Origin of the sequence: [Clostridium] citroniae WAL-17108 (assembly GCF_000233455.1) — a bacterium.
In the GTDB taxonomy this organism is placed as follows: Bacteria; Bacillota; Clostridia; order Lachnospirales; family Lachnospiraceae; genus Enterocloster; species Enterocloster citroniae.
Genome location: NZ_JH376420.1, coordinates 36,445 through 94,115, shown reverse-complemented (window position 1 = coordinate 94,115; position 57,671 = coordinate 36,445). Strand labels below are relative to the sequence as shown.

Annotated in this window: 45 protein-coding genes and 4 tRNA genes; 43 read left to right on the top strand and 6 right to left on the bottom strand. The window is 50.2% G+C overall.

The genetic code is table 11. The features are described 5' to 3' along the window. The first annotated feature begins 69 nt into the window (after window positions 1–69). Entirely contained in the window at window positions 70–2,757 is a 2,688-nt protein-coding gene (locus HMPREF9469_RS30450; protein ID WP_007857996.1) for a sigma 54-interacting transcriptional regulator, read from the top strand. A gap of 108 nt (window positions 2,758–2,865) precedes the next feature. Here HMPREF9469_RS30450 and HMPREF9469_RS00415 read toward each other — a convergent pair whose 3' ends face one another. Next, on the bottom strand, window positions 2,866–4,239 hold the full coding sequence (locus HMPREF9469_RS00415) for a bifunctional diguanylate cyclase/phosphodiesterase (RefSeq protein WP_007857994.1): 1,374 nt from the start codon (window positions 4,237–4,239) through the stop codon (window positions 2,866–2,868). Between the two features lie 206 nt (window positions 4,240–4,445). Between HMPREF9469_RS00415 and pyrH the strand changes: the two genes are divergently transcribed. The 30 genes from pyrH (at window position 4,446) to HMPREF9469_RS00270 (ending at window position 37,470) form a co-directional block, all read left to right on the top strand. Next, complete coding sequence (pyrH, locus tag HMPREF9469_RS00410) at window positions 4,446–5,147, top strand: UMP kinase (RefSeq protein ID WP_007857993.1); 702 nt, start codon at window positions 4,446–4,448, stop codon at window positions 5,145–5,147. Window positions 5,148–5,196: 49 nt separating this feature from the next. Continuing rightward, window positions 5,197–5,748 carry a ribosome recycling factor gene (frr, locus tag HMPREF9469_RS00405; RefSeq protein ID WP_007857990.1) on the top strand — a complete coding sequence of 184 codons (552 nt, stop codon included), beginning with the start codon at window positions 5,197–5,199 and terminating at the stop codon, window positions 5,746–5,748. A 183-nt stretch (window positions 5,749–5,931) separates the two neighbouring features. Then, window positions 5,932–6,651, top strand: coding sequence for an isoprenyl transferase (locus HMPREF9469_RS00400; protein ID WP_007857988.1), 720 nt, complete (start codon window positions 5,932–5,934; stop codon window positions 6,649–6,651). A 24-nt stretch (window positions 6,652–6,675) separates the two neighbouring features. Continuing rightward, window positions 6,676–7,476: a phosphatidate cytidylyltransferase gene (locus tag HMPREF9469_RS00395; protein ID WP_007857986.1), complete on the top strand. Its 801-nt coding sequence runs from the start codon at window positions 6,676–6,678 to the stop codon at window positions 7,474–7,476. Window positions 7,477–7,521: 45 nt separating this feature from the next. After that, a complete protein-coding gene (locus tag HMPREF9469_RS00390) occupies window positions 7,522–8,673 on the top strand; it encodes a 1-deoxy-D-xylulose-5-phosphate reductoisomerase (RefSeq protein WP_007857984.1) in 1,152 nt (383 codons plus the stop codon). A 65-nt stretch (window positions 8,674–8,738) separates the two neighbouring features. After that, the gene (rseP, locus tag HMPREF9469_RS00385; RefSeq protein ID WP_007857982.1) at window positions 8,739–9,788 is read left to right on the top strand and encodes an RIP metalloprotease RseP; all 1,050 of its coding nucleotides are present in this window, start codon (window positions 8,739–8,741) and stop codon (window positions 9,786–9,788) included. A gap of 20 nt (window positions 9,789–9,808) precedes the next feature. Beyond that, window positions 9,809–10,867 (top strand): flavodoxin-dependent (E)-4-hydroxy-3-methylbut-2-enyl-diphosphate synthase, encoded by a 1,059-nt coding sequence (gene ispG, locus HMPREF9469_RS00380; protein WP_007857980.1) that lies wholly within the window; start codon window positions 9,809–9,811, stop codon window positions 10,865–10,867. Between the two features lie 71 nt (window positions 10,868–10,938). Beyond that, a complete protein-coding gene (locus tag HMPREF9469_RS00375) occupies window positions 10,939–15,558 on the top strand; it encodes a PolC-type DNA polymerase III (RefSeq protein WP_007857978.1) in 4,620 nt (1,539 codons plus the stop codon). A 154-nt stretch (window positions 15,559–15,712) separates the two neighbouring features. After that, the gene (locus HMPREF9469_RS00370) at window positions 15,713–16,903 is read left to right on the top strand and encodes a BMP family lipoprotein (RefSeq protein ID WP_007857976.1); all 1,191 of its coding nucleotides are present in this window, start codon (window positions 15,713–15,715) and stop codon (window positions 16,901–16,903) included. A 113-nt stretch (window positions 16,904–17,016) separates the two neighbouring features. Beyond that, entirely contained in the window at window positions 17,017–18,597 is a 1,581-nt protein-coding gene (locus tag HMPREF9469_RS00365; RefSeq protein WP_007857963.1) for an ABC transporter ATP-binding protein, read from the top strand. Continuing rightward, window positions 18,597–19,694, top strand: a complete 1,098-nt coding sequence (locus tag HMPREF9469_RS00360) for an ABC transporter permease (RefSeq protein ID WP_007857962.1) — start codon at window positions 18,597–18,599, stop codon at window positions 19,692–19,694. The genes HMPREF9469_RS00365 and HMPREF9469_RS00360 overlap by 1 nt, the downstream gene beginning before the upstream one ends. Further along, window positions 19,691–20,644 (top strand): ABC transporter permease, encoded by a 954-nt coding sequence (locus HMPREF9469_RS00355; RefSeq protein WP_007857961.1) that lies wholly within the window; start codon window positions 19,691–19,693, stop codon window positions 20,642–20,644. The genes HMPREF9469_RS00360 and HMPREF9469_RS00355 overlap by 4 nt, the downstream gene beginning before the upstream one ends. A 211-nt stretch (window positions 20,645–20,855) precedes the next feature. After that, window positions 20,856–22,229, top strand: a complete 1,374-nt coding sequence (locus tag HMPREF9469_RS00350) for a sodium-dependent transporter (protein WP_007857959.1) — start codon at window positions 20,856–20,858, stop codon at window positions 22,227–22,229. Between the two features lie 229 nt (window positions 22,230–22,458). Then, window positions 22,459–22,659 carry a helix-turn-helix transcriptional regulator gene (locus HMPREF9469_RS00345; protein WP_007857957.1) on the top strand — a complete coding sequence of 67 codons (201 nt, stop codon included), beginning with the start codon at window positions 22,459–22,461 and terminating at the stop codon, window positions 22,657–22,659. Window positions 22,660–22,661: 2 nt separating this feature from the next. Next, window positions 22,662–23,150, top strand: a complete 489-nt coding sequence (locus HMPREF9469_RS00340) for a hypothetical protein (protein ID WP_007857956.1) — start codon at window positions 22,662–22,664, stop codon at window positions 23,148–23,150. A 127-nt stretch (window positions 23,151–23,277) separates the two neighbouring features. Continuing rightward, entirely contained in the window at window positions 23,278–25,638 is a 2,361-nt protein-coding gene (locus tag HMPREF9469_RS00335; protein ID WP_007857955.1) for a heavy metal translocating P-type ATPase, read from the top strand. 33 nt (window positions 25,639–25,671) lie between these two features. Beyond that, window positions 25,672–27,129: an MBOAT family O-acyltransferase gene (locus HMPREF9469_RS00330; RefSeq protein WP_007857953.1), complete on the top strand. Its 1,458-nt coding sequence runs from the start codon at window positions 25,672–25,674 to the stop codon at window positions 27,127–27,129. Between the two features lie 29 nt (window positions 27,130–27,158). After that, complete coding sequence (locus tag HMPREF9469_RS00325) at window positions 27,159–28,298, top strand: hypothetical protein (RefSeq protein ID WP_007857952.1); 1,140 nt, start codon at window positions 27,159–27,161, stop codon at window positions 28,296–28,298. Between the two features lie 28 nt (window positions 28,299–28,326). Then, window positions 28,327–28,521: a heavy-metal-associated domain-containing protein gene (locus HMPREF9469_RS00320; protein WP_007857951.1), complete on the top strand. Its 195-nt coding sequence runs from the start codon at window positions 28,327–28,329 to the stop codon at window positions 28,519–28,521. Window positions 28,522–28,600: 79 nt separating this feature from the next. Continuing rightward, window positions 28,601–28,674 (top strand) — tRNA-Pro (locus HMPREF9469_RS00315). Window positions 28,675–28,684: 10 nt separating this feature from the next. Further along, window positions 28,685–28,756, top strand: a tRNA-Glu gene (locus tag HMPREF9469_RS00310). Between the two features lie 68 nt (window positions 28,757–28,824). Beyond that, window positions 28,825–28,897, top strand: a tRNA-Thr gene (locus HMPREF9469_RS00305). Between the two features lie 240 nt (window positions 28,898–29,137). Continuing rightward, window positions 29,138–29,827, top strand: coding sequence for a response regulator transcription factor (locus HMPREF9469_RS00300; RefSeq protein ID WP_007857950.1), 690 nt, complete (start codon window positions 29,138–29,140; stop codon window positions 29,825–29,827). 263 nt (window positions 29,828–30,090) lie between these two features. Continuing rightward, window positions 30,091–30,168 (top strand): K(+)-transporting ATPase subunit F, encoded by a 78-nt coding sequence (kdpF, locus tag HMPREF9469_RS33995; protein ID WP_227161976.1) that lies wholly within the window; start codon window positions 30,091–30,093, stop codon window positions 30,166–30,168. Between the two features lie 61 nt (window positions 30,169–30,229). Then, window positions 30,230–31,942, top strand: a complete 1,713-nt coding sequence (kdpA, locus tag HMPREF9469_RS00295) for a potassium-transporting ATPase subunit KdpA (protein ID WP_007857948.1) — start codon at window positions 30,230–30,232, stop codon at window positions 31,940–31,942. A 19-nt stretch (window positions 31,943–31,961) separates the two neighbouring features. Beyond that, the gene (gene kdpB, locus HMPREF9469_RS00290) at window positions 31,962–34,049 is read left to right on the top strand and encodes a potassium-transporting ATPase subunit KdpB (RefSeq protein WP_007857947.1); all 2,088 of its coding nucleotides are present in this window, start codon (window positions 31,962–31,964) and stop codon (window positions 34,047–34,049) included. Window positions 34,050–34,088: 39 nt separating this feature from the next. After that, window positions 34,089–34,733, top strand: coding sequence for a K(+)-transporting ATPase subunit C (kdpC, locus tag HMPREF9469_RS00285; RefSeq protein ID WP_007857946.1), 645 nt, complete (start codon window positions 34,089–34,091; stop codon window positions 34,731–34,733). 223 nt (window positions 34,734–34,956) lie between these two features. After that, complete coding sequence (locus tag HMPREF9469_RS00280; protein WP_007857945.1) at window positions 34,957–36,021, top strand: MFS transporter; 1,065 nt, start codon at window positions 34,957–34,959, stop codon at window positions 36,019–36,021. Beyond that, a complete protein-coding gene (locus HMPREF9469_RS00275; protein WP_007857943.1) occupies window positions 36,021–36,374 on the top strand; it encodes a hypothetical protein in 354 nt (117 codons plus the stop codon). Before HMPREF9469_RS00280 ends, HMPREF9469_RS00275 begins: the two co-directional genes overlap by 1 nt. A 124-nt stretch (window positions 36,375–36,498) precedes the next feature. Then, window positions 36,499–37,470, top strand: coding sequence for a hypothetical protein (locus HMPREF9469_RS00270; protein ID WP_007857941.1), 972 nt, complete (start codon window positions 36,499–36,501; stop codon window positions 37,468–37,470). A gap of 70 nt (window positions 37,471–37,540) precedes the next feature. On the opposite strand, the gene HMPREF9469_RS00265 is transcribed toward HMPREF9469_RS00270, so the two are convergent. Both HMPREF9469_RS00265 and HMPREF9469_RS00260 read right to left on the bottom strand, forming a co-directional pair. Next, window positions 37,541–37,909 carry a DsrE family protein gene (locus tag HMPREF9469_RS00265; protein ID WP_007857939.1) on the bottom strand — a complete coding sequence of 123 codons (369 nt, stop codon included), beginning with the start codon at window positions 37,907–37,909 and terminating at the stop codon, window positions 37,541–37,543. 5 nt (window positions 37,910–37,914) lie between these two features. Beyond that, on the bottom strand, window positions 37,915–38,223 hold the full coding sequence (locus tag HMPREF9469_RS00260; protein WP_007857938.1) for a DUF3837 family protein: 309 nt from the start codon (window positions 38,221–38,223) through the stop codon (window positions 37,915–37,917). 307 nt (window positions 38,224–38,530) lie between these two features. Here HMPREF9469_RS00260 and HMPREF9469_RS00255 point away from each other — a divergent pair, with 307 nt between their 5' ends. The 12 genes from HMPREF9469_RS00255 to HMPREF9469_RS00200 all read left to right on the top strand — a co-directional run bounded on the left by HMPREF9469_RS00255 (window position 38,531) and on the right by HMPREF9469_RS00200 (window position 54,505). Then, the gene (locus HMPREF9469_RS00255) at window positions 38,531–39,778 is read left to right on the top strand and encodes an AI-2E family transporter (protein WP_007857937.1); all 1,248 of its coding nucleotides are present in this window, start codon (window positions 38,531–38,533) and stop codon (window positions 39,776–39,778) included. Window positions 39,779–39,867: 89 nt separating this feature from the next. Further along, the gene (locus HMPREF9469_RS00250; protein ID WP_007857934.1) at window positions 39,868–41,838 is read left to right on the top strand and encodes a fructose-bisphosphatase class III; all 1,971 of its coding nucleotides are present in this window, start codon (window positions 39,868–39,870) and stop codon (window positions 41,836–41,838) included. A gap of 206 nt (window positions 41,839–42,044) precedes the next feature. Beyond that, on the top strand, window positions 42,045–42,893 hold the full coding sequence (locus HMPREF9469_RS00245) for a transporter substrate-binding domain-containing protein (protein ID WP_007857930.1): 849 nt from the start codon (window positions 42,045–42,047) through the stop codon (window positions 42,891–42,893). 197 nt (window positions 42,894–43,090) lie between these two features. Beyond that, entirely contained in the window at window positions 43,091–43,771 is a 681-nt protein-coding gene (locus HMPREF9469_RS00240) for an amino acid ABC transporter permease (RefSeq protein WP_007857928.1), read from the top strand. Next, on the top strand, window positions 43,761–44,492 hold the full coding sequence (locus tag HMPREF9469_RS00235) for an amino acid ABC transporter ATP-binding protein (protein WP_007857927.1): 732 nt from the start codon (window positions 43,761–43,763) through the stop codon (window positions 44,490–44,492). Before HMPREF9469_RS00240 ends, HMPREF9469_RS00235 begins: the two co-directional genes overlap by 11 nt. A 99-nt stretch (window positions 44,493–44,591) precedes the next feature. Then, window positions 44,592–44,662: transfer RNA gene (locus HMPREF9469_RS00230), tRNA-Gly, on the top strand. 176 nt (window positions 44,663–44,838) lie between these two features. Further along, window positions 44,839–46,758, top strand: coding sequence for a DNA gyrase/topoisomerase IV subunit B (locus tag HMPREF9469_RS00225; RefSeq protein ID WP_007857925.1), 1,920 nt, complete (start codon window positions 44,839–44,841; stop codon window positions 46,756–46,758). Window positions 46,759–46,784: 26 nt separating this feature from the next. Then, on the top strand, window positions 46,785–49,019 hold the full coding sequence (locus tag HMPREF9469_RS00220; protein WP_007857923.1) for a DNA gyrase/topoisomerase IV subunit A: 2,235 nt from the start codon (window positions 46,785–46,787) through the stop codon (window positions 49,017–49,019). Between the two features lie 219 nt (window positions 49,020–49,238). Further along, window positions 49,239–50,324 (top strand): aspartate-semialdehyde dehydrogenase, encoded by a 1,086-nt coding sequence (gene asd, locus HMPREF9469_RS00215; RefSeq protein WP_007857921.1) that lies wholly within the window; start codon window positions 49,239–49,241, stop codon window positions 50,322–50,324. 102 nt (window positions 50,325–50,426) lie between these two features. Then, window positions 50,427–51,485: an aldose epimerase family protein gene (locus tag HMPREF9469_RS00210; protein WP_007857919.1), complete on the top strand. Its 1,059-nt coding sequence runs from the start codon at window positions 50,427–50,429 to the stop codon at window positions 51,483–51,485. A 168-nt stretch (window positions 51,486–51,653) separates the two neighbouring features. Beyond that, window positions 51,654–53,771, top strand: coding sequence for a DNA topoisomerase (locus HMPREF9469_RS00205; RefSeq protein ID WP_007857917.1), 2,118 nt, complete (start codon window positions 51,654–51,656; stop codon window positions 53,769–53,771). Further along, window positions 53,768–54,505 (top strand): LbetaH domain-containing protein, encoded by a 738-nt coding sequence (locus HMPREF9469_RS00200; protein WP_007857908.1) that lies wholly within the window; start codon window positions 53,768–53,770, stop codon window positions 54,503–54,505. Before HMPREF9469_RS00205 ends, HMPREF9469_RS00200 begins: the two co-directional genes overlap by 4 nt. A 103-nt stretch (window positions 54,506–54,608) precedes the next feature. Here HMPREF9469_RS00200 and upp read toward each other — a convergent pair whose 3' ends face one another. The 3 genes from upp to HMPREF9469_RS00185 all read right to left on the bottom strand — a co-directional run bounded on the left by upp (window position 54,609) and on the right by HMPREF9469_RS00185 (window position 57,106). Next, window positions 54,609–55,238: a uracil phosphoribosyltransferase gene (gene upp, locus HMPREF9469_RS00195; RefSeq protein ID WP_007857906.1), complete on the bottom strand. Its 630-nt coding sequence runs from the start codon at window positions 55,236–55,238 to the stop codon at window positions 54,609–54,611. A gap of 253 nt (window positions 55,239–55,491) precedes the next feature. Continuing rightward, window positions 55,492–56,313: a hypothetical protein gene (locus HMPREF9469_RS00190; protein WP_007857902.1), complete on the bottom strand. Its 822-nt coding sequence runs from the start codon at window positions 56,311–56,313 to the stop codon at window positions 55,492–55,494. 154 nt (window positions 56,314–56,467) lie between these two features. Beyond that, on the bottom strand, window positions 56,468–57,106 hold the full coding sequence (locus tag HMPREF9469_RS00185; protein WP_007857900.1) for a YczE/YyaS/YitT family protein: 639 nt from the start codon (window positions 57,104–57,106) through the stop codon (window positions 56,468–56,470). Window positions 57,107–57,671 lie beyond the last annotated feature (565 nt).

Below are 57,671 nucleotides of genomic sequence, written 5' to 3'. Positions count from 1 at the left end.
GTATGGGGTATATATAGAAAATTTAATAAATTTTCGCACTATTATTACTGAGAAAAGGAGCGGGGGACATTGGCTATAAAAATAGTTTATGATATTTATGATCATATTGCAAAAAGCGGCCGGGATTGTTTTAGCGCATCCCAGATTGCAGATACATTTCATATTTCACGCTCCAGTGCCAGCAGTTATTTGAATGAATTATACCGCATGGAGAAGCTGTCCAAGACTTTGGGCAAACCGGTCCTTTATCATCTGCCCTCAGAGGATGGACAGGAGAGCAGCAATATTTTTTATGCAACATATGGAAGGGACTCCATCTATGCAAAACCCATTGAGTTAGCCATGGCATCGGTCCATTATCCAGATCATGGACTTCCCATGCTCATAAGCGGGGAAACCGGAGTGGGAAAGACCTTTTTTGCCAGGCTGACCTATCAATACGCAGTAGCGGCAGGCGTGGTGAAGTCAGGCTGCCCATTTGTATCCTTTAACTGCGCGGATTATTCCAATAATCCTCAGCTTGTCTCCTCCGTCCTGTTCGGACATAAAAAAGGGGCTTACACAGGTGCTGTATCTGAACAGGGAGGGCTGGTGGCCGAGGCGGAGCATGGTTTCCTATTTTTAGATGAAGCGCACCGCCTTCCAAGTGAGGTTCAGGAAATGCTTTTTGGCATCATTGATTCCGGCACGTACAGACGTCTGGGGGAGTCGGGAAACAGCTGCGTGTCAGATGTCAGGCTGATTTTTGCCACAACAGAAAGTCCGGAAGATACATTCCTTAAGACGTTTTTAAGGAGGATCCCGGTTGTGATCCAGATGCCCTCCTTTAAGGATTTTACACTGCTGCAGCGCCTTAATATGATCGACCGGGTTATGAGTGAGGAGGCTGCTATCTTAAATTGCCCCATTTACATTCACAACAGTGTGATACAGATACTTTTAAAATATCCCTGCAGGGGAAATATCGGACAGTTAAAGAATGATATCAAAATTATTTCCGCAAGGGCCTATATGAGGCATGTTATTAATGGTGAGCGGGATGTATGCATTGATGTGGATGATGTATCGGAGGACATGCGCAGAGAACTTTTATCCATCTATAAGAAAGGATACAGGATCAACCAGCCGGATGATTATATAAAGGTAGGCGCCTATCCGGGAACGGATCGGGAATCCATTAAAACAAGTCTGTACCAGATGATGGATGAGGAATACAATGTCCAGACATTAAAGGAAACCGCACCTGAGGAAATACAAAAGATATTGTCAGGGATGATCAAATGCCACCTTGGGATGCCGGAGGGGACAGAGGCAGGCGATGGCAGCAAAGCCGGCAAGGAGGTTACTCCAAGTCAGTTGATCAATGTAATGATCGAGGCGTTTAATATTATCAGGGACAGCACTGCGATCAATATCACGGGCCAGCTTTCGTCAGAATTGTCGGTCCTGCTTATTGAACTGATCGAGAACCGGTTTCCTGAGAGTCCAGAGGATCTGATCGGAGACAGGACAGGGGCTTTGGACCATGAAATCTGGGAGGCTGCAGAGCAGATTGGAGGATGTTTTCGGGAAGCATTCGGATACCAGATCCTGGGCTATCAGGCCATAGGGAAGATCTATAAAATATTAATGCGAAACCAGAATAAAAATCAGTCAGGTATTGCAATCCTTATTTTGGCAAAGGGCAGGAACCGGGCAAAATCCATTGCAGACGAAGTGAACCATATATTCGGTACATCCCTGGTACAGTGGTATGAATATGAAGATGAGTGCAGTTCCGGAGAAAATCTGGATGCGGTGGTAAAGCTTATCAGGCATATTGCCAGCTGCAAGGGAATCCTGGTCCTGTGTGATACGGTGCAGTGGGAGATTATGAGTGAGGAGATCAAACGTCATATCAGACAACTGCCGATCCGGTTCATTCATGCCATTACTATGCCGTTAGTGGTTGAGGCGGTTAAGCTGGTCAGTACATCCGATATGACCCTGGACAGTCTTTACTACCGTCTGAACCGGTCAGTGAGTACATTCTCCCGCCGGCCGGGGAAAGTGGATCAGGATCAGCAGGAGACAGACAAGAAGATACTGTTTACCGTGTGTCTGACAGGGTATGGCTCTTCGGAAAAGATAACAAATATGATTACCAGGCGTTTTACCTTTCATAATCATATCAAGATCGTTTCTCTGGATTTGGATACACTTGATGAGTTGAGCATAAGAATGGATGAGGAGGCGTTTAAGGACGACATCATATGTGTGGTCGGAACACACAGCCCATTTTCAATGGAAGTCCCCTTTGTATCTCTGGAGGAGATTATATTTGGAAATGGGATGGACAGACTTACCGACCTTTTGGAACTATATGGAATTTATGAGACAGGCAGACAGCCGGAACGAATTTCAGGAACTATTATCCATAACTTTGTCCGATACCTGAACAGTGAGATGCTGTCCGGTTATGTGGAACATGTGATCAGAGGATTGGAGCAGCAATTTTCCCTGACCTTATCAAAACCCCAATATGTGACATTGACGCTGCATCTGTGCTGCCTGGTGGAACGGGAACTTTTCCTGAAGCCGTCTTATCCTGATGAGACACTGGGAATATCGGAATCCATATGCCTGAAAATAAGAGAATGTTTCCAGGAGATCCAGGATGTATACAAAGTTGAGATCCATTCCTACGAAATTCAGGTGATCTATGAGATCCTTCAGGACTTTTCCCATGTATTAGGGACAGATAAACTGGACCTATGAATGGGAGAACTGTGGACAAACCCATACAAAAACATGGCACTGCGTAATACTGCCGCAGTGCCATGTCCGTTTCGATCTTTTATACAAGAATCATGTTAAAGCCAAGCTTTAACGCTTCATCTTCATCTTTTCTTCCTCAACCGTTACCCGGGATTCCTCCAGGGTGGTTCCCAGTACCTTTTTCAGTACATCCAGCTCCATGGTAGGAGCGTAGTAGAATCCCTGCTGATACTCGCAGGAGTAACTGTTAAGGGCGTTCAGCTGATTCTCTGTTTCCACGCCTTCGGCAATGATGTGGATGCCAAGCTCCTTGGCGATCTGGATCAGGCCGCCTGCAATGGAGGCTGACTTGGGATTGGTCTCCAGCTGCCATACGAACATGCGCTCCAGCTTTACGGTGTGGACCGGCAGGTCCAGGATGCTGGTAACAGGCGCACAGCCGGAACCAAAATTATTCATGACCAATTCCACTCCCATGTCGTACAGTTCCTGCATGGTAATATTTACGTTCAGGTATACGCTTGAAAGTGCGCTGTCATCGATTTCAAGGGCCAGCTTGCGTTCCGGGATATCATATTTTTCAATGACCAGCCTTACCTGATCAATGAAATCCTCCTGTACCAGAAGAATGGGGGATACCGGGATACAGATGGAATCAAATTCCTTGCCCGAGGCGATCAGGTCTGCAATGCACTGACCGGCATGATCCAGGGCATAATAGCCAATGGCGCGGATCTGGCCGGAATCCTCTGCAATGGGAAGAAATTCGCCTGCGCCCACAAGCCCGATTCCCTGGATAAAGATCCTCATATAGGAGTCGGCTCTTGTAAACCGGCCTTCCTTCAAATTATAGGTGGGACGGTAGCGGACTTCCAGCTCATGCTTTTCCAGAGCGGTCTGTAAATACATGGCAATAGCCTGACGGCGCACGAACTGGGTGTGCATGTTGCTGTCATATACAGACATCTGGTTAGGACCGCATTCAGCTGCAGATGCCACAGCCAGATCCAGACGCTTGATCAGCTCGTCCACAGCCGTTGCGTGGCCCGGATAGGAGCAGAGACCGATCTGTGCGGAGCAGAGACAGTCCACATCCCGTATCTTCCAAACATTTCCAAAGCGTTCCAGGATCTCGTCAGCCAGATCCGATGCCTGGCCTTCGCTGAACTGCTCCAATACAACAATGAATTCAACGCCTATGTAACGGTATATATTGCCTTCGGCCAGTTCGGTCAGGTATCCTGTGATCTGTGACAGGAGTTCCTCGCAGTATTCATAGCCAAATGTCTTGTTCAGGCTTTTAAAGTTTTCCAGATAGAGTTTTAACACAACGCCCTTGGAAGAAGGTGCGCCCAGAATTGTCTCCAACCTGTTCATACAGGCGGCCCGTCCCTCCCCAACAGGTTCCGATGGAGTGAATTCAGGTGGATTGGGTGGCAGTTCTGCCTGGACTTTATCTTTTTTGTGCTGAAACAAACCCATGATTGTTTCCTCCTTTATGCTTCACAGGCAGTGACCTGCCTGTAATACGTTTCCTCCATTATAATATAAAAGCCAGAAAATCTCAATTTTTATTTGTGAAATGTGAGACGAAAAGGAAAAAAACAGAAATATTTTCTTTTTCTTTGCAAATTGACCCAACTATGTTATAATAGCGACAGATATTGCAACAAGGAGAAAAAGCTTTTATGAAGATGAATCGTGTGTTTTTGAAATTGAGCGGAGAGGCTCTTGCAGGCCCTAAAAAGACCGGTTTTGATGAAGAAACCGTGAAGGAAGTAGCCAGACAGGTGAAACTCTCTGTAGATGCAGGTATACAGGTAGGAATTGTGATCGGTGGGGGTAACTTCTGGAGGGGACGCACCAGTGAGGCCATTGACAGGACGAAAGCAGACCAGATCGGAATGCTGGCAACTGTGATGAACTGCATTTATGTGTCGGAACTGTTTAGGAACGAGGGGATGATGACACAGATCCTCACTCCCTTTGAGTGCGGCTCCATGACCAAACTGTTTTCCAAGGACAGGGCAAATAAGTACTTTCAAAAAGGGATGGTGGTATTCTTTGCAGGAGGGACAGGCCATCCGTATTTTTCAACAGATACCGGAATCGCTCTCAGGGCCATTGAGATGGATGCTGACTGTATTCTCCTTGCGAAAGCCATTGACGGCGTATATGACAGTGATCCCAAGGTAAATCCACAGGCTAAGAAGTACGACACCATATCCATTCAGGAAGTGATCGATCAGCAGCTGGCAGTGGTGGATCTCACCGCATCCATCATGTGCATGGAGCACAAGATGCCCATGGCGGTATTCAGCCTGAATGAGAAGAATGGAATCGCCAATGCAATGCAGGGACGGATCAACGGAACCATTGTGACAGCTTAAGAAGGAATATTATTAAGCAGCGATGAGGCTGCATTAACAGGAGGAACTTATGGAAGAATTAAAACTTTATGAGGACAAGATGAATAAGACACTGGATGTGCTGTTATCCGATTTTGGAACCATCCGCGCGGGACGTGCCAATCCCCATGTGCTGGATAAGATCAAAGTGGACTATTACGGGACTCCGACCCCCCTTCAGCAGGTGGGGAACGTATCTGTTCCCGAAGCCCGCATGATTGTGATCCAGCCATGGGAGAAGAGCCTTTTAAAGCCCATCGAGAAGGCGATCCTTACCTCTGAACTGGGTATCAACCCAACTAATGACGGAAACTGCATCCGCCTTGTATTCCCTGAGATGACAGAGGAACGCAGAAAGGCTGTTTCCAAGGATGTAAAGAAAAAAGGCGAGGGAGCCAAGGTTGCACTGCGCAATATCCGCCGCGATGCCAATGAAGCTTTTAAGAAAGCGGAAAAGGCAGGGGATATGTCCGAGGATGATCTGACCGAGGCTACCGAGCGTATGCAGAAGCTGACCGATAAGATGGTTGAGAAGATCGACAAGGCGGTAGAAGAAAAGACAAAGGAAATCATGACAGTTTAATCCATATAAGTGAATACAGGGGGCAGGAGGGACTCCTGCCTCTTGTTTCACGCTGGAGCGTGTTTGGAAGATCATTGCACCTGAGGGCTAAACTGCCGGTCAGGTGCAAGTACTTTCCAACATTCAAATGCGGATTACCCATGACAAATGGATTACCCATGATAAATTGAAAGGCGGAGGAGCATGGCATTAGATGAGAATATGGTAATACCGGAGCATGTGGCGCTGATTCTGGACGGCAATGGAAGGTGGGCGAAAAAGCGCGGACTTCCCCGGACCATGGGCCATAAGGAAGGGTGCGTCACAGTGGAGAAAACAGTGGAGATCGCTGCCAGAATGGGCATCCGCTATCTCACCGTATATGGTTTTTCCACTGAAAACTGGAAGCGTTCCAAGGAAGAAGTAGGGGCGCTGATGCAGCTTTTCAGGTATTACATGGTACGTCTTCTTAAGATCGCGACTGCAAACAATGTGCGGGTGAGGATGATCGGGGACAGGACCAGATTTGATTCAGATATCATAGAAGGGATCAACCGTCTGGAGAGCCAGACAAAGGATAATACAGGACTCACCTTTGTGATCGCCGTGAATTACGGAGGACGGGATGAGATACGCAGGGCAGCGGCCCGGCTTGCCCAGGATTGTGTGGCTGGAAAGGCGGATGCATCCCGGATCGATGAGGCGGTCATTGCCTCCTACCTGGACACTGCGGATATGCCGGATCCGGATCTGCTGATCCGCACCAGCGGCGAGTTGAGGCTTTCCAACTACCTGCTGTGGCAGCTGGCATATACGGAGATTGTTGTGACAGACTGCCTGTGGCCTGATTTTAATCAGGAGGAATTAGAAAAAGCTATTGTGCAATATAATAAAAGAGACCGGCGGTTCGGAGCGGTAAAGTAATGCATTGCAAGAAAGGAGAAGGCCATGTTTACGACCCGATTAATAAGCGGAATCATACTGGTGCTTCTGTCCATTGTGATTGTCGGGCAGGGAGGTGCCCTGCTTTTTGGTGTTACGGCGCTGATTTCCGTTATTGGTCTGTTTGAACTGTACCGGGTTCTTGGCATAGAGAAAAGATCCCTGGCGGTCATCGGATATGCCACGGCCTGTTCCTACTACGGAATTTTGTGGTTTGAGGGTCAGCGTTATATGACCCTTTTAATTATTGCGTCACTGATGGTCATGATGGCGCTTTATGTGTTCACCTTTCCCAAATATAAGACGGAAGAGATTACAGGAGCGTTTTTCGGCGTGTGTTATGTACCGGTGATGCTCTCTTTTCTGTACCAGACAAGGGGTATGAGTGACGGTGCTTACCTGGTATGGCTGATCCTTATCAGTTCCTGGGGATGCGATACCTGTGCTTACTGTAGCGGTATGCTTTTGGGACGCCATAAGCTGGCGCCTGTTTTAAGCCCAAAGAAATCCATAGAGGGCGCGGTGGGAGGCGCCCTGGGAGCCGCGCTGCTGGGGTTTGTGTACGCTGCCTTTTTTGGCGCCCGGATGTCGGAGTTCCAAAACCCCCAGGCATCCTGCGCCATAGCCTGTGCCATAGCTGCGGTCATCTCCCAGATCGGGGATCTGGCGGCTTCTGCTATTAAGAGGAATCACGGGATAAAGGATTACGGCAAGCTGATTCCCGGCCATGGAGGCATTCTGGACAGATTTGACAGCATGATATTTACAGCGCCTGCCATTTATTTTGCCCTGACTTTTTTAAAATAAATGAAACGAAAAGAGTATTTCTTCGGGATAGGGAGAATATAAGTTATGATGAAGAACATTGCAATTCTGGGTTCCACAGGTTCTATAGGGACCCAGACATTGGATATTGTAAGATACAATCAGGATGTCCGGGTAACCGCCCTGGCGGCAGGCGGCAATGTCTGTCTTATGGAGCGGCAGATCCGGGAATTTAAACCCAGGCTGGCCTGTCTCTGGGATGAGAACAAGGCCATGGAACTGAAGGCGCGGGTGTCTGATCTGGATGTGAAGGTGGTCAGCGGGATGAACGGACTGATCGAGGCGGCAACGGAGAGCCACGCAGAGACCGTGGTCACCGGTGTGGTCGGCATGATCGGCATCAAACCCACCATTGCCGCCATGGAAGCGGGCAAGGACATTGCCCTGGCAAATAAGGAGACACTTGTCACAGCGGGCCACATCATAATGCCTTTGGCTGAAGAAAAGGGCGTGAAGATCCTGCCGGTTGATTCGGAACACTCAGCCATCTTTCAGTGCTTGAGAGGAGAGGGGCAGAGTGCAATCCATAAGATACTCCTGACAGCATCGGGCGGGCCGTTCAGGGGATGGACCAGAGAGCAGATGGCTTCTGTCCAGGTGGAGGATGCCCTTAAACATCCCAACTGGTCCATGGGGCATAAGATCACCATTGATTCCGCCACCCTTGTGAACAAGGGCCTGGAGGTAATGGAGGCACACTGGCTGTTTCATGTTCCCATTGATCATGTACAGGTGGTGGTACAGCCTGCCAGTATTATTCATTCCATGGTAGAATATGAGGACGGTGCGGTGATCGCGCAGATGGGCACGCCGGATATGAAGCTTCCGATCCAGTACGCCATCTATTATCCTAAGCGCCGGTATCTTCCCGGGGACCGGCTGGATTTTACAAAGCTGACCCAGATCTCTTTTGAGGTGCCGGACATGGAAAATTTCCACGGACTTAAACTGGCATATGAGGCCGGAAGGCAGGGCGGTTCCATGCCCACGGTATTTAATGCAGCCAATGAGATGGCGGTTGCAATGTTTTTAAGGCGTGAGATCGGGTTTTTGACCATTGTCGATATGATCGGGGAAGCCATGGCCCATCACAAGATACAAAAGAACCCGGATGTTGCGGGGATCCTGGAAGCGGAACAGGAAACATACGAATTCATAAAGAGCAGATTTAATTCATAAAGAGCGGATTTTAGACTGTGGTATAAAAATGAAACAGAAAGGTTAGATGGACAGGTGACAGCCGGATGAGCTTAATCATAGCGGTGCTGATGCTGGGAATCATTATCATGATTCACGAGTTCGGCCATTTTTTATTTGCAAAATTAAATGGGATAGGTGTGATCGAATTTTCCCTTGGTATGGGACCAAGGCTTATAAGCTTTGAAAAAGGCGGCACCAGGTATTCCTTTAAGATACTGCCCTTTGGCGGCTCCTGCATGATGCTGGGAGAAGATGAAAATGAAGCGGATGAGCACGCATTCAACAACAAATCTGTTTGGGCCAGGATCTCCGTGGTGGCGGCAGGACCCATCTTCAACTTTCTTCTGGCCTTCCTTTTGTCCATGGCCCTGATCGGGGCTACCGGATATGACACTACACAGTTAAACGGTGTGCTGGACGGCTATCCGGCCCAGGCCGCGGGAATGCAGGCAGGGGATGTGATCCGGTCCATCAATGGCAGAAGGGTGCATTCCTACCGGGACATTAATATGTACCTGTTCACTCACCCCCAAAAACAGGTGGAGGTCACCTGGAGCAGGACTGATCCGTCCGGGGCAAAGCAGACCTACAGCGCAGAGCTGGCGCCTGCTTATTCCCAGGAGAACGATCAGTATATGATCGGTGTGCAGTTTGACCCGGCCCCCAGACAGGTGGAACATGTGGGACAGCTGCTCCTTCACGGTTTGTATGAGGTCCAGTATTGGATCCACTATGTGTTTGACACATTTTATATGATGTTCCACGGGCTGGTGTCCCTTAATGATATCAGCGGTCCGGTGGGGATCGTTACGGTAATAGACAGCTCTGTGGACGAGGCGTCCTCCTACGGCGTATCGGCCGTGGTCCTGATGCTGATGCAGCTGACCATCCTGCTCAGCGCCAATCTGGGAGTGATGAACCTTTTGCCCATTCCGGCTCTGGACGGCGGAAGACTGGTGTTCCTGATCATTGAGGCGGTAAGAGGAAAGCCGATTGACAAGGAGAAAGAGGGAATGGTACACATGGCGGGAATGGTAGTGCTCCTGGCGCTGATGGTACTCATCCTGTTTAATGATGTACGCAAGCTGTTTTAGCAAAGGGAGATGAAAGATACATGTTCAGGAATCATACAAAAACAATCAAAATTGGAGACAGGGTCATAGGGGGCGGCAATCCCGTCCTGATCCAGTCCATGTGCAATACAAAGACAGAGGATATAAACGCCACTGTGAACCAGATCCACAGACTGGAGCAGGCGGGCTGCGACATCATCCGGGTGGCGGTCCCCACCATGGAGGCTGCAGGGGCCTTATCCTGCATCAGGAAGGAGATACACATTCCCCTGGTGGCGGATATCCATTTTGATTACCGTCTGGCCATTGCCTCCATTGAGAACGGGGCGGATAAGATACGCATCAATCCCGGCAATATCGGGGACCGTGAAAAGGTAAAGGCAGTTGTGGATAAGGCAAGGGAATATGACATTCCCATCAGGGTGGGTGTGAACAGCGGTTCCCTGGAGAAATCTTTGCTTGAAAAGTACGGCGGTGTGACGGCGGAAGGGATCGTGGAGAGCGCGCTGGATAAGGTAAGGCTGATTGAGGATATGGGGTATGACAACCTGGTGATCAGTATCAAATCATCTGATGTGATGATGTGTGTCAAAGCCCATGAACTGATCGCCTCCAGAACCGGATATCCCCTTCATGTGGGAATCACGGAGTCAGGAACCCTTTCTTCCGGCAATATCAAGTCATCGGTGGGCCTGGGGATCATCCTTTACCAGGGGATCGGGGATACCATAAGGGTGTCCCTCACAGGGGATCCGGTGGAAGAGATCAAGTCGGCCAAACTGATCCTGCGCACCCTGGGACTGAGGAGCGGGGGGATAGAAGTGGTATCCTGTCCCACCTGCGGCCGCACGCGGATCGATCTGATCGGGCTGGCAAACCAGGTGGAAACCATGGTCTCTGAGTTTGACGACCTGGATGTGAAGGTAGCTGTTATGGGCTGCGTGGTAAACGGACCGGGTGAGGCCAGGGAGGCGGATATCGGTATTGCAGGCGGTGTGGGTGAGGGCCTTCTCATTAAGAAAGGGGAGATCATCCGAAAGGTACCGGAGGCAGAGCTGCTGCCGGTGCTGCGCTCAGAACTGGAGTCCATGCGGTCCTAAACAGCCGCATAAAACTGATGAATCAAAAAAGGAATAAACAACGGAGAGCATACAGAAAGAAGTAGGGATATATGGAAAAAAGTTTCCTGGAAGTATTTCCAACTCTCAATATCGCGGAATCATTAAAAGAGCTTTTAGGCTTGGTGCTGGTGGAAAAGGTTACCACCACCAGGGATAGAAGCTCTATCCGCATTTATCTGAAAAGTCCAAGACTGATACATAAACAGAATATATATGACCTGGAAAAAGGGATCAAGGACCAGCTGTTCCCGGACAAGCAGGTGACCATAAAGATCCAGGAAAAGTACAGGCTGTCGGAGCAGTATACCCCAAAGAAGCTTTTGGATATGTACAAGGAAAGCCTGCTTTTGGAACTTAAGAATTACAGCATCATTGAATATACCATGTTCCGCAAGGCGGATATCCGCTTTGACAAGGAAGATCTGATGGTATTGTCAGTGGAGGACACCATTGTCAACCGGGATAAGACCGGTGAGCTTAAGCGTGTGCTTGAAAAAGTGTTTGCTGAGCGCTGCGGCCTTCCCGTAGAGGTGGGATTTGCCTTTGTGGAACCGCAGGGAAGTGACCGCAGGCGGCAGATTGAGCTTAAAATGGAGCGGGAGGCCCAAGCCATTTACTGGCAGAATCACAAGGAGGAGCTGGCAGCCATGGGGGCTTCCTTTTCCACCGAGGGGCTGGAGGGCCAGGAACTGGTATCCGGAGGCGCCACAGGAGGAAAGCAGGAATTCATGGACTCCGGCGCGGCGGATAGCGCTCCCTGGGATACCCTTATGGCCCAGGCTGCCAGCGGCGATATAGGCGCAGGTCCTGACAGTTCCGGCGCACCAGGCGCAGCGGCTTCCCAAAAAGGGGCACAAGGTGCTGCTAGGGAAAAACCGCAGCTTAATAAAGGCAGGAAGGGCTGGGGCAAGGATAGGGATAACGGTTTTGGGGATGACAAGAAGTATTCCGTCAAGCGTTCCAATAATCCCGATGTGCTGTATGGTCGTGATTTTGAGGATGAACCCATGGAGATCGAGAAAGTGGACGGGGAAATGGGTGAGGTGACCTTAAGAGGAAAGATCCTTACCTGTGAAAACCGGGAACTGCGCAGCGGTAAATTTATTTTGACTTTTGATGTCAGTGATTTTACGGACACATTGACCGTAAAAATGTTTATCCGGCCCGAACTTTTTGACGAGGTAAAGTCAGTGATCACCCCCGGAATCTTTATCAAGGTAAAGGGCGTGACCACCATTGATAAATTTGACGGTGAACTGACTCTGGGCTCCATTGTGGGCATCAAAAAGACGGATGATTTTACCAGTAAGCGCATGGACAACAGCCTGGAGAAAAGGGTGGAACTCCACTGCCACACCAAGATGAGCGATATGGACGGCGTGTCGGAGGTAAAACACATCATCAAAAGGGCCAAACAGTGGGGGATGCCGGCAGTGGCGGTGACTGACCATGGCTGCGTCCAGGCATTCCCGGACGCCAACCACTCCCTGGACAAAGGGGATACCTTTAAGGTCATATACGGCGTGGAGGGATACCTGGTAGATGACACCAAGCAGCTGGTTGAAAACTCAAAGGGACAGAGCTTTGAGGACAGTTTTGTGGTATTTGACATAGAAACCACTGGATTCAGTCCCAAGAAGAATAAGATCATAGAGATCGGCGCAGTGAAGGTGGTGGACGGTAAGATAACCGACCGGTTTTCAGCCTTTGTAAACCCGGATGTGCCCATTCCCTTTGACATAGAAAAACTTACGGGCATCAATGATGCAATGGTGCTTCCTCACCCAAAAATCGATGTGATTTTGCCGCAATTTTTGGAGTTTGTGGGGGATTCGGTCCTTGTAGCCCATAATGCAGGGTTTGATGTGGGATTTATCAGCCATTTTGCCGAAGAGCAGGGGCTGCCTTTTAACCCCACGGTCCTGGATACGGTGACCATCGCAAGGCTGCTGCTTCCCAACCTGAACCGTTTTAAGCTGGACACAGTGGCAAAGGCGCTGAACATTTCCCTGGCAAACCATCACCGGGCAGTGGATGATGCAGGAGCCACGGCAGAGATATTTGCTGCCTTTGTAAAAATGCTCAGGGATCGGTCGGTGACGGACCTGGACGGCCTGAATGGGCTGAGCACCATGGATACGGCCACCATCCGAAAGCTGCCCACCTATCATGTGATCATCCTGGCCAAGAATGATATCGGGAGGGTCAACCTGTACCGCCTGGTGAGTTGGTCCCACCTGGAGTACTATGCAAGAAGGCCCAGGATCCCCAAGAGCATCCTTGACAAGTACAGGGAGGGCCTTATCATCGGTTCCGCCTGTGAGGCGGGTGAGCTGTATCAGGCCCTGCTTCGCGGTGCCCCGGATGCGGAGATCGCAAGGCTGGTGAACTTCTATGATTATCTGGAAATACAGCCCCTGGGCAATAACGGATTCATGCTCCGGGATGAGAAGAGTACGGTAAAGTCCGAGGACGACCTGATCGAGATCAATAAAAAGATAGTGGAGCTGGGCACACAGTTTAACAAACTGGTATGTGCCACCTGCGATGTGCATTTCCTGGACCCCCAGGACGAGGTCTACCGGCGGATCATCATGGCGGGCCAGGGATTTAAGGATTCGGATGACCAGGCGCCCCTGTATCTTAGGACTACGGAAGAGATGCTGAAGGAATTTTCTTACCTGGGACCGGACAAAGCCCATGAGGTGGTGGTCACCAATACCAGGAAGATTTCGGATATGTGTGAGAAGATTTCCCCTGTCCGCCCGGATAAGTGCCCTCCTGTCATTGAGGATTCCGATAAGACGCTGACCAAGATCTGCTATGACAGAGCCCACGAGATGTACGGCGAGGATCTGCCCAAGATCGTAGTGGACCGCCTGGAGAGGGAGCTTCATTCCATTATCACCAACGGGTTTGCGGTTATGTACATCATTGCCCAGAAGCTGGTATGGAAATCCAATGAGGACGGATACCTGGTTGGCTCCCGTGGCTCCGTAGGCTCCTCCTTTGTGGCCACCATGTCGGGTATCACGGAGGTAAATCCCTTAAGCCCTCATTACCACTGTCCAAACTGCCGTTACTATGACTTTGATTCAGAGGAAGTAAAAAAGTTCTCCGGTATGGCGGGCTGCGATATGCCGGACAAATCCTGCCCAGTGTGCGGCACACCCCTTGAAAAGGATGGATTTGATATCCCCTTTGAGACGTTCCTTGGATTTAAGGGGGATAAGGAGCCGGATATCGACCTTAACTTTTCCGGAGAATATCAGAGTAAGGCCCATGACTACACGGAGGTTATCTTTGGAAAGGGACAGACCTTCAGGGCCGGGACCATCGGTACATTGGCGGATAAGACTGCATTTGGTTATGTGAAAAAATACTATGAGGAGCGGGGGACCAGGAAACGCAACTGCGAGATCAACCGCATTGTCCAGGGCTGCGTGGGGGTCAGGCGTACAACGGGGCAGCACCCGGGCGGTATTATTGTACTTCCCCTGGGGGAGGAGATCTATTCCTTTACCCCGGTGCAGCACCCGGCCAATGATATGACCACCTCCACCATAACCACCCATTTTGATTACCACTCCATTGACCATAACCTGCTGAAACTGGATATACTGGGACATGATGATCCCACCATGATCCGTATGCTTCAGGACCTGATCGGCATTGACCCGGTTAAAGATATTCCCCTGGACAGCAGGGAGGTCATGAGCCTGTTCCAGAACACATCGGCCCTGGGGATCACGCCGGACGACATTGGGGGCTGTCCCCTGGGCGCCCTGGGAGTGCCGGAGTTTGGTACGGATTTTGCCATGCAGATGCTTTTGGATACCAAACCAAAGTATTTCTCCGACTTGGTGCGTATTGCCGGTCTGGCCCATGGTACGGATGTGTGGCTGGGCAATGCCCAGACCCTGATCCAGGAGGGAAAGGCCACCATTCAGACAGCTATCTGTACGCGAGATGACATTATGGTCTATCTCATTGCCCAGGGCTTGGAGGAAGGATTGTCCTTTACCATTATGGAGAGCGTGCGTAAGGGCAAGGGGCTTAAGCCCGAGTGGGAGACGGAAATGAAGGCCCATGATGTTCCGGACTGGTATATCTGGTCCTGTAAAAAGATCAAATACATGTTCCCCAAAGCCCATGCGGCCGCCTATGTTATGATGGCGTGGCGTATTGCTTACTGTAAGATCTTTTATCCCCAGGCTTACTATGCGGCTTTTTTCAGTATCCGTGCCAATGCGTTTTCCTATGAGATCATGTGCCAGGGCCGGGATAAGCTGGAGTACTATCTGGCGGATTACAAAAAGAGGGTGGATACCCTGTCCAAGAAAGAGCAGGATACCCTGAGGGATATGCGTATTGTCCAGGAGATGTATGCCAGGGGATATGATTTTATGCCCATTGATATTTACCGTGCAAAGGCAAGGCATTTCCAGATCATTGACGGAAAGCTGATGCCCTCACTCAGCAGTATTGACGGTTTGGGCGAAAAGGCGGCCGACGCAGTGGTGGATGCGGTAAAGGACGGCGCCTTTCTGTCCATTGAGGATTTCAGCAACCGTTCCAAGGTCAACGGCACCCTTTGCACCCTGATGTCAGACCTGGGACTTTTAAAGGACCTTCCCCGCTCCAACCAGCTGTCCCTGTTCGATTTGTAAGAGAATGGTTGTATTAATTTGTAATATATGGTAAATTTAAATTATACGTAACAGTTCATGACCGGCTTTTCCGGTCAAAAAGATGAGCCGTCCTGAACAGCTACAATGGTACATAGCAACATTCAACCACATCTTAAGAGGAGGAATTAAGCTTATGAAAAAAAGACTTTTGGCATTGGCGCTGACAGCAGTTATGGCCGGTTCCCTGGCTGCATGCGGCGGCTCAGGCGGAGGTACCACCACGGCGGCACCAGCTGCCACCCAGGCTCCTGAACAAAAGAGCGGCGAAGAGAGCGGGGCAGCCACAAAGGCAGCTTCAGAGGCAGCTTCATCCCAGTCCGGTTCCGGCGGGTACGAACTGGCCCTTGTGACAGACCTTGGAACCATTGACGATAAATCCTTTAACCAGGGCGCCTGGGAGGGACTGAAAAAGTACGCCGAGGAGAACAGCATTTCATATAAGTATTACCAGCCCCAGGAAGGGACTACGGATTCATACCTGGAGACCATCGGACTGGCCATAGAGGGCGGTGCCAAACTGGTGGTGTGTCCCGGTTTCCTGTTTGAGGAACCTATTTTCATGGCCCAGGATAAGTATCCGGATATCCACTTTATCCTGTTGGACGGTGAGCCCCATGACGCGGACTATAACTATAAGACGGGCGACAATGTAATGCCCATCCTGTTCCAGGAAGACCAGGCCGGTTTCCTGGCCGGTTATGCGGCTGTGAAGGACGGCTATACCAAGATGGGATTCATGGGCGGCATGGCTGTTCCTGCCGTGATCCGTTTTGGCTACGGCTTTGTACAGGGCGCTGAGTATGCGGCGGAAGAAGACGGTGTTACAGGCATTGAGATCATGTACAATTACACAGGCGGTTTTGCCGCGACACCTGAGGCACAGTCCATGGCAGCTTCCTGGTATCAGAATGGGACGGAAGTGATCTTTGGCTGCGGAGGCGCGGTTGGAAACTCTGTTATGGCAGCGGCCCAGGAGAAGAATGCCAAGGTGATCGGCGTGGACGTTGACCAGAGCAGCGAATCCGAGACAGTGATCACATCGGCTATGAAGCTGCTTTCCAACTCCGTCTATGACGGGGTAAAGGATTTCTATGACGGATCCTTCCCAGGGGGCAAGACTTCTGTTTTTACAGTGGCAAACAACGGCGTGGGTCTTCCCATGGACACCTCCAAGTTTGAGAAATTTACCCAGGAGCAGTACGATGCCATCTATAAGAAACTGGCGGACGGGGAGATCACCCTGGTCCAGTTCTCACAGGATAACAATAATCCTACCATGGATCTGACCTCACTGACTAACAGTAAAGTTACATTTGTAGAATAAATGCAGACAGGACAGCGGACAGAAACGTCCGCCTGACATAACCTGCGGCAGGGATTCATGACACACAGGGTGCCGTTTTGCGCGGCACCCTGTTTTAGTATATGGAGAACCATATGGATGATTATATTATTGAGATGTCAGGCATTACAAAAGAATTTCCCGGCATTATTGCCAATGACAATGTTACCCTTCAGCTGAGAAAAGGGGAGATACATGCCCTGTTAGGTGAAAACGGAGCAGGTAAGTCCACGCTGATGAGTGTATTGTTCGGGCTTTATCAGCCGGAAAAAGGAAGCATAAAGGTCAGGGGCAGGGAAGTGAAAATCAAGGGGCCGCTGGACGCCAATGCCCTGGGGATTGGTATGGTCCACCAGCATTTTAAGCTGGTGCATAATTTTACCGTGCTGCAGAATATTGTTCTGGGCATGGAGACTGTCAAGCACGGCTTTTTAAAGATGGATGATGCAAGGAAAAAGGTGATAGAACTGAGCCAACGGTACGGGCTTTATATTGATCCGGACGCCCTGACCGAAGACATCACCGTGGGCATGCAGCAGAGGGTGGAGATCCTCAAAATGCTGTACAGGGACAATGAAATCATGATCTTTGATGAGCCCACTGCGGTGCTGACGCCCCAGGAGATAGACGAACTTATGCAGATCATGCGCAGTCTGGTGGCAGAGGGGAAATCCATCCTGTTCATTACCCATAAACTGGAAGAAATCAAGGCGGTAGCTGACCGGTGCTCGGTGCTGCGCCGTGGAAAATATATCGGTACCGTGGAGGTGGATTCCATTTCCAAAGAGGAGATGTCGGAGATGATGGTGGGGCGAAAGGTGAGTCTCACCGTGGAAAAGACCGAGGCAAAGCCGGACCGGACCGTTCTGGAAGTGGAGCATCTGTCCGTCCAGTCCAGCATGGAAGGTCACGCCAAGCTCCTTGTAAATGACGTAAGCTTCCGGGTGCAGAGGGGAGAAATCGTCTGTATTGCCGGGATTGACGGCAATGGTCAGGCTGAGCTGGTCCATGCCATTACAGGTCTGGGGACTATAAGCGCCGGCAAGGTCACATTAAACGGGGAGGACATTACAGGAAAGAGTATACGCCGGCGCAACACTCAGGGACTCAGCCACATTCCCGAGGACAGGCACAAGCACGGCCTGGTCCTGGATTATAATCTGGCATACAACCTGGTGCTGCAGCAGTATTTTGAGCCCGGATTCCAGCGTTGCGGCTTTCTGGACAATGAGGAGATCTACCGGTATGCGGACCGGCTGATCCAGGATTTTGACATCCGCAGCGGTGAAGGAGCGGACACCGTGACCCGCAGCATGTCGGGAGGAAACCAGCAAAAGGCCATTGTGGCCCGTGAGATTTCCAGGAAACATGACATCCTGCTGGCCGTACAGCCCACCAGGGGACTGGATGTGGGCGCCATTGAGTACATCCACAGGGAATTGGTAAAACAGAGGGACGCGGGGACCGCCATCCTTCTCATATCCCTGGAGCTGGAGGAGGTCATGAACCTGAGTGACCGCATCCTTGTGATGTTTGAGGGAGCCATTGTGGCGGATCTGAATCCCCATGAAGTCACGGTCCAGGAACTGGGATTGTATATGGCAGGCGCCAAGCGGCAGAGCGAAGCGGACAGAGAAGCGCACAAAGAGGCGGACGGAGAGGCAGGTGACACGTAATGAGCAAAGGTAAAAGATCGGGTAAACAGGATCATGTGGGTGTGCTGTCATCTGTATTTGCCATTATCATCGGTTTGCTGGTGGGACTCATCATACTTTTGATCTGCAATCCATCCCAGGCGTTTCCGGGATTCATTACCATCCTGACAGGCGCCTTCACCCATGGGTTAAAGGGCGTTGGGCAGGTGTTTTATTATGCCACCCCCATAATCCTTACCGGACTTTCCGTGGGATTTGCATTTAAGACAGGCCTGTTTAATATCGGGACTCCGGGACAATTCATAGTGGGAGCCTTTGCTGCTGTGTATGTGGGGATCATGTGCGGCGGACTGGGACCTGTCCATTGGATCGCAGCCCTGTTTGCGGCAGTGCTGGGAGGCGCGGTCTGGGGATTGGTTCCTGGATTGTTAAAGGCATACTTTAATGTAAACGAGGTCATCGCCTCCATTATGATGAACTATATCGGAATGTACATGGTCAACTGGATTACAAAAAGCTATAAGCCGTTGTTTAATAACCTGCGCAATGAGTCCAAGAATGTGGCGGTCACGGCCCAGATCCCCAAGATGGGGATGGATAAGCTGTTTCCTGAGTCCAGCGTCAACGGGGGAATCCTGATTGCCATTGCCACCGTGCTTTTGATCTGGATCATTCTCAATAAGACTACCTTTGGCTTTGAACTGAAGGCAGTGGGCTTTAACCGTGACGCCAGCAAATACGCGGGGATCAATGAGAAAAAGAGTATTGTCATGAGTATGGTGATCGCAGGAGCCATTGCGGGAATGGCGGGCGGACTGCTGTACCTGGCCGGTACGGGAAAACATATTGAAATTAAGGATGTCCTGGCTTCCGAAGGATTTACGGGAATATCAGTAGCCCTTTTGGGACTGAGCCATCCCATTGGAGTACTTTTTTCAGGGCTGTTTATCGCATATCTGACAGCGGGAGGATTTTATCTGCAGCTCTTTGAATTTTCCACGGAGATCATTGATATCATTGTGGCAGTGATCATTTACTTCAGTGCCTTTGCACTGATCGTAAAGACCATCCTGAGCCGGATCCACAGGGACCGGGAGAAAGGGGGCGGGCAGGCATGAGTGTGATCTATTTTATTTTCCAGCAGACCATGCTGTTTACCATTCCGCTGATGATCGTGGCTTTGGGCGGTATGTTCTCCGAGCGGAGCGGCGTTGTGAACATTGCCCTGGAGGGAATCATGACCATGGGGGCATTTACGGGGATCCTGTTTCTGAACCTGACCGGGGGAAGGATGAGCGGTCAGGCGCAGCTGCTTCTGGCCATCCTCATATCCACGGCCACCGGGGCGGCATTTGCCTTTTTCCATGCTTATGCATCCATTAATATGAAGGCTAACCAGACCATCAGCGGCACGGCCCTCAATATGTTTGCGCCGGCCTTTGCCATCTTTGTGGCAAGGGTGATCCAGGGGGTGCAGCAGATCCAGTTCAGCAACACCTTCCGGATTGAATCCGTACCCCTGTTGGGAAAGATTCCGTTTTTTGGGCCGCTGCTGTTCCAGAATACCTATATCACCACCTACCTGGGGATCCTGATCCTGGTCGTGTCCACGCTGGTGCTGTACAAAACCAGGTTTGGGCTTCGGCTGCGCTCCTGCGGGGAGCATCCCCAGGCAGCTGATGCGGCCGGCATTAATGTGTACAGGATGCAGTACGCGGGGGTGCTGATCTCCGGTATGCTTGGCGGACTTGGCGGGCTGGTGTTTGTGGTCCCCACTTCCACGAATTTTAATGCCGATGTGGCGGGATATGGATTCCTGGCCCTGGCCGTGCTGATCTTTGGCCAGTGGAAACCGGTAAAGATCATGTGGGCATCCCTGTTTTTTGGTCTGATGAAGGCAGTGGCGGCAGCGTATTCAGGGATCCCCTTCCTGGCAGCCACCGGGATCCCCAGCTATGTGTATAAGATGATCCCTTACCTGGCAACCCTGGTGGTCCTGGTATTCACATCTAAAAATTCCCAGGCCCCAAGGGCCTCTGGCATTCCCTATGACAAGGGGCAGAGGTAAGATCTAAGAGATAAGATCTATAGAGACAAGGGGTAAATGTATGAACCTGTCACTGTTCACAGAGGGCTCACAGAGACAAGGGGGCTCTGGAGAATCCCCGGTTGATATTTGACCGATAATATGATAATATATGAAAGCGCCTTTGATTCAGGTGTGTTTTAGCACACCGTAAAGGCGCTTTAGGTTTATATTACGAAACGGGGGATTAAATATGGAACGCGAAAAGTTTTCATCCAGACTGGGTTTTATCCTGATATCAGCCGGATGTGCCATTGGTCTGGGAAATGTGTGGCGTTTCCCATATATCGTGGGAGAATACGGAGGCGCTGCATTTGTGCTGGTCTACCTGGTGTTCCTCCTGATCTTGGGACTGCCTATTGTGGTAATGGAATTTGCAGTGGGACGGGCCAGCCGGAAAAGTGCTGCTCTGTCATTTGATGTGCTGGAGCCAAAGGAGAGCAAGTGGCACCTGACCAAGTATATCGCCATGGCAGGCAACTACCTGTTAATGATGTTCTATACCACGGTTGGCGGATGGATGCTCCTTTACTTTTTTAAGATGATGAAAGGTGATTTTACCGGACTTGAGGCGGATGCGGTGGCAGGGGAGTTTGGATCCATGCTTGCAAACCCGGCCCTCATGGGCGGTTTTATGGTGGCGGTGGTATTCCTGTGCTTTGGCGTCTGCGCCATGGGGCTTCAAAAAGGCGTGGAGCGGATCACCAAGGTCATGATGTTATGTCTGCTTGTGCTTATGGTGGTATTGGCCGTTCATTCCATGATCCTTCCCGGAGGCGGCCCCGGCCTTAAATTTTACCTGATGCCTGATTTTGGCAAGATGGCGGAGGCAGGGATCGGCGAAGCTGTATTTGCCGCTCTGGGACAGTCCTTTTTTACACTGAGCATTGGAATTGGCGCGCTGGCCATATTCGGAAGCTATATTGGAAAAGAGAGGACTCTGACAGGTGAGGCGATCAGTGTTGCTCTGTTAGATACCCTGGTGGCGTTTATGGCCGGACTGATCATTTTCCCGGCATGCTTTGCTTACAACATTGAGTCCAAGGCAGGTCCGTCCCTGATCTTTATTACCCTTCCCAATGTATTTAACCATATGGCTGGCGGAAGGATATGGGGGACCCTGTTTTTCCTGTTTATGTCCTTTGCTGCATTTTCCACCATCATTGCAGTGTTCCAGAACATCATATCCTTTGCAACGGATCTGACGGGATGCACCATCAAAAAAGCAGTCATCTGCAATATTGTGGTCATCATCCTTTTATCGGTCCCCTGTGTATTGGGCTTTAACCTGTGGAGCGGCTTTGCGCCTCTGGGGGAGGGCAGCACGGTGCTTGATCTGGAGGATTTTATTCTCAGCAATAATCTTTTGCCCATTGGCAGTATGCTGTACCTTCTGTTCTGTACCAGCAGGTATGGATGGGGTTTTAAGAAATTTATGGCCGAGGCCAATGAGGGTGAGGGGATCAAGTTCCCGGCCTGGGCCAGGATTTACGTGAGTTATATCCTGCCCCTGATCGTGCTGGGCATCTTTATACAGGGGTATGTATCAAAATTTATGGTGAAATAAGTTTTAATTCAGAGTCAGAAATAACAGACGATCAACAGGCAGCCTGGCCATGGAAGCGGTCAGGCAGCCTGTTTGTTTTTATAGTGGAGGAAAAAAGGGTATTTTTATGTATCTATCAGTAAATGTAAAATCAGCTTGACATTTAATGTAAAGCAGACTATACTAAAAATGTAAAGCATGATTTACATTTACGAAGCATAAAATGACAGTCAGGCAAGGGGTGATGTGATTGAAGACAAGGATACAGGAGCTGCGAAAGCAGAACAAAGTGACCCAGGAAGAGCTGGCGTCTGCCCTGGGAGTGACCAGGCAGACCATCATTTCCCTGGAGAATGGGAAGTATAACGCATCCCTTCAGCTGGCGTTTAAGATCGCCAGGTTTTTTGAGAAAAGCATTGAGGATATTTTTTTATATGAGGAGGAGGAATGACCATGTGGCTGAGTCAATTATTTATTGAGAATCCAATTAACTTTGAAAAGCGGTGCAGAAGTCGCATAATAACGGGAATCCTGTTTGCACTTTTAGGAGCGGCGGCCCTGGGAATGGCGTTTATATCCAAAAGTCATGTGTTTGTTTTGTATCTGGAACCGGGTTACCGGGAATACATCCCGGGATTCTACGGAGGAACCGGAGTGGGGCTGATGGCTGCGGGCATCATAACCGTGATGAGGAATATGCGGTATCTGAAGGACCCGGAGCTTAGAAAGGCCAGGAAGATCTATGAGACAGATGAGAGAAACCGCCTGTTGGGGCTGCGCTGCTGGGCCTACACCGGGTATACGGTGATGATCCTGCTCTATATCGGCATTCTGGTGAGCGGATTCATCAGCCTGACCGTATCCAGAACCCTGATGGCAGTGATCGCGTGCTATGGGGTGATCCTGGTGATATTTCGCCGGATGCTGCAGAAGGCCATGTAAACCATGGACGATCCGGTTTGCAGTAAAAAGGCCGGTATGAAATTTTTAGCAATATAGACAGAAAATCTGATAAAGCCTTTCCGTGCAGGACATACTAACCGTGGAAAACCGGAAAGGAGCAGAGCATATGACAACAAAGCAGTATCACATAGACGGAATGACCTGCGCGGCGTGCAGCAGTGCGGTGGAACGGGTCACAAGAAAACTTGGCGGAGTGGAGAGCAGTGATGTGAACCTGACCACGGGCCGTATGGTCATTACTTATGATGAGAGTAAGGTGACCCCGGACATGATCAGCGACAGGGTGGCAAAGGCCGGATTTGCCGCCAGTCTGATGGAGAAGGAGGACCTGACCGGGAAGGCGGAGGAAGAGGAGTGGCAAAGGCAGGAGAAACACCAGCAGGCCGCCAGGCGCCAGGTGGTGGTCGCGGTCTGCTTTGCCATCCCTCTGCTGTATATTTCCATGGGACATATGCTGCCCTTTACACTGCCCCTTCCCAGTATGATCGCCATGGATCAAAATCCCCTGAACTTTTCATTGGCACAGCTGATCCTCACAGTGCCCATCCTGATCTGCGGGCGCAAATTCTATGTGGTGGGTATCCGCTCCCTTTTAAAGGGAAACCCCAACATGGACTCCCTGGTGGCCATTGGAACAGGAAGCGCGTTTGTTTACAGTCTTGTGATGACCCTGGGAGTACCGGACAACCATATGAGGGCCCATCAGCTCTACTACGAATCAGCGGCCGTGGTCGTAACACTTGTGATGCTGGGCAAGTATATGGAGACCAGAAGCAAGGGAAAGACGTCCGAAGCCATCCGCAAGCTGATGGAACTGGCGCCCGACACAGCCATTCTTTATGAAAATGGAGTGGAGCGTGAGGTGGAGACAGCGCAGGTGGGTGTGGGGCAGCACATACTGATCAAGCCGGGCAGCCGGATCCCGCTGGACGGTGTCCTTATCAACGGAAACAGCAGTGTGGACGAGTCCATGCTGACAGGGGAGAGCGTTCCGGTGGAAAAGCAGTCCGGTGACCGGGTGATCGGCGGAAGCATGAACTACAACGGGGCCATGGAGGTGGAAGTGACCCATGTGGGAAATGATACCACGCTTTCCAGAATCATCCGTATGATAGAGGATGCCCAGGGAAAGAAAGCACCCATTTCCAAGCTGGCCGACCAGGTGGCGGGTTACTTTGTGCCGGCAGTAATGGGCATCGCTGTGGTGGCCGCACTTTTGTGGTGGCTGGTGGGCGGCAAGGATCTGGCATTTGTGCTGACCATCTTTGTGGCGGTGCTGGTCATCGCCTGCCCCTGTGCCCTGGGGCTTGCCACACCCACTGCCATCATGGTGGGAACCGGGGTGGGAGCAGGACACGGAATCTTGATCAAGAGCGGCGAAGCGCTGGAAATATGTCATAAAGTGGACGCGGTGATTCTGGATAAAACAGGAACGATCACTGAGGGCAGTCCGAAGGTGACGGATGTGAGCGTGATCAGCAGTTCGGTGGTGGAACAGGTATGGAAGCTGGAAAGCGCGCTGGTGCCCGGAACCGTGCCTGCATCCGCTCCCGCAGACACCACCAAAGCAGCACCGCCGTCCGATGCTGAGAAGAAGGAACACCTGCTTTTCCTGGCAGCCTCCTGTGAGCAGATGTCGGAACATCCATTGGGGCAGGCCATTGTCCGGGCTGCCAGGGATAAGCAGATGGATCTGGTGATGCCGGAAGCATTTGAGAGTGTGACGGGAGCGGGCATTATTACCGCCTGGAAGGGATGGAAGGTGGCTGTGGGCAACCGCAGGCTGGTGGAACATCTGAATGTACCGGTATCCGAGGAAACAGGGAACCAGGCCGCGGAATTTGCGGGAATGGGAAAGACGCCCATGTATATTGTAATTGACGGCCGTCTGGCCGGGCTGATCTGTGTTGCGGATACCATCAAGGAAACAAGCGTGGCGGCCATGGAAAAGATCAAAAGCCTGGGTGTCCAGGTCCACATGGTCACAGGCGATAATGAGAAAACGGCACGTTATATCGGAAAGCTGGCCCATGTGGATCACGTGGTGGCGGAAGTTCTGCCTGAGGACAAGGCTGATGTGGTAAACCGGTTGCAGAAAGAGGGAAAAACAGTTATGATGGTAGGTGACGGCATCAACGATGCGCCGGCCTTGGTCCAGGCGGACGTGGGATGCGCCATTGGAAACGGCAGCGATATTGCCCTGGAATCAGGTGATGTGGTGCTGATGAAATCCGATCTGATGGATGTGTACCGGGCCATTAAGCTCAGCAAAGCCACCATACGCAATATCAGGCAGAACCTGTTCTGGGCTTTTTTCTATAATACGCTGGGGATCCCGGTGGCGGCCGGGCTGCTGTACCTGATGGGCGGCCCGCTGTTAAGCCCCATGCTTGGCGGATTTGCCATGTCCTTAAGCTCCGTGTGCGTGGTTGGAAACGCTTTGCGGCTTAAGAATCTGAAACTCTGATTGTAAAAACCAATGACAAAGGAAATGACACCCATGCAGTTTAACTCTTATCTCTTTATAATGATCTTTCTTCCGGCGGCCCTGACAGGGTATTTCGGATTGCACCACTTTGGTAAGGAGAGGGCGGCCAGAATGTTTCTGGCAGCCATGTCCTTACTGTTTTTTGCCTATGGGAACCCGTGGTATCTGGTGCTCCTTTTGATCAGTGCAGTGTTTAACTGGTGGATCTCACGTATGTTTTATAGAAGCGGGGCAAATGACGGCAACCGTCCTGCCCAAAGCCCCAGTTTTGGCAAAGCGCTTCTTACCATTGCAATTGCGGCCAATCTGGGCCTTTTATTCTATTATAAATATTTTAATTTTTTCATTGAAAACCTGAACCTGATCTTCCGTCAGGATCTGGTGCTGTCAAAAATCCTCCTGCCCGTGGGAATCAGCTTTTTTACCTTCCAGCAGATTGCATGGCTGGTGGACTCCTGGCGCGGTGAGACGGGAGAATACGGCTTTTTGGATTATGTTCTCTTTACGGTCTATTTTCCGAAGATCGCCATGGGTCCGATCCTGTTGCACAGGGAATTTATACCACAGCTTTGGGATGAATCCCGCAGGAACATGAATCCGGAACACATGTCCAAGGGACTGATGGTATTTGCAGTGGGCCTGTTTAAAAAGGTGATCCTGGCCGAGTTTTTTGCCAGTCCTGTCGCCTGGGGATATGCTCAGGCGGAAATGTTAAGCTCCACGGATGCATTTCTTGTAATGCTGGCCTACGCGTTCCAGCTGTATTTTGATTTCAGCGGCTACTGTGATATGGCAATGGGGATATCCCGGATGTTTAATCTGGAACTGCCCCCAAATTTCGATTCGCCCTACAAGGCGCTGTCGCCCGTGGATTTCTGGAAACGCTGGCATATGACGCTGACGCGTTTTCTGCGGACTTACATATATTTCCCCCTGGGGGGAAGCAGAAAGGGGACAGTGCGGACCTATGTGAATATCATGATTGTGTTTCTGGCCAGCGGCCTGTGGCACGGGGCCAACTGGACTTTTATCCTTTGGGGCGCACTGCACGGGGCGGCCCAGGCCCTTAACAGGGCCTTTGAGAAGCAGTGGAACCAGCTTCACACGGCATTCCAATGGATGGCAACCTTTCTGTTTGTGAATATGACCTGGGTCATATTCCGGGCGGACAGCATTTCCCAGGCAAAGCAGTTCCTTAAACAGCTGGTGCGGCTTGACAACATGCAGCTGAGTCCCGGATGGCTGGGAAGCTTTAAACTGGTAGAGCTGCCCCTGGCAATCCAGAGCCACAGGGTTTTTTGTGTAGTTTTAATTCATGCCATAGCCCTTTACCTGGTGATGAATACCAGGAATATGGGGGAAGCTGAACTTAAGCCCACCCTGTTAAGGAGTATAGGCACCGCGCTGCTTTTGGTGTGGTCGGTGATCTCACTTGCTGGGATCTCCACCTTTATCTATTTTCAATTTTAAAAAGAGCTACGGGAGAAAAGACATTGGATATGCGGACAGAGGACAAAACAGGCAAAGGCCGGGAAAAGACACAGACCGGTGAACCGGGGACACGCAAAAAAGCAGAGCAGGGGGGCTGGGGAAGGTGGCTTTGGGCTACGCTGGGAATATTTCTGGCAGGTCTGGTCCTGCTGGGGGGTATTGTAGTGGCTGTGGATCCATTTTTCCATTACCACAAACCCCTTCGGGGGCTGGCCTATTCCATTGACAGTGAGCGCTATCAGAATGACGGCATCAGCCGGCATTTTACATATGACGCGGTGCTGACAGGCACCTCTATGACGGAGAACTTTAAAGCGTCCCAGTTCGACCGGCTGTTTGGAGTGACCTCCATCAAGATACCATACGGAGGCGCATATTATAAAGAGGTGGATGAGGCGGTCAGGCGGGCTGTTTCCTATCATCCCCGGATCAAAATGGTGTTCAGGAGCCTGGATAAAAGCTTCCTCATGTATGACAAGGATGCCTGGAATACCACGGCGCCGGCGCCCAATTACTTAAATGACAGGAATCCCTGGAATGATGTGAATTACATATGGAACAAGGAAGTGATCTTTGGAAATGTGAGGGGCGTCTTTGCCAGGACCAGAGCGGGCGGGCGCACGACCACCTTTGACGAATACATGCACTGGGCTCCGGACAAGGAATGGGGAAGGGAGGCAGTGCTAAAAACATTTGATCGTCCTGACTCAGTCAAGGAGCCGGTTCCCTTTACCCAGGAGGACCGTGAACTGGTCCGGGAGAATGTGGAGCAGAATATCCTGGCCACGGCCAGGGCGAACCCGGACATTACCTTTTATTGTTTTATCCCGCCCTACAGCATTGCCTATTGGCACAGTGAGCTGATCGCAAAAGGCGAGTTTGAACGGCAGCTTTCCGCTCTCAGGCTTATGACGGACATGCTGACGGAGTGTGACAATATCCGGCTTTTTGGTTTTGACGACCAGTTCTCAATTATCTGTGATCTGGACAATTACATGGATGTCATCCACTACTCGGAAAAGGTGGGAGACCAGCTTCTGGAATGGATGGCAGCGGGAGAGCACCGGCTGACCAGGGAAAATAAAGAGGAATATTTTGATAGAATCACTGATTTCTATGCAAACTATGACTACAATGATATCTACTGATAAAATGACGACTGAAAAGGAGACTGAGATGAAGACGTTCAAATGCGAGGAAATGATGTGCGGGGGCTGTGTAAACAGGATAAAAAAAGGGCTGGATGCCGCTGATATTAACAATAAGGTGGATCTGGATTCCAAGACAGTGACCATTGACGGATGCGGTTCCTGTGAGGCAAAAGCAGTGGAGATTTTGGACGGATTGGGTTTCTCGGCAGTGGAAGTATAATATTTTCAAAATTATTTTAAAAACTTTGACAATTTATGGTTGACATTCCAGCTTAATTGTATTATACTACCAAAGGTATCGAGGCGTGGCTCAGTTTGGTAGAGCGCTGCGTTCGGGACGCAGAGGCCGCGTGTTCGAATCACGTCGCCTCGATGTACCTTAAGGCCTGATGGTCAAGCGGCTAAGACGACGCCCTCTCACGGCGTAAACCCGGGTTCGATTCCCGGTCAGGTCATGATGATGAGGCTGTTGCTGATGCGACAGCCTCGTGTCATCTTATTGGACAGTGAAAGCTGTTCGGATGCCACTGTAGCGCAGTTGGTAGCGCAACGCATTCGTAATGCGTGGGTCGCCGGTTCGAGTCCGGCCAGTGGCTTGATTAAAACCCCTGTGTTTACAGGGGTTTATTTAAATTTTAAAAGATTTTGAAGAGGCTTTTATAGCCTCTTTTTTGTTTTTCACATATCAGGACGTTATGACGAACAGGCCATATCTCAGCGCTTATACAATATTTATTGTCATGAGCAAAAGCCGTATGGATTCTTTATATGCTTATTTGTTATGGTATTAGGGCAGTATTTACCATGTTTGACAGCAATAGGGAGGCATGTGGATTGTGTTTGAACGGATTTTAGTGATTGAAAGTGATTCCCAGGTGCAAAAGTACATGGGGTCTTTTCTTGAAAAGCATAAGTATCAATGCGTATTGACAGATAAGGGTAAGGTTGGCTGGTCTGTTTTAAGGAACAGTTCAATGGATCTGATTATCTTGGACATGATGCTGGAGGACTATGGGGCCCTGGAATTCATAAGGGATGTACGGAGTGTGTCACAGATACCTATTATTGCAACATCATTTATGAAAGGGGAGGATGCAATCGTGATCGAGGCATTGGAATGCGGTGCGGATGATTACATCAGGAAACCATTTGGCGAGGGAGAATTTCTTGCCAGGATAAGAGCAAGGTGCAGGCGCAGAATGCTGGTTGAGGACACACAGGAACAGCCCATATTCAAGATGAGATATCTGGCCGTTGATTTCGGAAAGATGAGAGTCATTGTCCATGGCAGGAGTGTGCATTTGACGCCTACGGAATATAGGCTGCTGTCAGTCCTCATCAACAACAGAGGGCGCCTGATGACCTATGAAGACATTAACGATGCTGTGTGGGGGAAAAGCCTCAAAGTGGATATCCGGAAGATAAGGGTTTATATCGGGACAGTCCGAAAGAAAATAGATGACGACTATCAAAATCCACGTTTTATCCAAACTGTTGAAGGAGCGGGATACCGATTGGTAGAATAATGCTTTATGAAATATTTATAAGCAATAGGGGGAATCCCATTGGAATTTTTATATGGTTTGATGCTACAATACGAAAACAGTTGCAACGTATATGAAGGAGGAAATGTAAATGATGGATATTTGTATGGTTGGCACCATATTAGCCAGCTGCGTGCTGATGAAGCTGTTTGTGGACTGGTGTGAATCCCAGGTGGATCCAAAGGAGAAGCAGTAAGGCGGTTCAGGATTTTAAAGGACGGAATAAAAAAGGAGTGAGGAATCGTATGATTATCTTAGGAATCATCATTGCAGGAATGGCTGCATATCTGGTGTATGCGCTTGTATATCCGGAAAAGCTGTAAGACAGGTGTACCCTCGGAGTCTCCGGGAGTGCACAACAGATTAAGAGGAGGAAGAATAGAGATGTTTCAGATATTGATGACGTTGCTCATTTACATGGTTTTGGTGGTTCCTGTGGGAATTTATTTGTATCATGTGGCAACAAAACAAAAGACATTTGCTGATCCTGTATTTGACCGGATCGACAATCGGATTTATAAGGTCTGCCGCATTGAGCGGGGGAATATGAGCTGGAAAACCTATGCCCTTAACCTGCTTATGACAAATGCAGTTATGATATTGATCGGTTACTTGGTTTTAAGGCTGCAGGGATTGCTTTTCCTGAATCCCAATAAGATTGGGGCAATGGAACCCCCCCTTTCCTATAACACGATCATTTCATTTATGACCAACACGAACCTTCAGCATTACTCCGGCGAATCCGGCCTGACCTACTTGAGCCAGGTGGTTGTCATCATATTTATGATGTTCACCTCGGCGGCAACCGGATACGCAGCCTGTATGGCATTCTGCCGCGGTATGTCCGGGAGACCTATGGGTAATTTTTATGAAGACATGGTCAGGAACACCACACGTATCCTGATTCCCATTGCATTTATAGTAGGACTGATTTTGATCTGGCAGGGTACACCGCAGAACTTCCAGTCAAATTTTACGGTACATACAATGGAGGGAGAACTCCAGGATATTGCAACGGGACCCATTGCAGCGCTGGAATCCATTAAGCATGTGGGAACAAACGGAGGTGGATTTCTGGGAGCCAACTCATCCACACCATTGGAAAACCCTACGATCATATCAAATATTGCAGAGCTTTATTCCATGATGATCCTCCCGGGTGCTTGTGTGATTGCTTTTGGCCGTATGATTGCCGACAAGCGCAGGGAACTGGGGAAGAAGACTATCTTCGGGAAACAGGGCAGGACTGTGTTTGCAGCAATGGCCATTATCTTCATGGCAGGCCTGGCAGTCTGCTATGTATCTGAAAAAGCAGGTAATCCTATCCTTGCAGGCGTGGGCCTGAATCAGGATATGGGATCCTATGAAGGAAAGGAAGTGCGGTTTGGAATTGCCCAGTCAGCGTTATTCACCACTACGACCACTTCATTTACAACCGGAACCGTTAATAACATGCATGATACACTGACGCCGTTAGGAGGATTGGTACCTTTGCTCCATATGATGCTCAACTGTGTATTTGGAGGAAAGGGCGTAGGCCTGATGAACATGGTCATGTATGTCATATTGGCGGTGTTTATCAGCGGCCTGATGATTGGGCGTACACCGGAATACCTGGGCAAGAAGATAGAAGGGCGGGAGATGAAACTGGTGGCGGTCTGCCTTATCATTCATCCGCTGCTGATCCTTGGCTTTTCAGCTCTGGCCGTATCCACGGCAGGCGGCCTTGAGGGGATTACCAATCCGGGGTTCCACGGTCTGTCCCAGGTACTGTATGAATATAGTTCCTCAGCGGCAAACAATGGATCCGGCTTTGAGGGGCTTGCAGATAACTCTGTTTTCTGGAACATGACGGCAGGCCTGGCAATGTATTTTGGACGTTTTCCGGCTATTATACTGCAGCTGGCAATTGCCGGAAGCATTCTTGCCAAACGAAAGGTAAATGAAACGATCGGTACACTTAGAACGGATAATGTAATATTTACATTGATTCTTGTGTTTGTCGTATATATATTCGCGGCATTGACGTTCTTTCCGGCACTGGCGCTGGGACCCATCGCGGAGCACCTGACAGTCTGGTTCCCGGTAATGGGTTAAGTTAAGGAGGAAATTTCAAATGTCAAACAAGAAACAGCAAACAACAAAATTCATAACAAAGGATATACTGAAAAGCTCCATAATGGGGGCATTCCAAAAGCTTGATCCAAGATATATGAGTAAGAACCCGGTCATGTTTGTGGTTGAGATAGGATTTTTTATAACCCTTCTTCTCTGTTTTATCCCAAATCTGTTTGGAGATGTAGATGCCATGGGAGACGGGTTTTCCGTGGCGTCCCTGAGGGCGTATAATGTTATTGTTACCATCATCCTTTTTATCACTGTATTATTTGCAAACTTTGCTGAATCAGTAGCGGAAGGAAGGGGAAAGGCTCAGGCGGAAACCCTTAAGAAGACAAAAAAGGACACCATTGCCCATCTGCTGATGCCGGATGGTTCAGAGACGGACATTCCGGCTTCTGAACTGAAAAAGGGAGATGTGGTGATGGTCAGGATGAACGAGCTGATCCCCAATGACGGCGAGGTCATTGAAGGAATTGCCTCTGTTGACGAATCGGCCATCACGGGTGAATCCGCGCCGGTTACCCGCGAAGCCGGAGGTGACTTTTCCTCCGTGACAGGCGGAACGACTGTGGTATCAGACTGGCTGAAGATAAAAATCGCAGCGGAACCGGGAAGTTCTTTCCTCGATAAAATGATTGCCCTGGTAGAGGGAGCGTCCAGGCAGAAGACGCCAAATGAAATCGCTCTTAACACATTGCTGGTAGGGCTGACTATTATATTCCTGATCGTCATTGTGTGCCTATACCCCTTTGCGGTCTATTCAGGGGTACAGATTCCGGTGGCAACATTGATTGCGCTGATGGTCTGCCTGATCCCTACCACCATTGGAGGGCTGCTGTCTGCAATCGGTATCGCGGGCATGGACCGCGTTACCAGATTTAATGTGATCGCCATGTCAGGAAAGGCTGTGGAGGCTTGTGGTGACGTGGATACAATGATACTTGATAAAACAGGTACCATCACATTTGGCAACCGCCTTGCGGCGGATTTCCGGCCGGTGGCAGGGGCGGATCAACGGGAACTGATTGACTTGGCGGTATTGTCATCGCTGGAAGATACAACACCTGAGGGAAAGTCCATTGTGGAGTTGGGGAAGAAGATGGGGAGCAGGATCGATCTTTCCGTTGAGAAGAACATGGATTTCATCGAGTTTACAGCCCAATCCAAGATGTCGGGAGTTGATCTGGAGGACGGCACCAGGATACGAAAAGGGGCGGGAGAGGCGATCAAGGCATTTGTGAGCGCCCATGGCGGAAAGCTTCCAAAGGATTTGGACACGATTGTAGAGGAAATATCAAAATTAGGCGGAACACCTCTTACTGTTTGCAGAGACAACCGTATTCTCGGCGTCATTTATTTGAAAGATACGGTAAAACCGGGGCTGGTGGAGCGTTTTGCAAGACTTCGGGAAATTGGCATCAAGACCATTATGTGTACCGGCGATAACCCACTAACTGCCGCAACCATTGCAAAGGAAGCCGGTGTGGACGGTTTTATCGCCGAATGCAAGCCGGAAGATAAAATTACTGAAATCAGGAAAGAGCAGGCTGAGGGAAAAATCGTGGCAATGACAGGAGACGGAACCAATGATGCTCCGGCTCTGGCGCAGGCGGATGTGGGACTTGCAATGAATTCGGGGACCCAGGCGGCCAAAGAGGCGGCCAACATGGTGGATCTGGATTCCGACCCGACAAAAATCCTGGAAGTGGTGGAAATAGGCAAGCAGCTTTTGATTACAAGAGGGTCATTGACCACGTTTTCAATTGCCAATGATGTGGCCAAATATTTTGCCATCATACCGGCAATGTTCATGTTGGTGATTCCGCAGATGAACATGTTGAATATCATGAAGCTCACAACCCCATACAGTGCAATCCTTTCGGCGCTTATATTTAATGCCATCATCATCCCCAGCCTGATTCCCATTGCCATGCGTGGAGTAAAATATAAGCCCATGCGGTCTGATAAGATGCTGCTTAAAAATATGGGAATCTATGGAGTGGGCGGTGTGATCGTGCCATTTATAGGAATTAAGATCATCGATGTCATGGTGTCACCGTTACTTGCATTGTTAGGCTTATAAAATCAAGGCAAATAAAACGGCCGGAAGGAGATAAAAAATATGAAATCAGTTATGAAGTATTTAAACAGCGCATTTAAATGTTCCCTGGTTCTGGGCGTGTTATGCTGTGTGGTATATCCGGCGGCATTAACCCTGGCCGGGCAGGCACTTTTCCCAAAACAGGCAAACGGAAGCCTGATTACGGTTACTGTGGACGGCCAGGAACAGGTGGTGGGCTCTGAATATGTAGGGCAGCAATTTGAGGATTCCCGCTTTTTCCACGGAAGGATCTCTTCAGTCAATTATAATTGCTATACAGAGGAGGAAAAAGCAGAGGGCAGCTATGGCGGTGTGTCATCCGGTTCCTATAATTATGGAAATTCCAATCCGGATCTGAAGGCGCGGGTGGAAGCAGACCTGGCCGCCTGGATGAAAGATCATCCCGGTGTGAAACAGGAAGATATACCCTCTGAGCTCCTGACTGCATCGGGGTCCGGCCTGGACCCGCATATAACGGTTCAGGGGGCCAGAGTACAGGTTGGAGCTGTCATGGAAGCCTCGGGCCTGACAGAAGATGAGCTGAATTCCATCATAGACAGGAATACCACAGGTAAGACATTAGGCATCTTCGGTGAAGAGACAGTCAACGTACTTGGCTGTAATCTGGACATAGCGGAAGCGTTGGGCATGATCTCAAGAGAGTAGGGATGATTTATGCAGCGGGCGCAGGTAATTGCGGAGGGGGCGGAAACCATCCCTCCGCTTTTTTGCCGTTTTTCTTTTAGGAACCGTAAGCAAATATTAAAACAATGCCCATAATTCCTGTGGTATAGTAAAGGAAGAATATGGATATCCCGGATATCCAAAAGAATGCAGGGGATGGCAGGTTCAGGAACAAACCGCAGGACCCGGGTAAGGGGGAGAACAGGTGACGGGAATTTATGCGCTGGTCCATATGGCAGTGGATTTATCATGTGCCTTTCTTGTATTTGCCTATGTGGTGGGAGGGGAAGGGTGGTACCTTTGGCTGCTTGTTTATAATTTCTGTGCCTTTGCCATGCAAATGCCCATTGGCGCGGCTGCCGACCGGTTGAACCGCAACGGTATGGTGGCTGCGGGTGGATGTGTGGGTGTCCTGGCCGGGTTGGGACTGGGAGCTGCCGGATATCCCGCTGCCGCTTCCCTGACCGCGGGGGTCGGCAACGCCTGTTTTCATGTGGGAGGCGGGATCGATGTGCTGAACCACTGTGAAAAGAAAGCAGGGCCTCTGGGCCTGTTTGTGGCTCCGGGAGCGTTGGGCGTCTATATTGGAACAGTGGCGGGAAAGACAGGAACGGGTATGGCCATCTGGGTCGCCGGGCTGTTGCTTTTGTCAGCGGTTCTCATCCCTGTGGCCGCAGACAGCCGCGGCTTATGGCGTTCCTCAGGAAACCTGCCTGTCCGGTTTGAAAACAGGGCGCGTTCCCGGCGGATTCTTCTGGCTGTGGGATGCTGCCTGTGTGCCGTTATACTGAGATCTTTTTCCGGCATGGTCCAGAAGTTTCCCTGGAAAGAGACTTTTCCTGGAGGCGCCCTGCTCCTTATATTGTGCGTAGTGCTGGGAAAGATCCTGGGAGGGATCCTGGGGGACCGGATGGGCATCACGAGGACAGCGTTCCTCTCCATGGGCGCAGCCGCGCTGGGATTTCTGTGTTTGGAGCATCCCTTTGGCGGGCTGGGGGCCGTGCTTTTCTGGAACATGTCCATGCCCCTCACACTCTGGGCAGTGGCCGGGGCCTTTCCCGGCGCAAAGGGATTTGGCTTCGGCCTTCTCACATTTGGCCTGTTCCTTGGCTTTTGCCCGGTCTATCTGGAAGGCGCCGGATCAGGGACAAGGAACCTGCTGTCATCTGCCGGTCTTTTCACAGCGGCATCTGCGCCGGCGGGGATGGCGCTCATGGCTGTCCTGTCCCTGTTCCTTCTGGGGTGGGGATTAAGGCAGGTGGTAAACTAATGGGAATATGGATATTAAAAACACTGGCCATATCGCTGGCGCTGACCATTGTGCTGGAACTTGGTTTTGGAATGATCCTTGGAATCAGGAATCCCTGGGATATGACATTGGTGATACTTGTAAACCTGCTGACTAATCCGGCGGTGGTGTTTCTTTATTATGTGAATCTGCTGTATATGGGACAGAACCAGGCAGCGGTTACAGCGGCGCTGGAGATAGGCGCGGCGGCGGCCGAAGGGCTGTGCTACAGGGCGGCATCCAGACGGATCCGCCGTCCCTGGCTGTTTTCAGCAGGGGCCAACCTGTTTTCTTTTACTGTGGGAGCGACCATCACATCGCTGGCCGGCAGATAGAGCGGGAAGGCAGATGCTAAAGGCGGGGATGGAAGACAGAAATAGAAGGCAGATGCTAAAGGCATGAATAAAAGATGGGACCAGAGGATAAGCCGGAGGAGATAAAAAGTAGGAGGAGATCAAGATGAAAAGCGGTTTTGGCGGCAGGACGTGTTGGGGAAGGAAACAGAGGGACAGGAAACGGGCAGAGGTGAAACGGGCAAAGATGGAACGGGCAGAGATGGAACGGGCAGAAGTGCGGTATGCTGTTCCGTGGATTTGGTGCATGCTTTTGGCAGTATCCATCTGTTTTCTGGGCAATGGGACTGCCTATGGCGACGTGATATGGACCCCCAATGACTCCTTTTACGAGGAGCACTATGAGGACTGCGAATATGTGGGACGCAGGTATTATGCCAATGGTTCCAACGGATATGTGACGGTCATGGAACAGCCGGATACAGGGAAGATCATAGACCACATTGCCAATGGAGCGGTGTTTTATGTTTCCATGACCTATGATACCGGGCGTTCCGGGACCTGGGGAGTGGTTCAGTACCGCATGGATGAAAACGGCAGTCCGGTGATGGATTATGGATGGGAGGATGGCGCGGCTGTGGGCTGGATCCCCATGACAGACCTTCTGGTGGTCTACGATGGACAGAGTTTCCGGGAAGAACATAAGGGTGAGCTGCAGGAGACAGACCAGGAATCCATGCCCCGTGTTGAAATGCCGGAACAGGGGATCATTTATCTGTGGCAGTATCCGGGGGCTGAAGACTGGTACAATGAACTGAAGATAATGGAAAGTGATATGCAGTTTGATATGATATATAAGGATCCCAACGGGGATCTGTGGGGGTACTGCGGTTACTATTACGGGAACAGGGATTTCTGGGTCAATCTAAGCGATCCGGGTCAGGACAAAGGCGGACTTGGCCAGCCGGAAGAGCCGACACTGATCCAGGCCGTGTCGCAGGAGGAGCTTCAAGCCCTCCCCAAAACAGGAAGGGCTGAGTACGGACTTCTCCTTCCGGTGGCAGGCATGATCATACTGACCGTGGCCCTGACCGCGTCCCTGATCTACGTAATGACCAGGAAAAAAGGCAGGACATAATCCTGCCCGTTTAACAATATCAGAGCCCGACAGGGGTATGGCCCGCTTAACGGTATTGCAGCTCAACGGGTTACGGCTTGATATAACCGTAACCCTGAGCCTGCCGCTTTACCAGTTCCATCACACCGGCAGGCACCGCAACCACAAAATCTTCCAAATCCGTCTCGGTAAGACCGTTGCCTTTCATTGCATTCCTGCAGGCGGCAAAGGTAACACCCCTTTGATGCAGACCGGCCATTTGGGCCGAGTAACTGCCGGCGCCTCTGGCCGGGGCGTACTCCAGCACTGCTTCGCTGTTGGCCAGTACTTCCACTGTGATGCTTTGACAATCCTCATGGGAATCAGCTGCCTGCAGCAGGTTTTCCACATTGCCCAGAAGCAGCTTCCATTTGGAACGTTCGTCAATATGAAAAATAACCCTATATTCCGTATAATCCATTTCCGTCACCTCTCATTCTCATATCCATATGCGACATATTCCATCATCTGATCTGTTGTCTCATCATCCCGGATGAAATTCATAAGGATGGTATGTATCTTTCTGATGCGCTCATCTTCAGGCCCATCCGGGCCTATGTCAGCGTTCAGTTTTTCACGCATCTGAAACAGGGTGTCCTGCCGGTCCGGCATCTTGAATTTCATGGCCTTGGCAATGGTGCCGATGGCGCAGTAGGCCTCCAGGGGAGATGTCATGGGGGCGGGGGGTTCAAAACGGGCCTTGATATCCAGGGCCATTTTTATAATGTATGACATAGTTCAACACCTCGATCAATTGCTGGGGCACTCCTGGGGATCCGGATATAAAGGGGTCCCCGGAGCACTCCTGTAAACCCTATCATACCACAAATGCGAGGATTTGTGTGAGTTTCCTTTTAAAGGGCAGGGAACAGGGCAATGGGAAGGGGGTACAGGCGTTAAGAAACCGTGAAAATTTCCCCGGAACATCGGGTTCAAATAAATCTCAATTGCTGGAAACATCTGCTTATGGTATACTAAAACGGAAGTCCAGGTGTATGACCTGTGAAAATGACGGAATACTTAAGATATAGGAGTATAATACATGAAAAACCCAAGATTTAAAAATTATATATACTGGGGCACCACCGCCCTTGCCGTGATCGCCCTCAGCGTGGCGTTTGGATTCTTTCTGTCCCGGTTTGAACTGGTATCCGGGGCGCTGGGGAAGATTGCCTCCATTCTGATGCCCATCATATACGGGGCAGTGCTGGCATATCTGATGCTGCCCATTTACAATAAGACAAGAGCATGCACCACGCTGAAGCTGAAGACTGTTATGAAAAGTGAGTCTGCCATCGGAAAGCTGGCCAAGACGGCCGGCACCCTGGTAAGCCTTATTGTATTGTTCGCCATTGTGGCTGGGTTGTTCAGTATGATCATCCCCCAGATCTACACCAGTATCATCGGGCTGCAGGAGAGTATAGGAGAGTATATCAACAACCTGACCCTTTGGATGACCAAGCTGTTTGAGGACAACCCGGATGTCCAGCAGGCTGTTATGCCATATTATGAGCAGGCTGTGGAGGAATTCCAGAAGTGGCTCACCGAGAAGCTGGTCCCCAACATGTCAATGATCATCGGACAGCTGTCCACGGGACTGCTGAACGTGGTTACGGTGGTGAAGAATATATTGATCGGCGTGATTGTCATGGTTTATTTCCTGAATATCAAGGATACCCTGGCAGCCCAGTCCAAGAAGATCATATACAGTGTGTTCAAGCTCAAGGAAGCCAACCGGATCGTAAGTGAAGTGCGTTTTGCCCACGGTGTGTTCGGCGGTTTTATCACCGGCAAGCTTCTGGATTCCCTGATCATCGGGATCATGTGCTTTTTTGCCCTGAAATTCCTGAAAATGCCCTATGTGCTCCTTATCAGTGTGATCATAGGCGTGACCAATGTGATCCCCTTTTTCGGCCCCTTTATCGGAGCCATACCCAGCGCATTCCTGATCCTTTTGGTCAGTCCCATGAAGTGCCTGTATTTCCTCATTTTCATACTGATTTTACAGCAATTTGACGGCAATATCCTGGGGCCGAAGATACTGGGGGATTCCACGGGGCTTCCCAGCTTCTGGGTGCTGTTTTCCATCCTGCTGTTTGGCGGACTCATGGGCTTTGTGGGAATGATCATCGGGGTTCCCACATTTGCCGTTATATACAGGCTTACATCCATGTATGTGAGCAATTCCCTTGTGAAAAAGGACCTGTCCTCCAGAACGGAGGATTATCTGCGCCTGGACCATATAGATGAAGAAGAAAAGATTTATATCGACCGGGACATACAGGAGTAAATGTTCCCGTTGTCTGATACCGGCCGGTATTCGGGCCTGCTTTCCCGCTGTAAGGGTGGCAGGCCCTTTTAAACAGGGAGGAGGTAACTATGAGTAATCTTGAAACTAGGTATCTGGAGCGGTTGTCGGAACTGTACCCCACCATTGCGGCAGCTTCCACGGAGGTGATCAATCTGGAGGCCATTTTGAACCTGCCAAAAGGGACCGAGCATTTCCTGACAGATATCCATGGGGAATATGAAGCATTTTCCCATGTGTTAAAAAATGGGTCGGGAGCTGTGCGGCGCAAGGTAAATGACGTGTTCGGAAACACGCTGAGCAGCCAGGATAAGCAGAAACTGGCCACCCTGATCTATTATCCCAGGGAGAAGATGGCGCAGATCCTGGATCAGGTACATAACAGGGAGGATTGGTATAAGATAACCCTGTACCGCCTCATAGAGGTGAGCAAGCGGGCGGCGAGCAAATACACCCGATCTAAAGTGAGAAAGGCCCTGCCGCCAGAATTTGCCTATGTGATCGAGGAGCTGATCACGGAAAAGGTGGATGTGAGGGATAAGGAATCCTACTACAGCGCCATTGTGCAGACCATCATACGGGTGGGCCGGGCCGGGGAATTTATCGTGGCCCTGTGTGAACTGATCCAGCGCCTCATTGTAGACCATCTGCACATACTGGGAGATATATATGACAGGGGGCCGGGACCCCATATCATCATGGATAAGCTTATGTCCTATCATTCCCTGGACATTCAGTGGGGGAACCATGATGTGCTCTGGATGGGAGCCGCGGTGGGGCAGAGGGGATGCATTGCAAATGCGATCCGCATCTGTGCAAGGTACGGAAACCTGGATATCCTGGAAGACGGATATGGCATCAACCTGCTTCCGCTGGCCACCTTTGCCCTGGACGTCTATGGAAATGATCCCTGCACCTGTTTTGTGCTTAAGGGGACCAACACCTGCAGTCCCAGCGAGACGGACCTGAATATGAAGATGCACAAAGCCATCTCCATTATCCAGTTTAAGGTGGAGGGACAGCTCATCAAGGAGCATCCGGAATTTGAACTGGAGGCCAGGAATCTTCTCCATCTGGTTGATTTTGAGAAAGGCACCATCTGTCTGGATGGGAAGGAGTACCAGATGACGGACTGTCATTTCCCCACCGTGGACCCGGCGGATCCATACCGGCTGACAGAGGAGGAGGAAGGGATCATGGAACGCCTGGTAAAGGCATTCATGAACTGTGAAAAACTGCAGCAGCACATGCGTTTTCTGCTGGCCAAAGGCAGCCTGTACAAGGTATACAACGGAAACCTCCTCTATCACGGCTGCATCCCTCTAAATGAGGACGGCAGCTTTAAGGAAGTTGAGATATACGGGGAAACCTGTAAGGGCAAGGCCCTATATGAACGGCTGGACAGCTATGTTCGCAAGGGTTTTATGTCCACCGACTGTGAGGAACAGAAAAAGGGAAGGGATATCTGCTGGTATATCTGGCTCCATCAGAACTCCCCGCTGTTTGGCAAGGACAAGATGGCTACCTTTGAGCGGTATTTCCTGACAGACAAGGAGACGCACAGGGAGAAGAAGAATCCCTACTACAGCCTTTTGGAGGATGAGGCCACGGCCCGGGCAATATTGGATGAATTCGGACTTTCCCAGGAGGAGGGGCACATCATCAACGGCCATGTGCCCGTGAAGTCAAAAAACGGCGAGAATCCCGTCAAATGCGGCGGAAAGGTGCTGGTCATTGACGGCGGATTTTCACGGGCATACCAGAAGGAAACCGGCATTGCAGGTTATACGCTCAGCTATAATTCCTACGGGCTGATCCTGGCAGCCCATGAACCCTTTGAGTCCACGGAGGCGGCAATAGAAAAGGAAAGCGATATCCACTCGGAGAGCATCATTGTCAAACGGGTGTCCAACCGCAAGCTTGTGGGCGATACGGATGTGGGATGCCAGCTGAAGACAAAGATACGTGATCTGGAAATGCTCCTGGAGGCATATCACACAGGGAAGATCGTGGAGAAATTTCCGGTTCGCCAGGGGATTTAGACCCCGCTTTTGCACTTATTTTCCCGCCGTCCTGAACTGTTACGGAAAACCACAATTTTTCGATTGTGGTAGTTACAATAAGTTGACTTTGGCTTTTCTTTGTGTTATAGTATTCTGCATGATGCAGGTGCGTCACAGGTCAAAGGGGACAGGATGTATTAAAGTCACCCTTATTTTATTTCATTGAGCAAAAGGAGGAAGTAGATATGAAAAAATTCATGGCATTATCAATGGCAGCTGTTATGGTACTTTCCATGGCCGGATGTGGTTCCAAGCCGGCGGAGACGACCACGGCCGATACCACGGCGGCAACAGAGGCAGCGGCCGATACCAGCGCGGCCGATACCACGGCAGCTGAATCAGCAGCAGGTACCGCAGCGTCAGGAAAGAAGTACGTCATCAACACGGATACCACATTTGCCCCATTTGAATTTGAGAATGAGAAGGGTGAGATGGTGGGGATTGACCTGGATATTTTAAAGGCAATTGCCCAGGACCAGGGATTTGAGTATGAAGTGATTCCGGTTGGATTTTCCGCAGCATGTATCGCTCTGGAGTCCGGAGAGTGCGATGGCGTGATCGCTGGCATGTCCATCACAGATGAGAGGATACAGAAATACGATTTTTCTGAACCATACTATGATTCCGGTGTTGGAATGGCAGTGCTGTCCGGTTCCGACATCACTACATATGACCAGTTAAAGGGACAGAATGTGGCTGCAAAGATCGGTACGGAAGGATGCACCTTTGCGGAGTCCATTGCTGACCAGTATGGTTTTGAGGTGACACAGTACGAGAGCTCCTCCGACATGTACCAGGCAGTTCTCAGCGGCGAGGCGGCTGCCTGCTTTGAGGATTATCCTGTAATCGGCTATGAGATTTCCAGAGGCCTTGAACTGACACTTCCCACTGATATGGAAAAAGGTTCTTCCTATGGCTTTGCAACCTTAAAGGGCGCTAATCCAGAACTGGTTGACATGTTCAACAAGGGACTGGAGAACATCAAGGCAAATGGAAAGTATGAAGAGATTCTGAACACCTATATTGCTAAATAAGTACTGCTGGCACACAGCAGTCAATGAGCGCCGGTTGCTGCCAGGAGCAGGACCGGCGCCTGAATGTGAAAACAAATGTTATGGATAAATTTAAAGCAGTTACATGCAGTGGCGCTAAGTGTTTTAAATTTGGCTATAACGGTCCGGCAGCCTGCCGGAGGACACATGCAGCTTATAAAAGAGAAAAGGATGATAGTATGCAGATTATTAACATTTTGACACAGTATTACCCATCGTTTTTTAAGGCATTGGGAATCACCATGCAGATGACGGTCATTTCACTTCTTTGCGCCACGGTCCTGGGAGTGATCTTTGGACTGTTTAAGGTCTCTGACTTTAAGGCGCTGAAGGTGATTGCCAATTTTTATATTGATATCATCAGAGGAACGCCGCTTCTGGTGCAGGTCTATATCATGTACTATGGAGTGGGCAGTATGCTGCGTCCCTTGGGGTTCCAGTGGAACCTTTACGGCGGGGCCTTTACGGCAGGCTGCGTGACCCTGAGCCTGAATGCGGGCGCCTATATGGCCGAGATCATCAGAGGCGGCATTGAGGCTGTGGACAAGGGACAGATGGAGGCGGCCAGAAGCCTTGGACTGTCCTACGGCAAGGCCATGAGAAAGGTGATCCTGCCCCAGGCATTCCGCACCATGCTTCCCACCATCATTAACCAGTTCATTATCACGCTGAAGGATACATCCCTGATTTCTGTCATCGGCCCAAGGGAGCTTACACAGAACGGCAAAATCATTGCCGCCAATGCCAGTTCCATGGTAATGCCCATTTACCTGGCCGTGGCAATTTTCTACCTGGTTGTATGTACCATACTGTCCAGGATGGCAAAATATGTGGAGAGGAGAGTGTCCTATGGAAAATAAGATTTCAGTTAAGAAACTCCAGAAAAGCTTTGGGGATCTGGAAGTTTTAAAGGATATCAATATTGAGATAAGGGAAGGGGAGGTCGTGTGTATGATCGGGCCTTCCGGCTCGGGTAAAAGTACGTTTCTGCGTTGCCTTAACCGTTTGGAGAGGATCACGGCAGGTGATGTTGTGGTGGACGGCCATCCGATTTCCGATCCCAACACCAATATCAACAAGGTGCGTGAGAACATTGGCATGGTGTTCCAGCATTTTAACCTGTTCCCCCACCTTACGGTGCGTGAGAACATTACGTTGGCTCCCACGGAGCTGAAACTTCTGAACAAGGCTGACGCGGACAAAAAGGCAATGGAGCTTCTGAACCGGGTGGGGCTGGCTGATAAGGCGGATGCATATCCGGGACAGCTCTCCGGGGGACAGAAGCAGAGGGTGGCAATTGCCCGTTCCCTGGCCATGAATCCGGATGTCATGCTCTTTGATGAGCCCACCTCGGCCCTGGATCCTGAGATGGTAGGAGAAGTTTTGGAGGTTATGAAGCAGCTGGCAGCCGATGGCATGACCATGGTGGTGGTTACCCATGAGATGGGATTTGCCAGGGAAGTGGCCGACCGGGTGATCTTTATGGATGAAGGGTATATTGTGGAGGAAGGCACGCCTGAGGAGGTATTTGGGAACCCCAGGGAGGAGCGTACCAGAAGCTTTTTAAACAAGGTATTGTAGAGATGGCAGGATGAATATAAGAGAACATATAAAAAAATTTCCAAATTTTATAAAATCTGCTTGAAATATCGGGAAGATGTGGTATAATATCAGTGTTGTGCAGATGTAGTTCATCGGTAGAACACCAGCTTCCCAAGCTGGGGAGGCGGGTTCGATTCCCGTCATCTGCTTACACTGAGGGCCTTGTGAATACAGGGCCTTTTTTGTTTCTTAAAATCATCAAAACGGCAGGAGATTTTTACACAGGAGAATTTTTCTCCCTCAAAACTTGCCAAAACAATACAAATATGTTTTAATACTATAAGATGAAACGTACGTATGTACTTATTGATTATGGAGGATTGCAATGGCAAAGGAACAGTATAATGCGGACAGTATTACAGTGCTGGAAGGGTTGGAAGCAGTGCGTAAGCGTCCGGGTATGTATATAGGAGGCGTTGGATCAAAGGGATTAAACCACCTGATCTATGAGATTGTGGACAATGCGGTGGACGAGCATCTGGCCGGATACTGTGACAGCGCTTGGGTGACCCTGGAAGCGGACGGTTCCTGCACGGTGCGGGATAATGGACGCGGTATACCGGTGGGGATGCACAAGAAGGGGGTATCGGCAGCCAGGATCGTTCTTTCCACCTTACATGCAGGCGGTAAATTTGATAATGACGCGTATAAGACCAGCGGAGGACTTCACGGAGTGGGTTCCTCCGTAGTTAATGCCCTGTCGGAACACATGGATGTAAAGGTGTACCGGGACGGTTTCATTCACCATGACGAATATGAGAAAGGAAAGCCCGTGGTCAAGCTTGAGAACGGGCTGCTTCCCATTGTGGGAAAGACCAGGGAGACCGGAACCAGAATCAATTTCCTTCCGGACAGCGAGATTTTTGAGAAGACCAGATTTAAGGCCGAATGGCTTAAAAGCCGTCTTCATGAGACTGCCTATCTGAATCCGCAGATGACCATCTACTATGAGAATAAGCGGGCGGGGGAAGATGAGAAGGTCACTTACCATGAGCCGGAAGGCATTGTGGCCTATGTTAAGGAACTGAATACGGGCAAGACCGCGGTTCACGATCCTATCTATTTTAAGGGTACTGTGGACAAGATCGAGGTAGAGGCCGCCATTCAGTTTGTGGATACCTTTGAGGAGAACATCCTGGGCTTTTGCAACAATATATTTACCCAGGAGGGCGGCACCCATCTGGCCGGATTCAAGACCAAGTTTACGGCGCTGATCAACAGCTACGCAAGGGAGCTTGGGATTTTAAAAGAAAAGGATACCAACTTTACGGGAGCGGACACCCGCAACGGCATGACGGCGGTGATCGCTATCAAGCACCCGGACCCTATCTTTGAGGGACAGACTAAGACAAAGATGGCCAGTGCGGACGCCACCAAGGCTGTGTTTACTGTGGCCGGAGACGAGCTGCAGCTGTATTTCGACCGCAATGTGGAAGTGCTAAAGGGTGTGATCGCCTGTGCCGAGAAGTCGGCCAAGATACGGCGCGCTGAGGAAAAGGCCAAGACCAACATGCTGACCAAATCCAGATTTTCCTTTGACAGCAATGGAAAGCTGGCCAACTGTGAGAGCAGGGAAGCGGAAAAATGCGAGATCTTTATCGTAGAGGGAGATTCCGCCGGAGGCTCCGCCAAGACGGCCAGAAACCGCAAATATCAGGCAATCCTTCCGATCCGGGGAAAAATCCTCAATGTGGAGAAGGCATCCATGGACAAGGTTCTTGCTAACGCCGAGATCAAGACCATGATCAATACCTTTGGCTGTGGGTTCTCGGAAGGCTATGGCAATGATTTTGATATTACCAAGCTGCGCTATGATAAGATCATACTGATGACGGATGCCGATGTGGACGGAAGCCATATCGATACGCTTCTTCTCACATTTTTATACAGGTTTATGCCTGAGCTGATCTATGACGGACATGTGTATATTGCAATGCCGCCCCTGTTTAAGGTGATCCCGAAGCGGGGCGAGGAGCAGTATCTGTATGATGAAAAGGAGCTGGAGCGCTACCGCAGGACCCATACCGGGGATTTTACCCTTCAGCGATATAAGGGACTTGGTGAAATGGACGCCGAACAGCTGTGGGAGACTACTCTGGATCCGGAGCGCCGGGTGCTTAAGCGGGTGGAGATCGAGGATGCCAGAATGGCTTCCGAGATAACAGAGATGCTTATGGGAAGCGAAGTGGCGCCGCGCCGCGAGTTTATCTATGAACATGCGGATGAAGCGGAGATTGACGCATAGGTGTATAACGAGGAGAAGATAATAACATGGCTGAAAAGATATTAAGGACAGAATACAGCGAGGAAATGCAGAGAAGCTACATGAATTACTCCATGAGCGTCATCACTGCAAGAGCCATTCCCGATGCCAGGGATGGATTAAAGCCGGTGCAGCGCCGGGTCCTCTATGATATGAGTGAGCTGCGTCTGGATCACGATAAGCCCCACAGGAAATCGGCGCGTATCGTGGGCGATACCATGGGTAAATACCATCCCCATGGAGACAGCTCCATTTATGAGACACTGGTTGTCATGAGCCAGGATTTCAAAAAAGGCATGGCACTGGTGGACGGACACGGAAACTTTGGCTCCATTGAGGGAGACGGGGCGGCCGCCATGAGGTATACCGAGGCGCGTTTGGAGAAATTTGCCCAGGAAGTGTATCTGAAGGATCTGGACAAGACCGTCAACTTTGTGCCTAACTATGATGAGACGGAAAAAGAACCCGAGGTTCTTCCGGTCCGTGTGCCCAACCTTCTGATCAACGGGGCGGAAGGCATTGCAGTCGGCATGAGTACCAGCATCCCGCCCCACAACCTGGGCGAGGTGGTGGATGCGGTCAGGGCTTATATTGATGATCCTGAGATCTCCACAGGACAGCTGATGGAATATATGCCTGGACCGGATTTCCCTACCGGTGGGATCATTGCCAACAAAAGTGAACTTCCGGGCATCTATGAAAACGGAGTGGGCAAGATCAAGCTGCGGGGCAGATTTGAGGTGGAACTGGGCAAACGCAAGGCGGATAAGGATAAGCTTGTGATCACAGAGATCCCCTATACCATGATCGGAGCCGGCATCAACAAGATGCTGGTGGATATTGCGGACCTGGTGGAGAGCAAGAAACTGACCGATGTGGTGGACATTTCCAACCAGTCCAATAAAGACGGGATCCGCATTGTGCTGGAACTGCGCAAGGACGCTGACATTGACAAGATAAAGAACATTCTGTATAAGAAGACCAAGCTGGAAGACACCTTTGGGGTCAATATGCTGGCAATTGCGGGCGGACGCCCGGAGACGTTGAACCTGAAGGGAATTTTGCGCAATTTCCTGAATTTCCAGTATGAAAATACAGAGCGCAAATACAATGTGCTGCTTCAGAAGGAACTGGATAAAAAAGAGGTGCAGGAAGGCCTGATCACGGCCTGTGACTGTATCGACCTGATCATCGCGGTTCTCAGGGGGTCCAAGAACCTGAAGGATGCCAAGGCTTGTCTGATGTCCGGAGATGTGTCAAAGATCCAGTTTAAGGTGCCGGGATTTGAGGAGGATGCAAAGCAGCTGCATTTTACAGAGCGTCAGGCCTCGGCTATTCTGGAAATGCGCCTGTATAAGCTGATCGGACTGGAGATCCTGGCTCTGGAAAAGGAGCATAAGGAAACCCTGCGGAAGATTGCCGAGTATAAAAAGATCCTGGGAAGCAGGGATGAGATGAACCGCGTGATCAAGGATGACCTGGCGGCTATCAGGAAGGAGTTTTCCGTTCCAAGGCGCACTCTGATTGAGGACGGGCCGGAGGCCTTTTATGACGAGACCGCGGTTGCGGTCCAGGAGGTGGTCTTTGTCCTGGACCGGTTCGGATACTGCAAGCTTCTTGACAAGTCCACCTATGAGAGGAACCAGGAGACTGTGGATACGGAACAGGTGCATGTGGTAAGGTGCCTGAACACGGATAAGATCTGTCTGTTTGCCTCCAGCGGCAACCTGTACCAGATCAAGGCCGCGGATGTGCCGGCAGGAAAACTGCGTGACAAAGGAACGCCCATTGAGAACTTAAGCAAATACGATGGGACAAAGGATTCCATCATATACCTGACCAGCGCCCAGGACCTGAAGGGCCGCACCCTTGTGTTTGCCACAAAGATGGCCATGGTAAAACAGGTGCCTGCGGAAGAATTTGAGACCAACAACCGTATGGTGGCGGCCACGAAGCTCCAGGAAGGTGACGGGGTGGTGACGATTGTTCCTGTAGAGGGGCAGAGCGAGGTGGTGCTGCAGACCACCGGCGGCGTGTTCCTGCGGTTCCCACTGGAGGAAATATCCGTGCTGAAAAAGGCGTCCAGAGGCGTCCGGGGAATCAAACTGGCCAAGAATGAGGAACTGGAGAACTTATATCTGATCGGAGAAGACCCGGTGATCGAGTATAAGGGCAAGGAAGTCCATATGAACCGTCTGAAGATTGCCAAGAGGGACGGCAAGGGCAGCAAGGTCCGCCTGTAAAAAAGCGGTGCCGGGGTTTGGCGCCGGGATATCGCACACAAAATCCAAGGCGTGTCCGCGTGTAAAATACAAATGTGCGTAAAAGACGAATTTCCTGTTGCATTTTTCTATGATTTGGTATAGGATAGGGAAAGATTCCCCGATCAAGGAAATTCCCCCACACACGGAAGTTCCATCACTGGCGGAAGAAAAAAGGACAATGAGGAGAATGAAGGGACTATGGAAAAGAAATTAAGAGTCGGCATATTAGGTGCAACTGGAATGGTTGGACAGCGGTTTATCTCCCTGCTGGAACATCATCCCTGGTATGAAGTGGTGACAGTAGCAGCCAGCCCGCGTTCAGCAGGCAGGACCTATGAGGAGGCGGTGGGAGGGCGCTGGAAGATGAATACCCCCATGCCGGACGCCGTTAAGGGCTTAATTGTCATGAACGTAAACGAGGTTGAGAAGGTAGCGGCAGGCGTGGACTTTGTGTTCAGTGCAGTGGACATGACAAAGGATGAGATCAAGGCCATAGAGGAAGCATATGCAAAAACCGAGACGCCGGTCGTGTCCAATAACAGCGCCCACCGCTGGACGCCGGATGTGCCCATGGTGGTGCCGGAGATCAACCCGGAGCATTTTGAGGTCATTCCTTTCCAGAAAAAGCGCCTTGGCACAGAGCGCGGCTTTATTGCAGTAAAACCCAACTGCTCCATTCAAAGCTATGCCCCTGCATTGACTGCGTGGAAAGAATTTGAGCCCTATGAGGTGGTGGCCACCACATATCAGGCCATTTCCGGTGCGGGCAAGACATTTAAGGACTGGCCGGAGATGGAGGGCAACATTATTCCTTATATCGGCGGCGAGGAAGAAAAGAGCGAACAGGAGCCGCTGCGCCTGTGGGGCAGGATTGAAGACGGCGTGATCGTGAAGGCGGAGGACCCTGTGATCACCTGCCAGTGTATCCGTGTTCCCGTACTCAACGGACATACGGCCGCGGCATTTGTAAAGTTCAGGAAGAAAGTGACAAAGGAACAGCTCATTGAAAAGCTGGTGAATTTTAAAGGCCTTCCCCAGGAACTGGAGCTTCCCAGCGCACCCAAACAGTTCATCCAATATTTGGAAGAGGATAACCGCCCTCAGGTTACGGCTGACGTGGATTTCGAGAATGGCATGGGCATTTCCATTGGCCGCTTAAGAGAAGATAAAGTGTATGATTATAAGTTCGTGGGCCTGTCACACAATACGGTCCGCGGGGCGGCAGGCGGAGCTGTCCTGTGTGCGGAGCTGCTTACGGCAAAGGGATACATTCAGGCTAAATAGAGGCGGTTTTTTTGCAGAGCACCAATCAGGATCCGGTGCAGGATCCAATACAGGATCCGATGCAGGTTCATTTACATCAGGAAACAGGAGAAGGAGAGGCATATGGCAATCGCAAAGGAATTATTCGGGACAATGCCGGACGGCACAGAGGTCTATAAGTATACACTGGTCAACAGAAACAAGGTGTCAGCTTCCTTTATCACCCTGGGCGGCGTATGGGTATCCATGATGGTGCCTGACAGAAAGGGACAGATGGGGGATGTGGTGCTTGGATATGACGATCTGGACAGCTACAGAAAGAATCCGCCCCATTTCGGAGCACCGGTGGGACGCAACGCCAACCGGATCGGAGGGGCTGTGCTCACCATTGCGGGAAAGGAATACCCCCTGGCCGCTAATGACGGCCCTAATAACCTTCACAGCGGTCCAAACCTGTATCATGACAGGGTCTGGTCCTGTCAGGCATCTGACACAGAGCAGGGAAGCAGACTGGATTTTTACCTGGAAAGCCCGGATGGGGACCAGGGATATCCTGGCAATGCCAAGATAACGGTAAGCTATACCCTTACAGATGACAACAGCCTGATTCTGGATTATCACATGGTGTGTGATGCGGATACGGTGGCTAACTTTACCAATCACAGCTATTTTAACCTGGCGGGCCATGACAGCGGGGATGTGCTGAAGCAGGAGGTCCGGATCGATGCGTCCTGTTATACGCCTGCCGACCAGGTATCCATTCCCACCGGGGAGATTGTTCCGGTAGCCGGAACACCCATGGACTTTACGGAAATGAAGCCCATTGGCCGTGACATCGAAGCGCCGTTTGAAGCATTGATATTTGGCAAAGGATATGACCACAACTGGGTACTGGATCACAAGGCCGGAGAACTGGCCCTGGCAGCCAGGGCAATGGACCCGTTAAGCGGCCGTGTGATGGAATGTTACACAGATCTTCCGGGCATGCAGTTCTACACTGCCAATTTCCTGACGGATGAGCTGACTGGAAAGGGCGGTGCCCATTATGACCGCCGCCATGCATTCTGTTTTGAGACACAATACTATCCGGATGCGGTACACAAAGGGAATTTTCCTTCCCCCATGATAAAGGCGGGGCAGGAGTATAAGACAACCACGGTCTATAAGTTCCTGGTTGAGTAACATGATCGGTAAAAGGCGCTGAATAAACTGGTTCAGCGCCTTTTTGTACGTCATTCATTGCCACAAAACGGATTTAATGGTATACTATAAAAATACGTGCCTGGAAAACGGCTCAAAACCATGGCCTGCCAGGCCGCGTACAGGAGAGAAAAGTAAAAGAGGGATTGGATGTCAAAGTCATTATACATAGCGGAAAAGCCCAGCGTGGCAGTACAGTTTGCGGAGGCCCTAAAGATTAGGGGCAGACGCGGGGACGGGTACATTGAGTCGGAGGATGCGGTGGTCACATGGTGTGTGGGCCATCTGGTGACCATGAGTTATCCGGAAGCTTATGACATGAAGTATAAACGCTGGAGTTTTCAGACACTGCCGTTCCTTCCAAAGGAATTTAAGTATGAAGTCATTGAGAATGTAAAAAAACAGTTTGAGATTGTCAAAGGCCTTTTGAACCGGGCGGATGTGGATACCATCTATGTGTGCACGGACTCGGGGCGTGAAGGTGAGTATATATACCGTTTGGTGGCCCAGATGGCCGGTGTGACAGGGAAGAAGCAAAAGCGCGTCTGGATCGATTCACAGACAGAGGAGGAGATCTTAAGGGGGATCAGAGAGGCAAAGGACGAATCAGAGTATGATAACCTGTCAGCCTCCGCCTACCTGAGGGCAAAGGAAGATTACCTTATGGGGATCAATTTTTCCAGGGCCCTGACCCTGAAGTACGGGCCGTCCCTGTCCAACTACCTGGGTACCAAATTTACAGTGCTGTCCGTGGGCCGTGTCATGACCTGTGTGCTGGGAATGGTGGTGCGCAGGGAGAGGGAGATACGAAGTTTTATAAAGACACCTTTTTACAGGGTGATCGGCAGTTTTGAGTCCCCTGGAAAGGACGGGGAGCCTGTGCCTTTTGAGGCGGAGTGGAAGGCTGTGGAGGGCTCCAGGTATTTTGGAACTCCCCATCTTTATAAGGAAAATGGTTTTAAAGACAGGGACCATGCCGAGGAATTGATCGCCATGCTGCGGGAACAGCCGCCCATGGAAGCGGTGGTGGTGTCAAAGGAGAAAAAGAAAGAGACAAAGAACCCGCCTCTTCTCTACAACCTGGCGGAGCTGCAGAATGACTGCTCCAAGATGTTTAAGATCAGCCCGGATGAGACCTTGAAGGTGGTCCAGGAACTCTATGAGAAAAAGATGGTCACATATCCCAGAACGGATGCCAGGGTACTGTCCACCGCAGTTGCCAAGGAGATCTATAAGAATATCGGGGGACTAAAAAATTATGCGCCCATGTCAGAGTTTGCCGGCGAGATACTGGAAAAGGGAGCTTATAAGGGCATTGCAAAGACGCGGTATGTCAATGACAAGCAGATAACAGACCATTATGCCATTGTGCCCACAGGACAGGGAGCCGGGAACACCAGGGGGCTTTCGCCTCTTTCAGAAAAGGTGTACCAGGTGATATGCAGAAGGTTTTTAAGTATTTTCTATCCGGCGGCCGTTTATCAGAAGTACAGCCTGGAGCTGGAGCGGATGAAGGAACACTTTTTTGCCAATTTTAAAGTCATGTCCGACCCGGGATATCTGAAGGTGGCGGATGTGAATCTGGCCCGTAAGAACGGCGTTGAGGAAACCTTTGAGGATAATCAGGGCCAGGGCGGAAAGACTAAGGATGAAACCCAGAATGGGGAGGGTGATGAGGCCCAGAATGCCCTTTCTCCAAAAGTTGACAGGACAGTATTGCTTCAAATGCTTGCAGAATTGAAAAAAAATGATATACTTACTTTGGTGGATCTGAACATAAAAGAAGGGGAGACATCCCCGCCAAAGCGGTATACCTCCGGTTCCATGATCCTGGCCATGGAAAATGCGGGCCAGCTCATAGAGGATGAGGAGCTGCGTGCCCAGATCAAGGGAAGCGGTATAGGTACCAGTGCGACCAGGGCAGAGATACTGAAAAAGTTGTTCCATATCAAGTACCTCAGCCTGAATAAGAAGACACAGGTCATTACCCCGGACCTTCTGGGGGAGATGGTATATGATGTGGTGGACAATTCCATAAGACAGCTCTTAAACCCGGATCTGACCGCCAGCTGGGAAAAAGGGCTTACCTATGTATCAGAGGGCTCCATAACCTCAGAGGAATATATGGAGAAGCTGGAGCGTTTTGTAGCAGGCAGGACAGTTAATGTGATCCGGATGAATAACCAGCATGATCTTCGCAGGGTATTTGATTCGGCTGCCGCGTTCTATAAAAAGACAGAATCTAATAAAAAGGAGACTAAACTATGAAACTGGAACAGATGACGATCAAGGAACTTTTAGACACAAGCCATACAATTGCAGAGAAGCTGTTTGACGGACAGGTTTATCCGTGGGAAGTGCTTCCTAACATCGGAGCATTTATTGAGGAATTAGGCCCCATCCTTCCTGAAAATGAATACAGAAAGGTAGGCAAGAATATCTGGATCCATAAGACTGCCAAGATTGCGCCAACCATTGCAATGGGCGGACCTATGATCGTTTGCGCTAAGGCAGAGATCCGTCAGAGCGCGTTCTTAAGGGGACGTGTGATCATCGGCGAGGGCGCTGTGATCGGAAACTCCTGTGAACTGAAGAACTCCATTATCTTTGACGGCGCCCAGGTTCCGCACTTTAACTATGTGGGCGATACTATCATGGGCTTTAAGGCACACATGGGCGCAGGCGCGGTGACCTCCAATGTGAAATCAGACAGATCCCTGGTTAAGGTTCATGCTGAGGATGGGGATGTGACCACCGGATTTAAGAAGTTCGGCGCTATTCTGGGTGATCATGTGGAAATCGGATGCAACAGTGTCCTTAATCCGGGAACCGTGATCGGAAGAAACAGCAATGTATATCCTTTATCCAGCGTAAGGGGCTGTGTACCGGCTGATTCCATTTACAAGAATCAGGATAATATTGTTATCAAGGAAGTAAGAGAGCAGGAAGCGGAGCCGGAGGCAGCAGAGCTGGGAAAAGGCGGACTTAAGGTAGTTAAGTAAGCCGGGAAACGAATGAAAATAAAAGCGGGAAAACGGAGTGTACACAGTGTCTGCACAAATCCGTTTTCCCGCTTTTTCTATAAGGCAATTTAACAGGGCAATTTTACTTTGTTCCAAAGATGCGGTCCCCTGCATCACCCAGACCTGGACAGATATAGGCATTCTCATTCAGGCAGCGGTCCAGATGGCCCACATAGATCTGGATATCGGGATGGGCTGCACGGAGACGCTCCAGGCCTTCAGGCGCAGCAATGATGGCCATAAACTTGATCTTTTTCCCGCCGTGCTCCTTGATGAAATCAACGGCAGCCACGCCGGAACCTCCGGTAGCCAGCATGGGATCAGTGACAATGATGGTGCGCTCCTCAATGGGGTTGGGAAGCTTGCAGTAATACTCATGAGGCTCATGGGTGACTTCATCGCGGTACAGTCCGATATGGCCTACCTTTGCGCTGGGAACCAGTGCAAGGATGCCGTTCACCATGCCCAGCCCTGCACGGAGGATCGGAACCACAGCCAGCTTGCGTCCGGCTATCATAGGTGTCATGCATGTCTCAATGGGAGTCTCAACCTCCACGTCCTCCACAGGAAGATCGCGGAGCGCCTCATAGCCCATAAGCATTGCGATCTCTTCAATCAGGGCGCGGAATTCGTTGGTCCCTGTGGATTTGTTGCGCAATATGGAAATCTTGTGCTGGATCAAAGGGTGGTCAAAAATCATTATGTTATCCATAGTTGTTGCTGCTCCTTTATCTATTAGAATTAATGATAATTAGTAACAGTTCAGGACGGCAGGAAAATGGGTGCAAAAGCGGGCGTTAAGCTTGCTTATAAGTCCGTTTTTGCACCCATTTTCACATTGGATAAATATCCGATGCTTATTGACCGGCTTTTCCGGTCAATAAGATGGGCCGTCCTGAAACGTCACGATAATTATATATCAAATAGCTTATGATATCAACCGTTATATGACATTCCGCCCGTCATTATTTGGTAGATGGGTCAAATGATACGATGACATAGTCGCCTAATGCATGGGGAACAGGCATGGAAAAGAAGATGGTTCCCTGTTTTTCGTAGCTGAAGGACTCCGGCCAGGCGGTGCCTGATGAAAGGGGGAAATCCGCGCCGTCAAACACTGCGGTCAGGGTGTCGATATCCAGAGAGCTTCTGTATTCCAGGACAGCTGCCTCTACATCAGCGGAAATACCGGAGAATTTCACATCATCACTGAGTACATAGCCGGCCATGGTATAGGCATCTGTAAAATCCTCAAATCCCAGATCCTGGACCTGGGGAAGGTTAACGGTATTGGAATAGAACAGATTGACCGGGTGGGCGGCGCCGTCTCCCATAAGGCTTCCCGTGTAGGTGGCGGTGATCCTCTTGCGGTCCACGGATATGATTTTGCACTTAATGGAAAGGGTATCCTTGGACTCATCAATTTCATTGGCCTTGATCACAGAGAGGGCATTTGACTTTAGCAGCTCATTGACCTTGGCCTGCTTGTCCGCGTCATCCATCTTGTTCACGGCCGGATATTGGATGGAAACCTTACCGGATGTGTATGTCTCTATCTCTGCTGTGACACTGGATGTATTGCCGTTTTCCGTGGGAGCGGCAGTCTCTGTTTCAGCTTCTGTGGTGGGGGGAAGAGTCTCCTTTGGACTTTCAGTGGCAGCTTCCGTGTGTATGGTGGAAAGGTCTGCCTTTTCCGGCGCCTGGCTTAGGATCAGGCCAATGGCCACACCGCCTATCACCACCGCTGCACTGATCGCGCCTATTAGAATTTTCTTATTTGTATCCATCATAATTCCTCCTTTGTATTCCTGTGGACTCTCGTAGTCCCCTGATACTCGGATTTGCGGGATGATTCCGAGAGTACACTCCTGGCTTGTGCCAGGATTGTGTTAATTATAAATGATATTCATGGACGCAGTTTGAAGAAAAGCTTACAAATTATTAAAGCCGTTCCCTGTCTAAAAGCCGGGCGGATACATGCACATTAAAAAACTGTACAATAGGCCCCAGACCAAATGCCGACAGTAGAGTGCCCAGACCAATGATCCCGCCCGCCAGATAGCATATGAGGGCGCAGAAGGCATCCGTGCTGATGCGGTAACGGAAGTACGGCACATGGGGTTTTTTGCGGACCAGGATCAGCGAAATACTGTCATAGGGAGCCACGCCTACATTGGGATACTGGTACAGGGATACGCCCAGGCTGGTAATGACAACGCCGAAAAGCACGGTGATGACGCGCTGGATCATCTGCTGGGGCGTTCCCATGACCCGCAGCAGTGTGTTATAAAAAAAGGTTACGATGTACCCCAGAAGAAAAGCATTGACAAGGGTTCCCACACCGATGAGCTTCCGGCCGGCAGCGGCCTCATAAATAAAAAGGGCGGCATTGACCATGAGAAGAAAGGTGGCATATGTGATATGGGTCAGATCAGACAGGGCCATCACCATACCGCTGAAGGGATCGTTGCCCAATCCGGACAGCTTAAATATACTGATTCCCAGACCGAGGAATATGTTTCCTGTGGTCATAATGACAAAACGCCGCATTCCTATTTTCCTGAAATAATTGATGAGCATATGGGCTGCCTTCCTGTGATTGTTTTGGAATATCCCCAACATTATAGTATACGGAGCACATAAAAGCAAGTCCATGATACTGACTCTTGACACGAAACTTAAATGAAAAACTAAATTCCAGTTGTAGACTATTCTAGTAAATTTGCGGAATTAACTTCCACTTTGTACCTTAACAAATTTATACATTTGCCTTATAATGAACCTATAAGCACCCAGTTTTGATGTTTTTTTGCATGCTAACGGGGCATCTGAAAATAGTGTGCGAGACTAAATTCCACATGCCTTTGTGCAAGACTAAATTCTGGTGCAGTGAAATCTGCCTGTGCTTAAACTATTTATTTTAACAAGTTTGGACTAAGCATTACGTCATCAGGTGCGATTGCCTTTAATCCGATTGCTTTGTGAAGCTTATTGTCCAAGAGTAAAAGNGAGAGTTCATATGGGCTATGCCCATTAAGACTGTCTCTTCTTTTTTCGTATTTATGTGATTCATCATAAGTTTAATTTATTATCATCTAAATCAGCGAATGAACTGTCCTTTTGGACGGATGTAACGTATATATTC

What these genes read in the sequence shown, in the direction of transcription:
- HMPREF9469_RS00415 (WP_007857994.1), bottom strand. Translation starts at nt 4,239, where the DNA reads ATGGGTTTGTTTCAGCACAAAAAAGATAAAGTCCAGGCAGAACTGCCA.
- pyrH (WP_007857993.1), top strand. Translation starts at nt 4,446, where the DNA reads ATGAAGATGAATCGTGTGTTTTTGAAATTGAGCGGAGAGGCTCTTGCA.
- frr (WP_007857990.1), top strand. Translation starts at nt 5,197, where the DNA reads ATGGAAGAATTAAAACTTTATGAGGACAAGATGAATAAGACACTGGAT.
- HMPREF9469_RS00400 (WP_007857988.1), top strand. Translation starts at nt 5,932, where the DNA reads ATGGCATTAGATGAGAATATGGTAATACCGGAGCATGTGGCGCTGATT.
- HMPREF9469_RS00395 (WP_007857986.1), top strand. Translation starts at nt 6,676, where the DNA reads ATGTTTACGACCCGATTAATAAGCGGAATCATACTGGTGCTTCTGTCC.
- HMPREF9469_RS00390 (WP_007857984.1), top strand. Translation starts at nt 7,522, where the DNA reads ATGATGAAGAACATTGCAATTCTGGGTTCCACAGGTTCTATAGGGACC.
- rseP (WP_007857982.1), top strand. Translation starts at nt 8,739, where the DNA reads ATGAGCTTAATCATAGCGGTGCTGATGCTGGGAATCATTATCATGATT.
- ispG (WP_007857980.1), top strand. Translation starts at nt 9,809, where the DNA reads ATGTTCAGGAATCATACAAAAACAATCAAAATTGGAGACAGGGTCATA.
- HMPREF9469_RS00375 (WP_007857978.1), top strand. Translation starts at nt 10,939, where the DNA reads ATGGAAAAAAGTTTCCTGGAAGTATTTCCAACTCTCAATATCGCGGAA.
- HMPREF9469_RS00370 (WP_007857976.1), top strand. Translation starts at nt 15,713, where the DNA reads ATGAAAAAAAGACTTTTGGCATTGGCGCTGACAGCAGTTATGGCCGGT.
- HMPREF9469_RS00365 (WP_007857963.1), top strand. Translation starts at nt 17,017, where the DNA reads ATGGATGATTATATTATTGAGATGTCAGGCATTACAAAAGAATTTCCC.
- HMPREF9469_RS00360 (WP_007857962.1), top strand. Translation starts at nt 18,597, where the DNA reads ATGAGCAAAGGTAAAAGATCGGGTAAACAGGATCATGTGGGTGTGCTG.
- HMPREF9469_RS00355 (WP_007857961.1), top strand. Translation starts at nt 19,691, where the DNA reads ATGAGTGTGATCTATTTTATTTTCCAGCAGACCATGCTGTTTACCATT.
- HMPREF9469_RS00350 (WP_007857959.1), top strand. Translation starts at nt 20,856, where the DNA reads ATGGAACGCGAAAAGTTTTCATCCAGACTGGGTTTTATCCTGATATCA.
- HMPREF9469_RS00340 (WP_007857956.1), top strand. Translation starts at nt 22,662, where the DNA reads ATGTGGCTGAGTCAATTATTTATTGAGAATCCAATTAACTTTGAAAAG.
- HMPREF9469_RS00335 (WP_007857955.1), top strand. Translation starts at nt 23,278, where the DNA reads ATGACAACAAAGCAGTATCACATAGACGGAATGACCTGCGCGGCGTGC.
- HMPREF9469_RS00330 (WP_007857953.1), top strand. Translation starts at nt 25,672, where the DNA reads ATGCAGTTTAACTCTTATCTCTTTATAATGATCTTTCTTCCGGCGGCC.
- HMPREF9469_RS00325 (WP_007857952.1), top strand. Translation starts at nt 27,159, where the DNA reads ATGCGGACAGAGGACAAAACAGGCAAAGGCCGGGAAAAGACACAGACC.
- HMPREF9469_RS00320 (WP_007857951.1), top strand. Translation starts at nt 28,327, where the DNA reads ATGAAGACGTTCAAATGCGAGGAAATGATGTGCGGGGGCTGTGTAAAC.
- kdpF (WP_227161976.1), top strand. Translation starts at nt 30,091, where the DNA reads ATGATTATCTTAGGAATCATCATTGCAGGAATGGCTGCATATCTGGTG.
- kdpA (WP_007857948.1), top strand. Translation starts at nt 30,230, where the DNA reads ATGTTTCAGATATTGATGACGTTGCTCATTTACATGGTTTTGGTGGTT.
- kdpB (WP_007857947.1), top strand. Translation starts at nt 31,962, where the DNA reads ATGTCAAACAAGAAACAGCAAACAACAAAATTCATAACAAAGGATATA.
- kdpC (WP_007857946.1), top strand. Translation starts at nt 34,089, where the DNA reads ATGAAATCAGTTATGAAGTATTTAAACAGCGCATTTAAATGTTCCCTG.
- HMPREF9469_RS00275 (WP_007857943.1), top strand. Translation starts at nt 36,021, where the DNA reads ATGGGAATATGGATATTAAAAACACTGGCCATATCGCTGGCGCTGACC.
- HMPREF9469_RS00270 (WP_007857941.1), top strand. Translation starts at nt 36,499, where the DNA reads ATGAAAAGCGGTTTTGGCGGCAGGACGTGTTGGGGAAGGAAACAGAGG.
- HMPREF9469_RS00265 (WP_007857939.1), bottom strand. Translation starts at nt 37,909, where the DNA reads ATGGATTATACGGAATATAGGGTTATTTTTCATATTGACGAACGTTCC.
- HMPREF9469_RS00260 (WP_007857938.1), bottom strand. Translation starts at nt 38,223, where the DNA reads ATGTCATACATTATAAAAATGGCCCTGGATATCAAGGCCCGTTTTGAA.
- HMPREF9469_RS00255 (WP_007857937.1), top strand. Translation starts at nt 38,531, where the DNA reads ATGAAAAACCCAAGATTTAAAAATTATATATACTGGGGCACCACCGCC.
- HMPREF9469_RS00250 (WP_007857934.1), top strand. Translation starts at nt 39,868, where the DNA reads ATGAGTAATCTTGAAACTAGGTATCTGGAGCGGTTGTCGGAACTGTAC.
- HMPREF9469_RS00245 (WP_007857930.1), top strand. Translation starts at nt 42,045, where the DNA reads ATGAAAAAATTCATGGCATTATCAATGGCAGCTGTTATGGTACTTTCC.
- HMPREF9469_RS00240 (WP_007857928.1), top strand. Translation starts at nt 43,091, where the DNA reads ATGCAGATTATTAACATTTTGACACAGTATTACCCATCGTTTTTTAAG.
- HMPREF9469_RS00235 (WP_007857927.1), top strand. Translation starts at nt 43,761, where the DNA reads ATGGAAAATAAGATTTCAGTTAAGAAACTCCAGAAAAGCTTTGGGGAT.
- HMPREF9469_RS00225 (WP_007857925.1), top strand. Translation starts at nt 44,839, where the DNA reads ATGGCAAAGGAACAGTATAATGCGGACAGTATTACAGTGCTGGAAGGG.
- HMPREF9469_RS00220 (WP_007857923.1), top strand. Translation starts at nt 46,785, where the DNA reads ATGGCTGAAAAGATATTAAGGACAGAATACAGCGAGGAAATGCAGAGA.
- asd (WP_007857921.1), top strand. Translation starts at nt 49,239, where the DNA reads ATGGAAAAGAAATTAAGAGTCGGCATATTAGGTGCAACTGGAATGGTT.
- HMPREF9469_RS00210 (WP_007857919.1), top strand. Translation starts at nt 50,427, where the DNA reads ATGGCAATCGCAAAGGAATTATTCGGGACAATGCCGGACGGCACAGAG.
- HMPREF9469_RS00205 (WP_007857917.1), top strand. Translation starts at nt 51,654, where the DNA reads ATGTCAAAGTCATTATACATAGCGGAAAAGCCCAGCGTGGCAGTACAG.
- HMPREF9469_RS00200 (WP_007857908.1), top strand. Translation starts at nt 53,768, where the DNA reads ATGAAACTGGAACAGATGACGATCAAGGAACTTTTAGACACAAGCCAT.
- upp (WP_007857906.1), bottom strand. Translation starts at nt 55,238, where the DNA reads ATGGATAACATAATGATTTTTGACCACCCTTTGATCCAGCACAAGATT.
- HMPREF9469_RS00190 (WP_007857902.1), bottom strand. Translation starts at nt 56,313, where the DNA reads ATGGATACAAATAAGAAAATTCTAATAGGCGCGATCAGTGCAGCGGTG.
- HMPREF9469_RS00185 (WP_007857900.1), bottom strand. Translation starts at nt 57,106, where the DNA reads ATGCTCATCAATTATTTCAGGAAAATAGGAATGCGGCGTTTTGTCATT.